At 47.5% G+C, this 57,671-nt stretch carries 54 protein-coding genes (1 of these 54 running past the window's edge); 24 read left to right on the top strand and 30 right to left on the bottom strand.

The genetic code is table 11. The features are described from left to right. The 3 genes in view from AWU56_RS09355 to AWU56_RS09345 are tightly spaced (at most 8 nt apart) and all read left to right on the top strand, a layout consistent with a single transcriptional unit that may run on beyond the window. On the top strand, positions 1–144 hold the end of the coding sequence (locus tag AWU56_RS09355) for a S9 family peptidase (protein ID WP_286682338.1). Its footprint begins 1,896 nt before the window's first position; the window shows 144 of its 2,040 coding nt (coding positions 1,897–2,040); its start codon lies off the left edge, out of view; the stop codon is at positions 142–144. A gap of 7 nt (positions 145–151) precedes the next feature. Continuing rightward, entirely contained in the window at positions 152–970 is an 819-nt protein-coding gene (locus AWU56_RS09350; protein ID WP_286682337.1) for a prephenate dehydratase, read from the top strand. 8 nt (positions 971–978) lie between these two features. Beyond that, a complete protein-coding gene (locus AWU56_RS09345) occupies positions 979–1,629 on the top strand; it encodes an alpha/beta hydrolase (RefSeq protein WP_286682336.1) in 651 nt (216 codons plus the stop codon). On the opposite strand, the gene AWU56_RS09340 is transcribed toward AWU56_RS09345, so the two are convergent. Together AWU56_RS09340 and purE are read right to left on the bottom strand one after the other, a co-directional pair. Next, positions 1,626–2,717: an ATP-grasp domain-containing protein gene (locus tag AWU56_RS09340; RefSeq protein WP_286682335.1), complete on the bottom strand. Its 1,092-nt coding sequence runs from the start codon at positions 2,715–2,717 to the stop codon at positions 1,626–1,628. The genes AWU56_RS09345 and AWU56_RS09340 overlap by 4 nt on opposite strands. Then, positions 2,714–3,205 (bottom strand): 5-(carboxyamino)imidazole ribonucleotide mutase, encoded by a 492-nt coding sequence (gene purE / locus AWU56_RS09335; protein WP_006954093.1) that lies wholly within the window; start codon positions 3,203–3,205, stop codon positions 2,714–2,716. Before purE ends, AWU56_RS09340 begins: the two co-directional genes overlap by 4 nt. Before the next feature lie 182 nt (positions 3,206–3,387). Here purE and AWU56_RS09330 point away from each other — a divergent pair, with 182 nt between their 5' ends. The 3 genes from AWU56_RS09330 to AWU56_RS09320 all read left to right on the top strand — a co-directional run bounded on the left by AWU56_RS09330 (position 3,388) and on the right by AWU56_RS09320 (position 6,032). Beyond that, complete coding sequence (locus tag AWU56_RS09330) at positions 3,388–3,933, top strand: hydrolase (RefSeq protein ID WP_272978749.1); 546 nt, start codon at positions 3,388–3,390, stop codon at positions 3,931–3,933. Between the two features lie 177 nt (positions 3,934–4,110). After that, positions 4,111–4,317 (top strand): cold-shock protein, encoded by a 207-nt coding sequence (locus AWU56_RS09325; RefSeq protein WP_006954095.1) that lies wholly within the window; start codon positions 4,111–4,113, stop codon positions 4,315–4,317. A gap of 143 nt (positions 4,318–4,460) precedes the next feature. Beyond that, entirely contained in the window at positions 4,461–6,032 is a 1,572-nt protein-coding gene (locus AWU56_RS09320) for a methyl-accepting chemotaxis protein (RefSeq protein ID WP_286682334.1), read from the top strand. Here the strand turns inward: AWU56_RS09320 and cysE are convergent. From cysE to AWU56_RS09295, 5 genes are all read right to left on the bottom strand, one after another. Then, positions 6,029–6,844: a serine O-acetyltransferase gene (gene cysE, locus AWU56_RS09315; RefSeq protein ID WP_286682333.1), complete on the bottom strand. Its 816-nt coding sequence runs from the start codon at positions 6,842–6,844 to the stop codon at positions 6,029–6,031. The genes AWU56_RS09320 and cysE overlap by 4 nt on opposite strands. Positions 6,845–6,856: 12 nt before the next feature. Continuing rightward, on the bottom strand, positions 6,857–7,312 hold the full coding sequence (locus AWU56_RS09310) for a DUF2489 domain-containing protein (RefSeq protein ID WP_006954098.1): 456 nt from the start codon (positions 7,310–7,312) through the stop codon (positions 6,857–6,859). After that, entirely contained in the window at positions 7,312–7,767 is a 456-nt protein-coding gene (gene yihI, locus AWU56_RS09305; RefSeq protein WP_286682332.1) for a Der GTPase-activating protein YihI, read from the bottom strand. The genes AWU56_RS09310 and yihI overlap by 1 nt, the downstream gene beginning before the upstream one ends. Before the next feature lie 56 nt (positions 7,768–7,823). Then, positions 7,824–8,471: a class I SAM-dependent methyltransferase gene (locus AWU56_RS09300; RefSeq protein WP_286682331.1), complete on the bottom strand. Its 648-nt coding sequence runs from the start codon at positions 8,469–8,471 to the stop codon at positions 7,824–7,826. Positions 8,472–8,965: 494 nt separating this feature from the next. After that, positions 8,966–9,592, bottom strand: a complete 627-nt coding sequence (locus AWU56_RS09295; protein ID WP_006954101.1) for a c-type cytochrome — start codon at positions 9,590–9,592, stop codon at positions 8,966–8,968. A 194-nt stretch (positions 9,593–9,786) separates the two neighbouring features. Here AWU56_RS09295 and yihA point away from each other — a divergent pair, with 194 nt between their 5' ends. Beyond that, the gene (gene yihA, locus AWU56_RS09290) at positions 9,787–10,434 is read left to right on the top strand and encodes a ribosome biogenesis GTP-binding protein YihA/YsxC (RefSeq protein ID WP_040487530.1); all 648 of its coding nucleotides are present in this window, start codon (positions 9,787–9,789) and stop codon (positions 10,432–10,434) included. Continuing rightward, a complete protein-coding gene (locus tag AWU56_RS09285) occupies positions 10,424–11,347 on the top strand; it encodes a DMT family transporter (RefSeq protein ID WP_286682330.1) in 924 nt (307 codons plus the stop codon). The genes yihA and AWU56_RS09285 overlap by 11 nt, the downstream gene beginning before the upstream one ends. 124 nt (positions 11,348–11,471) lie before the next feature. Here the strand turns inward: AWU56_RS09285 and polA are convergent, their stop codons facing one another. After that, positions 11,472–14,246: a DNA polymerase I gene (gene polA, locus AWU56_RS09280; RefSeq protein ID WP_286682329.1), complete on the bottom strand. Its 2,775-nt coding sequence runs from the start codon at positions 14,244–14,246 to the stop codon at positions 11,472–11,474. A gap of 412 nt (positions 14,247–14,658) precedes the next feature. Here polA and AWU56_RS09275 point away from each other — a divergent pair, with 412 nt between their 5' ends. Continuing rightward, on the top strand, positions 14,659–16,281 hold the full coding sequence (locus AWU56_RS09275) for a VRR-NUC domain-containing protein (protein ID WP_286682328.1): 1,623 nt from the start codon (positions 14,659–14,661) through the stop codon (positions 16,279–16,281). On the opposite strand, the gene aroE is transcribed toward AWU56_RS09275, so the two are convergent. Genes aroE through dprA form a run of 6 tightly spaced genes read right to left on the bottom strand, consistent with a single transcriptional unit; the run spans position 16,264 to position 20,669 of the window. Further along, the gene (gene aroE, locus AWU56_RS09270) at positions 16,264–17,085 is read right to left on the bottom strand and encodes a shikimate dehydrogenase (protein WP_286682327.1); all 822 of its coding nucleotides are present in this window, start codon (positions 17,083–17,085) and stop codon (positions 16,264–16,266) included. The two genes, AWU56_RS09275 and aroE, sit on opposite strands and share 18 nt — an antisense overlap. Beyond that, positions 17,078–18,007: an oxygen-dependent coproporphyrinogen oxidase gene (hemF, locus tag AWU56_RS09265; protein ID WP_272978782.1), complete on the bottom strand. Its 930-nt coding sequence runs from the start codon at positions 18,005–18,007 to the stop codon at positions 17,078–17,080. The genes aroE and hemF overlap by 8 nt, the downstream gene beginning before the upstream one ends. Before the next feature lie 13 nt (positions 18,008–18,020). Next, positions 18,021–18,575: an L-threonylcarbamoyladenylate synthase type 1 TsaC gene (gene tsaC / locus AWU56_RS09260; RefSeq protein ID WP_272978762.1), complete on the bottom strand. Its 555-nt coding sequence runs from the start codon at positions 18,573–18,575 to the stop codon at positions 18,021–18,023. Between the two features lie 34 nt (positions 18,576–18,609). Further along, positions 18,610–19,128, bottom strand: coding sequence for a DNA topoisomerase family protein (locus AWU56_RS09255; RefSeq protein WP_272978763.1), 519 nt, complete (start codon positions 19,126–19,128; stop codon positions 18,610–18,612). A gap of 21 nt (positions 19,129–19,149) precedes the next feature. After that, on the bottom strand, positions 19,150–19,623 hold the full coding sequence (locus AWU56_RS09250; protein WP_006954110.1) for a DUF494 family protein: 474 nt from the start codon (positions 19,621–19,623) through the stop codon (positions 19,150–19,152). 2 nt (positions 19,624–19,625) lie between these two features. Continuing rightward, positions 19,626–20,669, bottom strand: coding sequence for a DNA-processing protein DprA (dprA, locus tag AWU56_RS09245; RefSeq protein ID WP_006954111.1), 1,044 nt, complete (start codon positions 20,667–20,669; stop codon positions 19,626–19,628). Between the two features lie 54 nt (positions 20,670–20,723). On the opposite strand from dprA, the gene def reads away from it, so the two are divergent. The 4 genes from def to trkA are packed head-to-tail and all read left to right on the top strand — an operon-like array spanning position 20,724 to position 24,900. After that, positions 20,724–21,245 carry a peptide deformylase gene (gene def / locus AWU56_RS09240; protein ID WP_272978767.1) on the top strand — a complete coding sequence of 174 codons (522 nt, stop codon included), beginning with the start codon at positions 20,724–20,726 and terminating at the stop codon, positions 21,243–21,245. A gap of 4 nt (positions 21,246–21,249) precedes the next feature. After that, positions 21,250–22,224: a methionyl-tRNA formyltransferase gene (gene fmt / locus AWU56_RS09235; RefSeq protein ID WP_286682326.1), complete on the top strand. Its 975-nt coding sequence runs from the start codon at positions 21,250–21,252 to the stop codon at positions 22,222–22,224. Further along, the gene (rsmB, locus tag AWU56_RS09230; protein WP_286682325.1) at positions 22,214–23,527 is read left to right on the top strand and encodes a 16S rRNA (cytosine(967)-C(5))-methyltransferase RsmB; all 1,314 of its coding nucleotides are present in this window, start codon (positions 22,214–22,216) and stop codon (positions 23,525–23,527) included. Before fmt ends, rsmB begins: the two co-directional genes overlap by 11 nt. Continuing rightward, positions 23,524–24,900: a Trk system potassium transporter TrkA gene (gene trkA / locus AWU56_RS09225; RefSeq protein ID WP_071462846.1), complete on the top strand. Its 1,377-nt coding sequence runs from the start codon at positions 23,524–23,526 to the stop codon at positions 24,898–24,900. Before rsmB ends, trkA begins: the two co-directional genes overlap by 4 nt. On the opposite strand, the gene AWU56_RS09220 is transcribed toward trkA, so the two are convergent. Beyond that, the gene (locus AWU56_RS09220; protein WP_006954119.1) at positions 24,871–25,503 is read right to left on the bottom strand and encodes a YigZ family protein; all 633 of its coding nucleotides are present in this window, start codon (positions 25,501–25,503) and stop codon (positions 24,871–24,873) included. The two genes, trkA and AWU56_RS09220, sit on opposite strands and share 30 nt — an antisense overlap. A 14-nt stretch (positions 25,504–25,517) precedes the next feature. Then, complete coding sequence (locus tag AWU56_RS09215; RefSeq protein WP_286682324.1) at positions 25,518–27,479, bottom strand: transglycosylase SLT domain-containing protein; 1,962 nt, start codon at positions 27,477–27,479, stop codon at positions 25,518–25,520. Positions 27,480–27,613: 134 nt separating this feature from the next. Between AWU56_RS09215 and fadB the strand changes: the two genes are divergently transcribed. The 3 genes from fadB (at position 27,614) to tusA (ending at position 31,272) form a co-directional block, all read left to right on the top strand. Further along, on the top strand, positions 27,614–29,770 hold the full coding sequence (gene fadB, locus AWU56_RS09210) for a fatty acid oxidation complex subunit alpha FadB (protein ID WP_006954123.1): 2,157 nt from the start codon (positions 27,614–27,616) through the stop codon (positions 29,768–29,770). 18 nt (positions 29,771–29,788) lie between these two features. Next, a complete protein-coding gene (gene fadA, locus AWU56_RS09205) occupies positions 29,789–30,952 on the top strand; it encodes an acetyl-CoA C-acyltransferase FadA (protein ID WP_006954125.1) in 1,164 nt (387 codons plus the stop codon). 80 nt (positions 30,953–31,032) lie between these two features. Then, positions 31,033–31,272 (top strand): sulfurtransferase TusA, encoded by a 240-nt coding sequence (tusA, locus tag AWU56_RS09200; protein ID WP_006954127.1) that lies wholly within the window; start codon positions 31,033–31,035, stop codon positions 31,270–31,272. 22 nt (positions 31,273–31,294) lie between these two features. Here tusA and AWU56_RS09195 read toward each other — a convergent pair whose 3' ends face one another. Continuing rightward, entirely contained in the window at positions 31,295–31,774 is a 480-nt protein-coding gene (locus AWU56_RS09195; RefSeq protein ID WP_006954128.1) for a GNAT family N-acetyltransferase, read from the bottom strand. Position 31,775: 1 nt separating this feature from the next. Further along, on the bottom strand, positions 31,776–32,390 hold the full coding sequence (locus AWU56_RS09190; protein ID WP_006954131.1) for a DNA-3-methyladenine glycosylase I: 615 nt from the start codon (positions 32,388–32,390) through the stop codon (positions 31,776–31,778). Positions 32,391–32,480: 90 nt separating this feature from the next. Here AWU56_RS09190 and glyQ point away from each other — a divergent pair, with 90 nt between their 5' ends. Beyond that, positions 32,481–33,401: a glycine--tRNA ligase subunit alpha gene (gene glyQ, locus AWU56_RS09185; protein WP_006954133.1), complete on the top strand. Its 921-nt coding sequence runs from the start codon at positions 32,481–32,483 to the stop codon at positions 33,399–33,401. A 2-nt stretch (positions 33,402–33,403) separates the two neighbouring features. After that, complete coding sequence (gene glyS / locus AWU56_RS09180) at positions 33,404–35,470, top strand: glycine--tRNA ligase subunit beta (RefSeq protein ID WP_286682323.1); 2,067 nt, start codon at positions 33,404–33,406, stop codon at positions 35,468–35,470. Between the two features lie 76 nt (positions 35,471–35,546). Here glyS and gyrB read toward each other — a convergent pair whose 3' ends face one another. Genes gyrB through dnaA form a run of 4 tightly spaced genes read right to left on the bottom strand, consistent with a single transcriptional unit; the run spans position 35,547 to position 41,566 of the window. Further along, complete coding sequence (gyrB, locus tag AWU56_RS09175) at positions 35,547–37,967, bottom strand: DNA topoisomerase (ATP-hydrolyzing) subunit B (protein WP_286682322.1); 2,421 nt, start codon at positions 37,965–37,967, stop codon at positions 35,547–35,549. 2 nt (positions 37,968–37,969) lie between these two features. After that, on the bottom strand, positions 37,970–39,058 hold the full coding sequence (gene recF / locus AWU56_RS09170) for a DNA replication/repair protein RecF (RefSeq protein ID WP_286682321.1): 1,089 nt from the start codon (positions 39,056–39,058) through the stop codon (positions 37,970–37,972). Positions 39,059–39,065: 7 nt separating this feature from the next. Next, positions 39,066–40,169, bottom strand: a complete 1,104-nt coding sequence (gene dnaN / locus AWU56_RS09165; protein WP_006954141.1) for a DNA polymerase III subunit beta — start codon at positions 40,167–40,169, stop codon at positions 39,066–39,068. A gap of 32 nt (positions 40,170–40,201) precedes the next feature. After that, the gene (gene dnaA, locus AWU56_RS09160; protein WP_272977463.1) at positions 40,202–41,566 is read right to left on the bottom strand and encodes a chromosomal replication initiator protein DnaA; all 1,365 of its coding nucleotides are present in this window, start codon (positions 41,564–41,566) and stop codon (positions 40,202–40,204) included. Positions 41,567–41,910: 344 nt separating this feature from the next. Here dnaA and rpmH point away from each other — a divergent pair, with 344 nt between their 5' ends. From rpmH to AWU56_RS09130, 6 genes are all read left to right on the top strand, one after another. Then, the gene (gene rpmH, locus AWU56_RS09155; RefSeq protein WP_040487621.1) at positions 41,911–42,045 is read left to right on the top strand and encodes a 50S ribosomal protein L34; all 135 of its coding nucleotides are present in this window, start codon (positions 41,911–41,913) and stop codon (positions 42,043–42,045) included. A 19-nt stretch (positions 42,046–42,064) separates the two neighbouring features. Further along, the gene (gene rnpA, locus AWU56_RS09150; RefSeq protein WP_040487619.1) at positions 42,065–42,436 is read left to right on the top strand and encodes a ribonuclease P protein component; all 372 of its coding nucleotides are present in this window, start codon (positions 42,065–42,067) and stop codon (positions 42,434–42,436) included. Further along, a complete protein-coding gene (gene yidD / locus AWU56_RS09145) occupies positions 42,391–42,669 on the top strand; it encodes a membrane protein insertion efficiency factor YidD (protein WP_083773219.1) in 279 nt (92 codons plus the stop codon). Before rnpA ends, yidD begins: the two co-directional genes overlap by 46 nt. A gap of 24 nt (positions 42,670–42,693) precedes the next feature. Then, complete coding sequence (gene yidC / locus AWU56_RS09140; RefSeq protein ID WP_272977464.1) at positions 42,694–44,358, top strand: membrane protein insertase YidC; 1,665 nt, start codon at positions 42,694–42,696, stop codon at positions 44,356–44,358. A 123-nt stretch (positions 44,359–44,481) separates the two neighbouring features. Then, positions 44,482–45,885 carry a tRNA uridine-5-carboxymethylaminomethyl(34) synthesis GTPase MnmE gene (gene mnmE, locus AWU56_RS09135; protein WP_006954805.1) on the top strand — a complete coding sequence of 468 codons (1,404 nt, stop codon included), beginning with the start codon at positions 44,482–44,484 and terminating at the stop codon, positions 45,883–45,885. Positions 45,886–46,055: 170 nt separating this feature from the next. Then, the gene (locus tag AWU56_RS09130) at positions 46,056–47,246 is read left to right on the top strand and encodes a site-specific integrase (protein WP_104417152.1); all 1,191 of its coding nucleotides are present in this window, start codon (positions 46,056–46,058) and stop codon (positions 47,244–47,246) included. A 45-nt stretch (positions 47,247–47,291) separates the two neighbouring features. Here the strand turns inward: AWU56_RS09130 and AWU56_RS09125 are convergent, their stop codons facing one another. The 8 genes from AWU56_RS09125 to AWU56_RS09090 all read right to left on the bottom strand — a co-directional run bounded on the left by AWU56_RS09125 (position 47,292) and on the right by AWU56_RS09090 (position 57,557). Continuing rightward, positions 47,292–47,636: a helix-turn-helix transcriptional regulator gene (locus tag AWU56_RS09125; protein ID WP_104417153.1), complete on the bottom strand. Its 345-nt coding sequence runs from the start codon at positions 47,634–47,636 to the stop codon at positions 47,292–47,294. 60 nt (positions 47,637–47,696) lie between these two features. Then, the gene (locus tag AWU56_RS09120) at positions 47,697–49,373 is read right to left on the bottom strand and encodes a DUF927 domain-containing protein (protein ID WP_104417154.1); all 1,677 of its coding nucleotides are present in this window, start codon (positions 49,371–49,373) and stop codon (positions 47,697–47,699) included. 15 nt (positions 49,374–49,388) lie between these two features. After that, positions 49,389–49,586 (bottom strand): helix-turn-helix transcriptional regulator, encoded by a 198-nt coding sequence (locus AWU56_RS09115; protein ID WP_104417155.1) that lies wholly within the window; start codon positions 49,584–49,586, stop codon positions 49,389–49,391. A gap of 311 nt (positions 49,587–49,897) precedes the next feature. Continuing rightward, a complete protein-coding gene (locus tag AWU56_RS09110) occupies positions 49,898–50,386 on the bottom strand; it encodes a small multi-drug export protein (RefSeq protein ID WP_165794770.1) in 489 nt (162 codons plus the stop codon). A 10-nt stretch (positions 50,387–50,396) separates the two neighbouring features. Continuing rightward, the gene (locus tag AWU56_RS09105; protein ID WP_104417157.1) at positions 50,397–53,444 is read right to left on the bottom strand and encodes an efflux RND transporter permease subunit; all 3,048 of its coding nucleotides are present in this window, start codon (positions 53,442–53,444) and stop codon (positions 50,397–50,399) included. Beyond that, a complete protein-coding gene (locus AWU56_RS09100; protein WP_104417158.1) occupies positions 53,444–54,583 on the bottom strand; it encodes an efflux RND transporter periplasmic adaptor subunit in 1,140 nt (379 codons plus the stop codon). Before AWU56_RS09100 ends, AWU56_RS09105 begins: the two co-directional genes overlap by 1 nt. 26 nt (positions 54,584–54,609) lie before the next feature. Next, on the bottom strand, positions 54,610–55,200 hold the full coding sequence (locus AWU56_RS09095) for a TetR/AcrR family transcriptional regulator (RefSeq protein WP_104417159.1): 591 nt from the start codon (positions 55,198–55,200) through the stop codon (positions 54,610–54,612). A 458-nt stretch (positions 55,201–55,658) separates the two neighbouring features. Then, complete coding sequence (locus AWU56_RS09090) at positions 55,659–57,557, bottom strand: GmrSD restriction endonuclease domain-containing protein (protein WP_286682320.1); 1,899 nt, start codon at positions 57,555–57,557, stop codon at positions 55,659–55,661. Positions 57,558–57,671: the final 114 nt, after the last annotated feature.

The following is a 57,671-nucleotide window of genomic DNA, read 5'->3' as shown; positions in this document are numbered from 1 at the left end:
TTCTACCAAGCGCTGAAGTTGCGCCACGTCGACACCGCCATGGTACGAGTGCCGGGCGCATCTCACGGTGTAACCCACCGTCCTTCGCATATGATTGCCAAGATCGAACACGCGTTAGCCTGGTTCGAACACTATAAGAAGTAAAGGTTTTATGATTGAACAGTTAGTGACACTCGGTCCTGCCGGCACGTTCTCGGAGCGTGCCGCGCAGCACTTTCAGCAGCAGTTAGGAGATTCAGTGCCGATCGTGTTTAAAAGCACGTTGGCGGATGTCCTGCACAGTGTAAATGACACACAACTTGCGGTCGTTCCTATCGAAAACCTAATTGATGGTTTCGTTTCGCCCGTTGTCGACTATTTCGCGCACCATCCATTGTATATTCACGCAGAATACCGACTACCGATTCAGTATCATTTGCTCGCCAATAGCGAGAAACCCGAACAGGTGTGGGCGCAGTTTGTCGCGGCTGGCCAATGTCATCACGCGTTAAATACTCTGTCATTACCGATAGTTCATACCGCAAGCAACACCGCTTCGTTGAATGAGTTAATCGCCGCCGATAAGCCATCGGCCGCCATCGTCCCGAGCCATATACCCTGCCCAGAACAGTTGCATTGCATTCAGCGTGCTATCGCCGATAGCCACAAAAACCAAACGCGCTTTGTGTTACTATCCGCGCGCACGGAGCCCTTGCTGGCACTGCAAGATAGGCGTTGGAAAAGTAGCGTGATGCTGATCGACGATAATGACCACCCGGGCTTACTCGTCGATAGTTTGAAAGCATTTGCCGAGCAAGGCATTAACTTAACATCGATTGTTTCACGTCCTACCGGAGATGGTTTTGGCCAGTATCACTTTTTCATCGATTTTGATGGTCATGAACAGGACCCTTCGGTACAAAAGGCGCTCAAAAAGCTCGCTGAGTTGAATCAAATTCGCTGGTTGGGTTCGTATCCAGCCTTTAATTAGGAGATTTTATGCAGTTAGAAGTAATCAAACACGATCCAAGCGAACCCGCCGATGCGGTCATTATCTGGTTGCACGGACTGGGCGCCTCGGGAAACGACTTCGTCCCCATGGTTGAACATTTAAATTTGGCCCCGGCCCACGTACGTTTCCTATTTCCTCACGCGCCACGTCTTCCGGTCACCATTAATCAAGGTATGGTGATGCCCGCTTGGTATGACATCACAGCGATGACCATTGATCGTGAGATTGATGCGACACAATTACGCGCTTCTGCCGCCGCAATTCATCAAATGATCGATGAGCAAATTGAGCAAGGCATAGATAGCAAACGCATTATTATTGCTGGCTTTTCACAAGGCGGTGCGGTCGGCTATGAGGCCGCGTTAACCTACCCCAAACCCTTGGGTGGTTTGATGGCACACTCGACTTATTTCGCAACGCAAGGTGACATAAAACCTGCCGAGGCTAATCGTTCACTGCCGATTTTAGTACAACACGGTACGCAAGACCCAGTTGTTCCTGAAACGCTCGGTCAACGGGCTGTGGCGCATTTAAAAGAGATGGGTTACGAAGTGACTTATCAAACCTACCCCATGCCGCATTCACTGTGCATGGAGCAGGTTGAGGATATGCAGACGTGGTTAATCGAGCGCCTTTAAGCGTCTTTTAGCACTTGTAGCTCGTCGCACCATTGGTCGGCGAGCTTATGAGCGCGTTCAGCACTGTCGACCATGAGGTTGACGTGGCCCACTTTACGACCGGGGCGCGCGTCTTTGCCGTACCAATGACAATCAGCGGCACCGGCTTCCCATAACACTTCCGGAAAACCGTCAATGCCGATGGCATTTAGCATCAATGTGGGAGCAACGAGTAAATCTGGTGTGGGTAACCCCGTAATTGCGCGCATGTGCAGGTTAAACTGGTCACAATTTGAACCACTCATCGTCCAGTGACCCGAGTTATGAACACGCGGCGCAATTTCGTTGACCAATAATTGTTGGTCGTCACCTTCGCCCACCACAAAAAACTCGATAGCCAACACGCCAATATAATCGAGTTCATCGGTCAGTTTTTGGTGATACGCTTGTGCTTGACGCTCCAGTGCTTCGGAAAAACTCTGTGCACCGGCAATGCTATAAGCCAGAATGCCTTTGCGATGGACATTCAACGTCAATGGATATCCGCGCTGTTCGCCATGATGATCGCGTGCTGCGACAACTGAGACTTCATCGCTAAAGTCGATCATATCCTCGACGATACCCGGACGTTGTCCCGCCTCGGCGATGATGTCATCTTTTGCCTGACCGGGCTTCCAGCGCCACTGACCTTTACCATCATAGCCGCCCTTGGCTGATTTAATGACAACAGCACGGTCACAGTCAGCCAAAATGCTCTCGAGCTCAGCAGCGTCATTAAAAGGTTGCCATTCAGATGTTGGAATCTCTAGCGTGTCACACAGGGCTTTTTGCGTGCGACGGTCGGTTAGTTGACGGAATAGACTGGCTTTTAATAACCACTTATCTGCCGTCGCATCAATCAGTTCATCGGCAAGGTGTTCATGTTCCCAAGTGACAACGTCAGCCCACTCTTTTGCTTCTTCCAAGGTTAAACCCAGAGCTTGCTGGCTACCCAGTGCCTTCACTTGATGGTCGCGGTCGCTGTACAAAATACATTCATGACCTTGCTGGATAGCCGCTTTACCCAGCATCTGCCCCAACTGTCCGTTACCTAAAATCAGTACTTTCATTCTGGTAACTCCAAGTCTGCATTCGCCATTACTTTATCGCGCTGTTGGTTGCGAAACTCGGTCACACGCTGACGCACGGTCGCGTCGAATGAGCCGACAATTTGTGCTGCGAGTAAGCCGGCATTAGCCGCACCTGCGTCACCGATCGCCAAAGTACCTACCGCTACGCCTTTGGGCATTTGCACAATAGAAAGCAAACTATCAAGTCCTTTAAGCTGTTTGCTCGATACCGGTACACCCAGCACAGGAATCGACGTGTGTGCGGCAAGCATGCCGGGTAGGTGAGCGGCACCACCCGCACCTGCGATGACTACCTTTACGTCATCCTTTTCTGCTTGCTCCATAGACGATTTGAGCAAATCAGGCGTACGGTGTGCTGAAACCACTTTTGCTTCCCAGCTTACGCCCAAGTCTTTGAGCATATAGGCAGCTTTCTGCATGGTTGGCCAGTCAGATTGCGAACCCATTAAGATCAGTACGGTAGCCATGTATCACCTTTTTGAAAGAGAGGGGGCTGAAAAGGTCGAAATTGTAGCGATCAGGGGACAAAACTGCAAATATTCTGCGGTTTTTTTGACCGTTAGCGAACCCCGTTGCGACCAAAGCACTATGTACATCACACACCTTTTCGGTAGTATGAGTTCAAACATTGAGAATTAAGGTCAGTCGTATGCTGTTAAAACGTGATGATTCAATTATTTTGGTTGTCGATGCTCAGGAGCGCATTACACCAGCGATTCACCAACGCGATATTGTGACTTCTAGAATGCGTTGGCTGGGCGAGATCGGTTTGCAACTTGACGTTCCCGTACTAATTACCGAGCAATATCCTAAGGGATTAGGCTATACGGTCTCTGCATTGGCAGAAATTATCGAAGTCGCACGTGTTGTCGAGAAGACACATTTTAGCGCCTGGCGTGAATCAACGTTTCAAGATGTGGTTAAAGAATACGACAAAAAGCAAATTGTAATCATGGGTATGGAAACCCATGTGTGTGTCATGCAAACGGCGCTGGACCTTGTGGCACAAGGCTATCAAGTATTCTTGCCCACAGATACAGTCGGTTCTCGTCGACCTAATGATAAAGACACGGCCGTTGCACGTATGCGAGAGGCCGGTGTGCAAATCGTGACTTCAGAAATGGTTGCCTTTGAGTGGTTAGAAAAGTCAGGGACCGACACGTTCCGACACATCAGCAAAAACTGGCTAAAATAAGCCCGAGTTTAATTGACAGACCTAAACAAGGGTATATACTGATGATCGCTGATGAAATTCGGCTATTGTTTTGAGATTTGTGTACGAAGTCCTTCTTTGCTGTACCTCGTTTTGTAAGTCCAAGTAATACCAATTTCTGAGCATTTTTAATTCACATGCATTACGAGGAAGATCAGCATGTCTACTACTACTGGTAAAGTTAAGTTTTTCAACGAAGCTAAAGGCTTTGGTTTCATCGAACAAGAAAACGGCGCAGACGTTTTCGTTCACTTCAGTGCAATCCAAGCTGACGGTTTCAAAACTTTAGCTGAAGGCCAACAAGTTTCTTTCACTGTTGCTCAAGGTCCTAAAGGTCCTCAAGCAGAAAACGTAGTTCCTATGTAATCTACGTTTAAAAAGAATTCTAAACGCCGCTTTTTAGCGGCGTTTTTTATTGCCAGCCCCAAAACCTTTCACGCTTCCTAAAGATTTTTTTATTTTTCCGATAATCGTATATCCTTGATGTATATCAAGTTAAAAGGGATATTATGAAAGATAACGGACCCATCACTCAAAAAGAACGACATATTCCGGATGAGTATCGCCTCATCTCATCGACCGATCGCAAGGGTGTCATTACCCATTGCAATGACGATTTTGTAGAAGTCAGCGGCTATACCCGAGCAGAATTAATTGGTTCGCCGCATAACATTTTACGTCATCCCGATATGCCCGCTATTGTCTTTGAAAATATGTGGAGGACCATAAAGAAAGGTCAACCATGGATGGGACTGGTTAAGAATCGATGTAAAAATGGCGACCACTATTGGGTAAGCGCGTATGTAACACCCATTATTCATGACGGAAAACCCGCTGGCTTTGAGTCGGTGCGGGTAAAAACCTCCGATGAGCGTAAAATACGCGCAATGACTATTTACCAGCGCATAAATCAAGGCAAACGCCCTGTGCCTGTAGCGACAAGCACGTTTTACGCATTACGCGACTTGCTACCGGTGATCGTACCGGGTATTGCTGCAACTATCGCGGCTTCGCTGTTTGGATCTTGGCAAGCCGGTGCAACAACTTTTGCTGCAATGGCAGTCAGTGGGTTGTGGTATGCGCGCTACGTATCTTCTATCATGCAACGTATGTTGGATATCCGACCTGAGGCGTTTCATGATGAGCTAGTCGGTAGCACTTACTTTAACGCTCAAGGTCGAGAAGCTCAGTTATCACTGATGTTACTCAGTGAAGGCGCGCGCAACCGAACAGCATTAGCACGAATAAAAGATGCTGTTGGGCGTTTACTCCGGGTTGCTGATGATACAAGTCAACAAGCCAAAACGTCGAACGAGCACGTGCAACGTCAAACTCAAGCCACCGACCAAACAGCGGCTGCGATGAACGAGATGTCGACGACCATTCAACAGGTGGCGGCAACCGTTGAGCAAAACGCAGAACAAGCGGATAGCGCGAAGCAGAATACCGATGAAAGTGTAAACCTTGCGCGTCAAGCGAGTGCGGTCATTGTCGAACTGCATGAAGCGGTTAAACAGATAGCACAAACCGTGGAAGCGCTTGATGCCTCGACCGCTGAAATTGGCGAAGCCGCCGATCTGATTTCATCGATTGCCGAACAAACCAATCTGTTGGCATTGAATGCGGCGATTGAAGCTGCGCGTGCGGGCGAACATGGGCGAGGCTTCTCCGTGGTCGCGGACGAAGTTCGTAACCTCGCTCGCCGAACCTCAGAGTCGACCGATAGTATTCACAACGTTATCAACCAATTACGCGGCCGCGCTAAAGAGGCGGTCACGGTATCCCAGCAAGGTGAACAATCGGCGGCAGAAGGTGTCGATAAAGTGAAGCGCGCAGATAACGCGTTGTCGCAGATATCATCCTCTATTGAGCAAATTGCAGATATGTCTACGCAGATGGCCTCAGCCGTGGAACAACAATCAGGCGTTGCAGAACACATCAACCAACAGCTCTCAGAAATTGCCGAAATTGCTCGTCAAACCGAGCAAACATCAGAAAGTACTCAAAAATCCAGTGATGACTTGAAGCGCACATCGTATGAATTATACGAGCTTATTGAGCGCTTCAATCTGAAAAATTAGTCTGCTTCGTGCTTACTTTCGTGCTGCGCTTCGCGCTGTTGTGCAGCACGTTGTTTTTCTTCCAGAAACGCCACGTCATCCATCTCGACTTCAGGCAATTCACCACAGACGTCACCGCCTAACCGGTTGACTGCTTGACACAAATCCGAGACCTTTTGGTCCAATACGTGTACATGATCGAGCATTCGACCAATGGCTGTTGCCACTGGATCGGGGTTATCAGCTGCGATAGCGTAAGCATCAAAGCCATAAGCTTTTGCCATCTTCGCTCTTCGCTCGTTTGTTTCTTTGTCTTGACCTGACTTAGCAACGCGCGCAGGAATACCAACCATCGTGGCACCTTCAGGTACATCACGGACCACTACAGCATTTGAACCGATTCGAGCTTCAGTTCCAACCGTTAACGGACCTAATACCTTTGCACCCGCCCCGATGACTACGCCATTTTTTAACGTCGGATGCCGTTTACCTTTGTTCCAAGACGTTCCGCCTAGAGTCACGCCATGATACAAAGTCACGTCATCGCCTATCTCCGCCGTTTCACCGATGACTACACCCATACCGTGATCGATAAAGAATCGCCGTCCAATTTTGGCGCCTGGATGAATCTCAACCCCAGTAAACCAGCGTCCAAGATTGGAAACAAAACGAGCCAACCAATAGAGTTTTAACATCCACAAGCGATGGCTGAATCGATGCAGCCAAATCGCATGTAGTCCAGGATAATTAAAGAGTATTTCAAAGGCGTTGCGGGCCGCTGGATCGCGACTATAGACGCTTTTTATATCTTCTCGAATGCCTTTAAATAACATCGGCGCTTCCTTTTACCGAGTGGGAAACTCGCGCAACAATTTCTCGACGTCAGCTAAAATAACGTCTTTCAACTCAACCTCATAACCCTCACGCTCTTTATCAAGTTCCTTAATCTTTTGTTTAGGAAACTTTTTACGGTTTTCGTGCGTCGGCATATGTTTGATTCGCTCGTACATATCATGCATTGCAGGATAATCTTTCGAGTAGTCATACTCCGTCGATTCAGGACGATGATCCAGCAGCACAACAATACGCAAACATCCCTCCGACAGTGGACATTGATCTTGCTGCATGCCCTTGGCAATTGTGATAATGCTCTCATCAATACGATCGACACGCTTCTTAACAGCCTGTTGGCGAAGCTGGTTTTGATAGCGTAAACGCTTCAGCAAGGTCACCGCATAGACAGCTAACCCCACGATAACAATGACACCTAGTATGTATAAAATGATCGCTAATGTAGACATCAATACTCCTCGTCATCCCACTCATCGTCATCATCGTCAAGATCGAGACCTAGCTGACTTGCTAGCTTTTCGTAGCGTTCAGACTGCTCGTCGAGATAACGTTGATCGTCATTTGATAGCACTTCGCCTTGCTCAAAACGCTCAACCAACTCCTGCAATCGTAAATCACTTTGCAATTGTTCAAGCTCTTGTTGAGGCGATAGCGCCGTTTCAGCCGTTGCCGAAGCAACAGGCACCAATTCGATCTTACGTTTACTTCCCTTTCGCGGATCCGTTTGCAGTTCGTTGTGATGACCGGACTGTTGCTCCCGCTTAGGTTCACTATGACGTTTGCCCGCAGGCTGTCCTTTACCCTTTTTCTTACCGCGAGATAGGTTTTCAACTTGGCGCTTTTCTTTGGGCGCTTTCGACGGCGCCAGAGGACCGGTTTTGCGTGTTTTCTTCTTACGAGTCATAGCCGACTCCTTATTTCATAAAGTTGTGTCTATTGTAACGCATAGCACGCTTGTAATCAGCAGGATTTAATGCAACGAAAGAAGGTTACTTCATTTGTGATTCGCTCGACTCGAAATCCGAACTGCTCAGCGATATACCGATATGTCTCGTCATTAAAGAACGACACATGGGTGAGGTCATTTTTGTAATGCCAGTTGGGAAACCGTTCCGCGGACACATAGGGCTTTGTCATCGTCGCTAGCGTACCGCCCGATTTAACTAAACGACGTAACTGTGCAAATTCTCGTTGTGGGTAGAAGAAGTGCTCGATAACCTCGGTGCAGGTCACCACATCATAGCTATGACTCAACAGTATTTCATCGGGTGAATAGATAGGATCGTAATGACGTGCATTAAGACCCGACTCTTCCATCATTAGATGTAAAGTTGGGCCTGGACCGGAACCAAAATCAAGTGCTGTTCGGTAGCCGGAATCTCTACACACTTTTTGCAGTGGCTGCCACAGTTGATTTAAAAAAGCCCTATAACGAGGGTCAAGCGGATCGTTCTCATGTGTTTCATATAACCGCTTTTCTTCTTCTCGATCAACATGAGTTGCTGGATCAGCAAATACGAGTCTACACTGCCTACATTGATGAAAGGCTCGTCTTTTATCGCGTGCATAGAATGAACTAGAAGCGTGACATAGTGGGCATAACAACATAATAGGCTCTTTAGAAAAGAAAAAAGGCGATGTTTCCATCGCCTTTATTTCTCATATTTGGCAGCGCACTGCAACTATGAGAATGGTTGTCACTGCTTCCGAGTTGTTGTCTCGGTCTTCCGTAACCTAGTTTTCTAGTTGTTGTTATTATTGAAAGGAGCAACCAATACTACGTTTTACTCCCTGGATTTCTATTCAATTATTATTGTTTTTGCGAAACGAAATCCAGAATCGATTTATTGTTATTTTTGTGTATCGATTTTTATCGCTGTTTTAAAACAGTCTTTTTATTATTTTTGTCTGGGAAGACAGTATCTCCCTCGGACGCTTTACAGACTACGTATTTATACGGATGAGTTCAATGATTTTATCGCTCTAAAAATTCATTTTTTTATAACATTTTTGTTTATAAGACGTAAAAAACGCATAAAAACATAACAAATGAAATAAAAAAGGGTGGCATTCGAGCCACCCTTCAGAATTAAAATCACTTATTAATACAGACCATGTAAGTACTCAGCGAGTAACTTCATCTCTTCATCGGTCATTTTTGCAGCGACACCGCGCATCATGCCATTAGGATCATTGGCGCGCTTACCGCTACGGAAATTTTCTAATTGAGAAATAACGTACGCCGGATGCTGGCCTGAAATATCAGGAAAAGCCGCAAGACCCATACCGTTACCGCGTGGTCCGTGACAACCCGCACATGATGGAATATTTGTCTCTGGGTTACCGCGACGGAATAGATCTGAGCCTTTAGCGATCAGGTCCTCTGGGGTATCACCTTTTGCAGGATCTTGTGCTGCAAAATAAGCGGCTAAGTCTTTCATGTCCTGTTCCGACAAGTTAGCAACTTGGCCCATCATGATAGCATTGTTACGACCTTGTTCACCGCCTGTTTCAGAGGCGGTTTTGAAGTCCATCAACTGCTTATAGATGTACTTGGGGTGTTGACCTGCTAAGTTGGGATACATATCTGAGGGGGAAACGCCGTTAGGTCCGTGACATGCTGCACATACCTGAGACTTTTGTTTCCCTGCTTCGACATCACCCTGTTGCGCCATCGCAACGCTGGTCGAACTAATAAACAATCCTAGAATGATCGCGAATTTTTTCATGTCTGCTTCTCTTGTCTCTGTGAGGCACCCTCGTGCCTGAACCGATCGCATCTAACGGTAGCTTATTTTACACAAAACAACGCACGATTAAACGTCTAATGCACATTGTTTATGCAATTCAGCGTTGGAGAAAGTGTACAGATGCTTCATAATACGGCGCATTAGTGAACATTTTACAAGCAAGTGAGCCTGTCGTGTCAGAAAAGCGCATCAATTATCAAACAGCTACCTTTATTACCAGTGCCCCTAATATACGCAAGTTGCCGGAGGATAGTGGTATCGAGATCGCTTTCGCCGGCCGGTCAAACGCCGGGAAATCCAGTGCGTTGAACACGCTCACGCGTCAACGCAACTTAGCGCGGACCAGTAAGACACCTGGGCGAACGCAATTAATTAACGTCTTTGAAACCGCAACTGGTCAACGCTTAATTGATTTACCAGGTTATGGCTTTGCCAAGGTTCCCATGGAGGTCAAAGAGCAGTGGCAACGTTCACTGTCCGAGTACTTAGAAAAGCGTGATTCGCTCAAAGGCTTGGTCGTGCTCATGGATATTCGCCATCCGTTTCGTGAGACCGACCAAGAGCTGATTTATTGGGCGGTGGATTGCGGTATCCCAGTATTGGCCCTATTAACCAAGGCCGATAAACTCAAACAAGGTGCTCGAAAGTCGACGTTACTAAAAGCGCGCCAAGCAGCGATTGCCTTTAATGGTGATGTTCAAGTTGAGGTGTTTTCTTCTCTTAAAAAGTTCGGTATTGATCAACTCGAGAATAAACTCGACCAATGGTTTTTAGGCGAATCTCCTGTAGACGATAACTTTGTGCAAAGCGATGACTCATAGCACCTCAGAAAATCCGCCGCTAAAAGCATGGCTATTGCTGGGTCTTTTAGCACTCATTTGGGGCAGTTCATTTTTACTCATTAAAAAAGGACTGATTGCCTTTACTGCACTTGAGGTAGGTGCCTTGCGTATCGCCTCAGCGGGCATTGTTCTAACACCTTTAATTCTGCCGAAATTGCGACAAATTTCGCGTAAACATTGGCTTAAACTGGCATGCGTGGGTTTAGTAGGCAGTTTCATACCTGCCTTTATGTTTGCTATCGCACAAACTCAGCTACAAAGCGGTGTTACGGGTGTATTAAACGCGTTAACCCCCATATCGACGCTCGTGATTGGCGTATTGCTGTTTAGCCAGTCAGCTCGCTGGGCACAGTGGGTGGGTATCGTCATTGGTTTAGTTGGCACCGTATTGTTGATTACCGCAACCGCAAATGGCTCCTTTACGTTTAATAGCTATGCGTTATTGGTCATGCTTGCAACCGTATGCTACGGCATTAACTTAAATCTAATTAAACATAAAATTGCCGACCTAAAGCCGCTAACAATTACGGGCGTATCACTCCTTATGGCCAGTATTCCAGCAGCGATCTTCTTATTTATAGGTACTGACTTTTTAGCCCATACACAACGACCTGACGCGCCACTTTCACTGACTGCTGTACTCGTACTAGGAATTGTAGGCACCGCCGGTGCATTGGTCATTTTCAACTATGTGGTACAGCTGACCAACACCGTGTTCACCAGCTCGGTGACTTACTTGATTCCCATTGTCGCTATGATGCTGGGAGTGCTTGATGGCGAGCCCTTCTTTCTGCAGCACGGTTTAGGCATGCTCGCTATTTTAATCGGTGTTTGGTTTGCTAACCGCCGTGGTCGTAGCGGACTTGCAGGTATCCCGCAGAAAAACAAATAAAAAAGCCCGACCAAAAGGCCGGGCTAAAAACAATCCAGGGAGAACAAATTTTTGAAGGCTTACCTCTCGCCTTCACTTATTCAGAGTCGCCCTAATTAAGAAAGTTCAAAATTTCTCAAAAAAATTAATGCGCCTCATCCCAGTTCGCGCCAAAGCCATACTCAGCAAGCAGTGGCACATCCAAGTCAGCCGCCTCACCCATCACATCAGCAAGGGCTTTGGCATAACTCTCGGCATGTTCTGTACGAATTTCAAAAACTAATTCATCGTGCACCTGCATCAGCATCCGAACATCTGACTGACAGCCTTTTTCATCGATCCAGTCGCCTACCTTAATCATTGCTCGCTTAATGATATCGGCCGCTGTACCTTGCATCGGTGCGTTAATCGCTGCGCGCTCGGCTGCTTTGCGACGAGCACCATTAGATGCTTTGATTTCGGGAAGCGGTAAACGACGGCCAAAGAGTGTCGATACATAACCCTGTTTCTTCGCTGTTTCGCGGGTATTTTCCATATATTCTAAAACACCCGGGAAACGCTCAAAGTACTTGTCCATGTAGGCTTGCGCTTCATGTCGAGGAATATCGAGTTGGCGCGATAACCCAAACGCAGACATACCGTATATCAAACCAAAGTTAACCGCCTTAGCTCGGCGGCGCTGTTCGTCAGTGACGTCCTCTAAGCTACAACCAAACACTTCACTGGCCGTCGCACGGTGAATGTCTTGGCCTTGGGCAAAGGCTCTTAGCAGCGAGGCATCTTGCGATAAATGCGCCATGATTCTGAGCTCTATCTGACTGTAGTCGATAGCTACGACCGTAAAGCCTTCCTCAGCCACAAAGGCTTGGCGAACACGGCGCCCTTCGGGCGTACGAATCGGAATATTCTGTAAGTTAGGTTCAGTAGATGACAATCGACCCGTCGCGGCGACAGCTTGCTGATACGAAGTATGCACGCGTCCAGTGTCGGGGTTAATCATACGCGGTAATTTATCGGTGTAGGTCGACTTCAATTTAGCCAAACTACGATGCTGCAAAATCACATCCGGCAGAGGGTAGTCATGCGCCAGCTCTTGCAACACTTCCTCAGCGGTCGACGGTGCGCCTTTCGGCGTTTTTTTGATGACCGGTAGCTCAAGCTTTTCAAACAAAATTTGCTGCAGTTGCTTAGGTGAACCGAGGTTGAACTCTTCACCAGCAATTTCAAAGGCTTTTTGCTCGAGTTCATCTAGCTTGTTAGCGATCTCTTCACTCTGTTTACCGAGCATTTCAGCATCAACTTTTACGCCGTACTCTTCCATGTCGGTTAGAATACTGACCAGAGGCACCTCAATATCGGTTAACACAGAAGCGAGCTGCTCACCGGTCTGGTGGACTTTGTCCCATAGAATATGATGCAACCGCAACGTAATATCGGCATCTTCCGCAGCATAAGGTGCTGCCTGCGCCAGCTCAATTTGGTTAAAAGTAAGCTGTTTTGCTCCTTTGCCCGCAATCTCTTCGAACTTAATCGGCTTATGATTCAAATATTGAAGGCTGAGCGTGTCCATATCGTGACGCGAACCGACACTATTATAAACGTACGACGCCAACATGGTGTCATTTTTGATACCACGAAGCTTAATACCGTAACGGCGTAGAATGTGCGCATCGTACTTAAGATTCTGACCTACTTTGGCAATACTGGAATCTTCGAGTAGTGGTTTTAAGACTTTTAACAACCAGTCACGATCCACTTGCTCTTCGACCCCGACGTAATCATGTGCCACCGGTATGTAAACCGCTTCGCCTTCCGCTATTGAAAACGAAACGCCGACGAGTTGCGCTTCCATATAGTTAAGGCTGGTGGTCTCAGTATCAAATGCGATAACGTCTGCTGATTTTAATTGCTCAATATAATCAGAGACTTCTTCTTCATTAAATAACGTCTTGTACGCATCGCGGTTAAAACTGAACTGTTCGCTTTGCTCTTCGGCAGGACTCGCTTCGCCTAAGGCTTGATCCGTTGCCGCGCCGGTTTCTAATAGCTCGTTCAGCCAACGACGAAATTCCATTTTGCCATACAGCGTTTGTAACTGATCGGTGTCCGCCGGCTCAATCGTTAACGCATCGGGGCCGCACTCGAGCTCAACATCACACTTGATAGTTGCTAACTCACGCGACATCAACAGTTGGTCTTTGAATTCTTCCAACTTCTTCGGCATTGATTTAGCGCCCCGAAAGCCCAATTCTGTCACCGCATCAATATCTTCGTAGATTTTGTCGATGCTTGGAATACCTTGAAGCATCGCCTGCGCTGTTTTCTCACCAACCTTGGGAAGACCCGGAATATTATCTGAGCTATCGCCCATCAACGCCAAGTAGTCGATAATTTGGTTCGGTTTTACACCAAATTTCTCGATCACGCCTGACTCATCAAGCAACGTATCTGTCATGGTATTAATCAACATGACATGCTCATTAACCAGTTGCGCCATATCCTTGTCGCCGGTGCTTATCAGCGTAAATCGACCCTTATCACCGGCTTGTTTAGCCAGCGTGCCAATCACGTCATCCGCCTCGACGCCCTCAACACACAATAATGGCAGTCCCATTGCCTTAACAATGGCATGTAAGGGTTCAATTTGCGTGCGCAAGTCGTCCGGCATTGGCGGCCGATGAGCTTTATATTCATCATAGATATCGCTGCGAAACGTCTTGCCTTTGGCATCGAATACCACCGCCATATGCGACGGCTTGTAATGCTTAAGCAAGCTGCGCAGCATATTAACGACGCCATAAACTGCACCCGTGGGTTCTCCGGCTGAGTTGGTCAAATGTGGCGGAGCATGAAAAGCTCGAAATAAATACGAGGAGCCATCGACTAAAATGAAAGGATTCTCAGGTACTGTCTGCGCCATGAATGCGATTCTCGCTGATCTAAAAATTAATAGGCTAAGGATGCCATAGGCGTTGAAACAAGGCTAGTCAGTCAATGTGGATACGCTGTGGATAAATCTGTTGACAATAGCTCGCCCCACGAATAGAACCAAATGGTTATCGTGTGCTCGATTGGTTGTAACTGCTTGATTTAAAAAGGGATTTTCAAACGGCGGGCTACCCTATGTGCCCTACTTCTTATTATTTGTTTCGCTGTGGAAACTTATTTTTGCTACCCGATTTTTCGAGGCCAGACTACATGTCGAATCGAGCAGACTAAGTAGACTACCACAAAATGAGACAAGGTCTAGTCACACTGTCGGTTTTTTTATACTCTTTTCTTCCAAACTAAGCGTACCTTTATAATCGACTAACTTATATATCGAGAATTCAATGCGTTGGGAACCCGCTGATGTTGATCAGCCCGATTACTATTGGCAGAACTTCAATACTATCTTGCGTTGGGTGCGACACCACCACGATACGCTGTTGGATGAAGAGACACGGCTGACACTCGCACGCTATGAGTTGCTCAACACTGACGCACAAAAACTATGGATTCGGTTATCGAGTCGCCGCGGTCAACAATTTCGGGGGGATGCCCTAAGTTACTCCGAAATCAACCTCGATCGAGCACTCGCCGCGCTTGAGCGTGAGGGCTGGCTGAACGTATATCATAAGATTGATAGTCCTGAAGGACTTGAGCTGTTAAAGCGCGCCGAACTACTGCAGTTGGCGCGAGAAAACGGCTGCACGCTCTCTGCATCGGCTAAGAAAGCCGACATTCTCGAGGCATTACGGGCATGTCCAACGCCATGGCTAGTCGCAGCTCAACTGCAATGGTATGCGTTAACACAACAAGCAAACTTTGATCGCTTATCGCTACTATTTTTTGGCAACGCGCATCAAGATCTCACCGAGTTTATTAAGACAGCACTCGGTCATGTTCGTTATGAAACCTACACGATTCGACCTAAAAGCTTATTCAATAGTTCTGAGGATGTTGCTAACTACCATGCGATGAGTGCGTTTCGCCAGCGTTACTCCGATACAGAAGGCTTAACTGAGCGTATACGTATTATCCGCGACTGGTATAAACGCGCAGCAAATCATCAAGGATGGAAGAAATTTCGGGGCGCCTATAGCCGACTCTGCAATAAGCTCGCGCGGGACTGTGAACGAGCCGATGCACTCGACGATGCTCTAAAGATTTATCAGCAGTCATTTCGCCCCCCTGCCCGCGAACGAATGGCAAGAATTTACAGAAAGCAAGGTAACAATAAGCAGGCTTATTCGACCCTGAATCAAATGGCAAAGGACCCATGGAACGACCCAGAGCACGCTATTGCTGAGCAATTATTGTCACGTTGGTTTGCTGAGCCTAAGGCACAGCAAATCGAGCCTGAAACGTACCATTTAAGCTTTGCATCAAGGGGAACCTCAATAGAAGCAGAAACGTTAACTTACTTTGAGCAGCAAGGCTGGCAAGGCGGACATCACGAGAACACGATTCCACAAACACTGTTTGGTATTATTTTTTGGGATATCGTATTCGAAGATATTGAAGGGGCCTTTGTTCACCCGTTTCAGCGAGGCCCCAGAGATCTCAATAGTCATGAGTTTTATCATCGCCGCGAAGCATTAATAAAGAAACGACTTGATGAAATCAAGCACAGCCCCGACACCGTAACGCAACGTATTAATCAGGTTATCGATGAAAAAATAGGTCTCGCGAATCCGTTTATTTACTGGCCCGGTGTTGATAAGAGTACGCTCACAGATTGGTGGTTACGCCTCCAAGGTCAGCAATGGGCGGCTATTTTTGAGCGTATCGCTCGCGACGTACACAACAATCGCGCCGGCTTTCCCGACTTATGGTTGTATCGCGATAAACAGGTCATGCTGATCGAAGTTAAAGGTCCAGGCGACACATTACGCCCAAATCAAATCCGTTGGCTGAGAGCACTTAACGAGATCGGTGTGAATGCCAACCTCGCATTAGTCAAGCTTGGCTAGCTCATTACGCAACTGATGATAGATGGTTTCGGTTTTAGGTTTGTCACAGGAAAACCAAAGGCTAAAGCTGACCGCCGCTTGTTCCACGAGCATTCTTAAACCATCAAAACAAACACCACCACCGGATGCCTTGAACTGACTTTGAAAAGCCGTCGCATCACGGCTGTAAACCATGTCATAACCAAGAGTATCGGTATCAATGACATGCTCGGGGAGCGCCAACGACTCGCCAAACAGACTTGCACTGGTTGCATTAATAATGAGGTCAGGTTTACGCGCATCAGACCAATGCCGTAACGCCTGCGCCGAATTAAATAGCGAAGCAAGTTGCTCGGCACGTTCCACTGTGCGGTTCCACACCCAAATCACATCGGGCTTCTCGGCATTAAGCGCTGGCATGACACCGCGACTCGCGCCGCCGGCCCCGAGCAGGAGAATACGGCGTCCCGCCAAACTGACACCTTTCGACTTCAGCGCAGCGACTAAGCCGTCGCCATCGGTATTGGCACCGATCAGGCCACCATGAGGCGCGCTAATAAGCGTATTAACGGCACCGCTGTGTGCCGCAGAACCCATATGTTGAGTTACAAGCTGATACGCCACCTGCTTAAATGGCACCGTTACATTGGCGCCAGCTAAGCCTTGCGAAAATTGCCGAGCTACCGCTTTAGGAAAACCGTGAGGGCTGACTAATAGACGCTGGTAATCAACACTGCGCCCGGTTTGCTCAGCAAATAAGCTGTGTATTCTCGGTGAAAGACTGTGTTTAATTGGATTACCGAAAACGCCTAACTTATCACTCATCAACATAGTCCATGGCAGCCCAATCCCGCGGTAGCAAATAGTATTCCGTCAGTGCGGCCTCGGCTGAATCAGGCTGCGGTTGCCAGTCATACTCCCACCGCACTAACGGGGGCATCGACATCAGAATTGACTCGGTTCGACCACCGGTTTGTAAGCCAAACAGGGTACCTCGGTCCCAGACTAGATTAAATTCAACATAACGACCACGGCGATACAATTGAAATTGACGTTGATGCTCTGAGTATTCGTGTTCTTTGCGACGTTCTACGATAGGCACGTAAGCTTCACAAAAAGCATCGCCAACCGCTTTGATTACGTCAAATGCCTCGTCAAACGATCGATCGTTCAAGTCGTCAAAGAAAATACCGCCGATGCCACGCGCTTCATTTCGATGTTTCAAATAGAAATAATCATCACACCACACTTTGTATTTGTCATAGAGTGCAGGGTCTACTTTATCGAGCGATGCTTTCGCTTTTTTATGCCACTCAATGCAATCGTTGGTGTAGGGGTAATAAGGTGTTAAGTCAAAGCCTCCACCAAACCACCAAACGGGGTCTTCACCTTCCTTTTCGGCAATAAAGAACCGGACGTTAAGATGAACGGTCGGTACATGGGGGTTACGTGGATGAATGACCAAAGACACGCCGCAGGCATTGAAGTCACGACCCTCAAGTTCGGGCCGGTGCGCCGTTGCACTCTTAGGCAACTGTTCACCGTAAACATGCGAAAAGCCCACGCCAGCCTGTTCAAAAGTTGCGCCCTCTTTCATAACTCGAGAACGACCGCCACCACCTTGTTCCCGCTGCCACTCATCCTGTTGGAAACGTCCTCCACCATCAACAGCTTCCAATTGTTGGCAAATACTATCTTGCAAGCTGAGCAGGTAATTCAATACCGGCTGCAACATAGTCTGTTCCATCATGACAAAAACCTTACCTCAACACGGTGTTATTAAATGGATCGATGATTTTAGAGGGTTGCTCTGCGCCACCGGTTTCTTCATCCCAAACCCAGTCGATATTATCGCCGAAGTAATCACTCACTTCGGATGCTGTTCTAGCGGGCTCTTTACCGCTGGGGTTGGCGCTAGTAGATACCAATGCAGTACCTAGCTTTCGGCAAAGCTCTCGCACGGGCTCATAGGCTGTAACACGCACTGCAATGGTATCTCGTCCACCGGTCAGCAATGGTGAAACCGTATCGCGTGCGGGAAGAATCAGAGTCACCGGGCCAGGCCAATGTGATAGCACGCTAAAGCGCTTATCTTGACCGATGGCAGAGTCCTTAACATAAGGCGTCAGCTGACTGTAGTCAGCGGCGATAAGAATAAGCCCTTTGTCCTCGGGACGGTCTTTCAAAGTTAAAATCTTGCGGATCGCTTCCTCATTGCGTGGATCGCAGCCTAAACCGAACACTGCTTCAGTTGGGTACGCGATTACACCATTCAGTAGCGCCGAACGCGCTGATTCAATATCGAGTGCTGACACTGGAGTTCCTCTCTAAAACTAAAAACTAAGCGTATTATAGCGGCTTGGAGCGGTAGTCGCAGTGCTTTTGCGGACAAACAAGTCGCTCGGAGCCCTGACTGCGCTTTCGCATTAACAAGGGGAAGTCACACTCGGGACAGGCTTCCTTAACGGGGGGCAATGGCAATGAAAAATCGCAGGTTGGAAACTGATCACAAGAAAAAAACTGTTTACCTGAACGACCCGTCTTTGCAACAACTCGACCTTTTCGGCCAGCCTTCTCACACTCAGGACACGGAACCGAGTCCTGTTCTCGTTGAGTTGGATCCTCAGCAATAAAGTCACAGTCTGGATAATTACTGCAACCAACAAAAAGCCCAAACCGCCCGCTTTTTAACTGCAAGTCATTGCCGCATTGGGGACAAGGCACACCCAAGCTCTCCGGCTCAATCTCTGATTGTTCGCGAAGCCCTTGGGTATACTCACAATCGGGGTAGCCACTGCACCCCAAAAAACTCTGCTGACCTTTGTGCTTTACAACCAGCTCTCGGCCGCATTTCGGACACGCCTGCATGACTCTATATCCTTAAGTAGATTAGTGCAGCGGCCCCTCCGGCTCCTCAAATAGCAAACCTTCCATCTTATCGTAGGCCGCTTCACGCCCTGGTAGGTTAAATAATACCATAAGCACAACCCACTTGAGATCGTCGAGACTAAATCGACTGGTTTCAAGCTCCATCACTCTATCAACGACCATTTCTCGGGTACTAAAATCCAATACGCCCAGGTTTTCGAGATAAGTTAAAAACCCACGACATTGAGTATCTAACCGACTGCACTCAATTTCCGTATAGACCCGCATTGAAGCAACAGGTGTGACGTTGAGATAGGTCTTAGCCTCTGTTTCCTGCAAATCCGCCAAGCGTTCAAGCCACGCTAACGCCTTTTGGATTTCTTGCCGATGGAATCCGGCCCGGGCGAGTTCGTCCGTCAACTCATCGTGGTCAACCACAACTTCAGAGTCGGAATGTATATAGTTCTCAAACAAGTACATGAGGATATCAAACATGGTTAGCGCCTCCCCACTTTTATGTAACCACCCGGAATTGCTGTAATCAGTCCTTCAAGCTCAAGTAATAATAATTGTTCGCTTACCTCAGCAACCGATAACCCCGTTCGTTCAACCAGCTCATCTAAACTCACTGGGTCATTGCTCACATTAGCGAACAATGGATTGTTTGCCAAGTGTTTAGGAATTGTACATCTTGTTTGCTGACTCGGTTCACTCGCACTGATGTCAAACCAAGACAAGATATCACTTGCACACGTGATCAAATGAGCACCCTCTTTCAACAACCAGTGACACCCTTCCTGCGACTTAGCAAAAACGCTGTTCGGAACCGCACCCACTTCACGTCCTTCTCGCAACGCAGACAATGCGGTAGAAATGGACCCACTGCGTCGTGCGGCTTCAATCACAACGACACCCTTCGACATTCCACTTATAATACGGTTGCGACGCGGAAAATGATCCATGCGTGCTGGCGTGCCTGGTGAAAACTCACTGATGATTAACCCCTGATGGCTGATCAACTCATAGAGCTCTCGATTTCTACGCGGATAGATCTGATCGATGCCGGTGCCTAATACCGCGATGGTCGCCCCATAGTCTAACGCTGCGCGATGCGCCGCCGCATCGATGCCCATCGCTAAGCCACTCACAACAGCTAACCCTGATTGCGCGCATTCCCGAGCCAGCTGATCGGTAACCTGAATACCATAGTGACTCGCCTTTCGACTACCGACCATGGCGACACTCGCTTGGGATAGTAGTTCAGTACGCCCTTTATAAAATAACACCATAGGCGGGCGCTCTATGGTTCTTAAAAGTTTGGGATATTGGTCATCAAACCAGCCCACGACACCACAGTTATCGTTTTCCAGCCAATGCATTGCCTGAAGTACGTAAGCTCTCTGCACCGACTTAATCGATTGCAGACATCGATCTTCAATCGCTTCTAGCTGCTCAGACTCTCTACATTCCCGCTGTACAGCGATTGGCGCTTTGTTGAGACTCATTAATAAAGCAAGTTCATGATACTGCACGGCTGTCATTCCTCCCCCAATTTAAGGTAAAATAAAAGTAGTTAAAGCGAAGGAGATTTTGGAATGACTAAGTTAACGGTACTTAAGTACCCCGATGAGCGCTTACGCACTGTTGCGCAGCCTATCGAACAGGTTGACGATGAGCTACGCGCCACAATTGACGATATGTTTGAGACGATGTATGAATCTCAAGGCGTCGGTTTAGCGGCTACTCAAGTAGACGTTCATCAACGTTTATTCGTCGCTGACTGTAGTGAAAATCAGAACGAACCCTTAGTATTTATTAACCCTGAGATTACACGCTCTGAGGGTCATTTCACCAACGAAGAGGGTTGCCTGTCGTTTCCGAACGTTTTTGCTAAAGTTGAGCGTGCAGAAAGTATTACCGTGCAAGCGTTGGATAAAAATGGTGAGCGATTCTCAATGGATGCGGAAGGTTTATTAGCCATCTGTGTGCAACACGAAATTGATCACCTAGATGGCAAACTGTTCGTCGATTACTTGTCACCGCTTAAACGTGAACGAATTCGTAAGAAACTCGAGAAAGAGCAACGTTTGCAAGAAAAATTAAGCACTGGAGCCTAATCGATTGAGCACACACAGACCATTACGTATTGTTTTTGCGGGTACACCTGAATTTGCAGCCGACCATTTAGCGGCGCTACTTAACAGTGATCACGAAGTCGTTGCGGTTTATACCCAACCGGACCGCAAAGCCGGACGAGGGAAAAAGCTACAGCCCAGTGCTGTCAAAGAGCTGGCTCTTGAACACGCGATTGCAGTGGAGCAACCCGAAAAACTAAACACAGCGTTGGCTCAGCAGCAACTCGCGGAGTATCGTCCCGACGTGATGGTCGTTGTCGCTTATGGCTTATTGTTGCCAGAACCTATTTTGACCACGCCCAAGTATGGATGTATTAACGTGCATGGTTCGCTGCTACCACGTTGGCGTGGGGCGGCACCTATCCAACGCTCGATTTGGGCGGGCGATGAGGCTTCCGGTGTTGCCGTTATGCAAATGGAAAAAGGACTCGACACGGGTCCAGTCCTTCACGTTGAGCGTTGTGCCATTGATGCACAAGAGACATCCGCTTCGCTTTATAAAAAACTCGCTCAACTCGGACCCCGTGCACTGGTAACCACATTGGACGATATTGAAAGCTACCGTGAACGCGCGGAAGTTCAAAACCACGATGCCGCGACGTACGCAAAAAAACTGAGTAAGGACGAAGGCAAAATTGACTGGTCGGACGCGACCCAGCTCGAGAGAAATGTACGTGCATTTAATCCCTGGCCGTTTGCTTGGTTTGAGCTTCCTGGCGGTAAACCCGGCCAACGCACTGTTAAGGTTCATCAAGCCAGCGTTAGCCAAACTGATCAACGCTCAGCGCCAGGCACCATTATCGACTGTTCACCTGCGGGTATTACCGTTGCCTGCTCACAAGGTGCCTTAACCCTTCACTCATTGCAGTTACCCGGTAAAAAGCCGTTACCCGTGAGTGACCTATTGAATGGGTATGCCACCACCTTTGCAATTGGGGTTAATTTAACCAATGTCGACTAACACATCGACGGGCGCGCACAGTCGCGCTGTCGCCGCTCAAGCTATCCACGCAGTACTGGAACAAGGCCAGTCACTGACTCAAGCATTAACCTCCTATAGTGAGCAGTTATCCGCGGAAGATAAGCGCCTCGCACAAGCGATTAGTTATGGTGTCATGCGCTACTTACCCGTGTTGACTGAGAAAGTCAGCGGCAAGTTAGATAAACCCTTGAAGGGCAAAAACCAAATTATCCAGTCGCTACTGTTAGTGGGTACTTACCAACTGTTTAAGTTGCGAACTAAAGATCACGCAGCGGTGAGCGCCACTGTTGAGGCAAGCAAATTATTAAAACGTAAAGCATTAAGTGGTTTGGTGAATGGGGTTTTACGTCAAGTTTTACGTGAAGCGCCTGCTCGTAACGATGATGGCGAACGCGACCTGCCAAGCGCGCAAGGTGTTAACCATCCGCGTTGGCTTAGAGAAAAAATTAAAGCTGCCTACGGTGAAAAAGCGGAAGCTGTTTTCACAGCGAATGATAGTCAGCCACCACTCTGGCTCCGCGCAAACCGACGCCACACTAACGTGACTGACTACACTGCACTGTTAGCTGAGAACGGTATTGAAGCCGTTGCCGACAGTCAGGCAAGCGATGCGATTCGACTTGTTAAACCGGTGCCAGTGACTAAACTCCCGCATTTTGAAGCAGGCTGGGTCTCAGTTCAGGACCGTTCAGCACAACTAGCAGCGGATATGGTAGACGCCCAACCCGAGCACAGAGTGCTTGATTGCTGCGCAGCACCCGGCGGGAAAACGGTTCACCTGCTTGAACGCACCGAGTTTCAAACACCCTTAATCGCTATTGACGTTGATGAGCAGCGCCTTGAGCGCGTCAGTGAAAACTTATATCGCGCCGACCTCTCATGTGAAGTGGTTTGTGCCGACGTTTTAGATCTTGATAGTTGGTGGGATAAGCAGCCTTTTGACCGTATTTTGTTAGATGCCCCCTGCTCCGCTACGGGTGTCATTCGTCGCCATCCAGATATCAAGTGGTTGCGCCGTTCATCAGATATCGATCAGCTTGTTGAGTTACAGCAAAGCATGTTAGAGCGCCTTTGGCCTACATTAAAGCCTGGAGGCCAGCTCATATATGCCACGTGCTCTATCTTGCCCGAGGAAAATAGTGAGCAAATATCGCACTTCCTCGGTCAGCATTCCGATGCTAACCTTATAGCTATTGAGGCGAACCGTCCCATGTTACAGCTTCTACCAGGCGAAAATGATGGTGACGGATTCTTTTACGCGAAGATAGAAAAACTGTCATGAAAATAATTATATTGGGTGTAGGTCAGGTTGGCGGAACGCTCGCTGAAAACCTTGTCGGCGAACGTAACGACATTACACTCGTCGATACTAATGCCGAACTGCTAGAGTCGTTTCAAGATAAGTACGATTTACGTATTGTTGTAGGTCATGGCTCTCATCCAGACACGTTGCGTCGCGCCGGCGCCGAAGATGCCGATTTATTAATCGCTGTAACAAGCAGTGATGAAACCAACATGATTGCCTGTCAGGTCGCCTACTCAATCTTTAATACGCCGACTAAAATCGCTCGTATTCGCTCTGAAGAGTACATTCGGTACCGTGATCAATTGTTTCACAAGAACGACGCACCGGTGGATTACATCATTTCACCGGAGCAACTCGTCACTAACTATATTCGTAAGTTGATTGACTACCCGGGCGCACTGCAGGTCATGGAGTTTGCCTCAGGCAAAGCCAGTTTGGTGGCCGTAAAAGCGTATTACGGAGGCAAGCTGGTCGGTCATGCTATCTCAACACTCAAAGAGCACATGCCCAATATCGATACGCGGGTGGCGGCTATTTACCGCCAAGGTAAGCCGATTCGACCTACCGGTACAACCGTCATTGAAGCGGATGACGAAGTATTTTTCATTGCCGATACGCGTCATGTAAACCGCGTCATGGAAGAGTTGCAAAAACTCGAAAATCGATACCGCCGAATTATGATTGTGGGCGGTGGTAATATTGGTGCCGGCCTTGCCAAACAGCTTGAGGCAGATCATCGCGTTAAGCTGATCGAGCGGTCTGAAACACGTGCTGAGGCCCTATCGCAGCAACTTGAACACACATTAGTGTTCAAAGGTGATGCTTCCGATCAAAAGCTTTTAGAAGAAGAACACGTTGAAGATACGGATGTCTTTATTGCCGTAACCAACGATGATGAAGCTAATATCATGTCGGCGATGCTGGCAAAGCGTATGGGCGCCCGCAAAACCATGGTGCTTATCCAACGCAGTGCTTATGTCGATTTAGTTCAAGGCGGTGAGATTGATATTGCTATATCACCACAGCGGGCAACGATTTCCGCCTTGTTAACGCACGTGCGCCGCGGCGATATCGTCAACGTTTACTCGTTACGCAAAGGTGCGGCTGAGGCGATTGAGGCGATTGCGCATGGAGATGAATCAACGTCAAAAGTGGTGGGTAAAGCCATTAAAGATATTAAGCTTCCCCCAGGAACGACTATCGGCGCGGTTGTGCGAGGTAGCGAAGTACTGATGGCTCATAGCGAGACCATTATTCAATCTGATGACCATGTGATGCTATTCTTGCTAGACAAGAAGTACATCGATCAGGTCGAACGATTATTCCAACCCAGCGCGATGTTCTTCTAAAAGCTTTACGCGCCCTTGTGTTTGAGCCTGAAACTGCTTGTCGAGTTGAGCGCGGTATTCAGGCTCAATGGCGATGATTTGATGTACTGTCTCAGTGTATGTTTGCTCAATGACTTTATATTCGCAGCTGCTCAAAATGCTCTCAACAGCACCCTGATCCCCGTACTCATAGACTAAACTGTAGTATTCACGGTATTTACGCTCTGCTGTTTTGATGAACGGGAGTGCTTCCGCTACGGCTTGGCTGTAAGCACGCTGTAAACCACCTGTACCTAGCTTGATCCCCCCAAAGTAACGCACGACAACAGCAGAAACCTCACCTAACGGATGATGGGTTAATACGTTAAGCATTGGTCGCCCCGCGGTGCCACTGGGCTCGCCATCATCACTGCTTGCATAACAGGTATCATCGAAGGGGCTCCCGACGACAGATGCAGTACAATAGTGATTGGCTTTAGTCCAACGTTGCTTAACGTCGGCAATATGGTTCGCCACATCGTCCGCGCTCAATACAGGCGCTAACGACGCGATGAAACGACTGTTTTTAATTTCAATCTCGTACTCAACGGCTTCCGTCAAGCGCAGGTAATTAGCTTTTTTCACGTACTTCTGAACCGTTAGTCATCTTTCACTCTCATGGTAGCAAAGGCATCAAATAAATTAACCTCTTTACCATTGAGAAGTTCATAAATCTGTTGATAGCTGAGTACCGCTTTTACATAGTCCCGCGTTTCGTAATAAGGAATCATCTCGACCCATTCATCGAGCGCAGTCGGCTCAGAGGGCAGCCAATCTTTGACCTTATAATAACCCGCGTTGTAGGCCGCGGTAGCCAGCACATGATTACCATCAAAGCGTTCTTTCAGTCGACTCAAATAATAAGTACCGAGCGCGACATTAACTTCCGGTGTATTGAGACGTTTAAAGCTATCATCATTGCGTAGCAACTTCGCGGTACCGGGCAAGATCTGCATGAGCCCGCGCGCGCCAGCTCCTGAGTAGGCATCGGCTCGAAAGCTACTCTCACGCCGGGTTATTGCCATCGCCCACGCTGGGTCGATACCGTATTTTTCAGACGAGAGATTGATGATTTCGCTATAAGCCATAGGAAACCTTACCTCGACGGCATCAAAGTGACCAATTTGGGCCAACGTCCAAATGGCCTGATCATGCCAGCCCCAGTCACTGGCTATCACGGCGGCGGTCTTAAATGCCTCACCGTCGATGTCACTGAGTAGATGATTCCACTCGCGGCGGGCATCGACATCGCGCCCTAACTGAAGAAATTCATAAGCCCGTTTAACATCATCGCGCTCTAACAAGGTAGTTATCTGCGTTTGCGTCGCCTTGACCGGGTCCTTCTCTAAACTCACCGGTGCACCAATACGCGCCGCGGCCAAAAAGCCATAGTAGTGGCGTTCTTTTGCCAGTTCCGAGTAGATTTTATTTGCGTTAAGCTTATCGCCCGTTTCCTCCATAGCACGAGCAAGCCAGTACTGCCACTGGTTGCCTCCCGATATGGCCGGCGGCAATGTTTGAATGGTCATCTTTAAGGCCGCGAAGTCATGATCACGCAAGTATGCCGCAAGACGCCACTGTAAAACGCGCTCATCGAGCTCAGACGGTGGTACTTTTTGATGCCAAACCCGAGCTTCTGGGTGCTCTTTCAAACTCAACGCGACGGCAAACTCCTCAGCTATTCTGTGCCGCTGCGCTGCGGTAAATGGCAAACGTGACACCAGGCGCTCATAGGCTTTAAGTGCGAGCTCTTCTGCTCGCCAAATGAGTTTGGTCAACGCAAACGTTGCTATTTGTGCTTCTTTAGCAGCATCAACACCACGAAATCTCGATAGCTGACCAATCGCTGCGGGTGAATAGCGTACTTTATAGTAAAGATCGCCCAGATACTGTTCTTTGTTGGGTAACAAACTCGTCAAATATGGGATTAAAGTCGGGTTTCCGTCCTCTGCGGCAAGTACCAGTCTCTGCCAAACCTTATCTTTGCTACGCGCGCCTAAGTCCGCCCATTCGTTCAGAATACCATCACACGCTGAAGGCACGGAAAATCCATGCCGCCATATCGCGTCTACTTTCCGGATAAAGGGACCGTCCTGGAGTCCGCGAGCCCTTTCCGCCTCAATGAGGTAGCATTGATGCGTTAACGTACCTGGATGTCGAAAATCGCGAATAAAACGCTGATATTCCCCTTGCTTCGCTAAGTAATCTAACCACGGCTGACGCAATTGCCAGTCTAACGGCGTACCTTTATATTGCTCAAGAAAACTGACTACTCTATCTTCGTTAGCTAAATAGCCGATCTGCTGTAACCGCTCAAGTTCAAGATAAGGTTTGAGAGGATAGTTTTCCAACTGGGCTAAAAGTTGGTTATATTCAGCAATGCGGCCTCGACGGGCTGCATATTCAGCCTTTTTAAATAGCTCACGCTGTTGGCTAACATCCGCAGACTGCTGAGGTGCATTGGCTACGGATTGTCCACCCGGCTGCGCAGCGATAGCGTGCACTGTGCTGAGAAAACAAGCCAATAAGCTGTAACGAATGATAGACGTCAGTTTATTCATTGATTCAAACGCATGTTTAAATAACCGTTGAAAATTTAGCGCTTTCGCGCCACACTCTTCTTACTTTAACTTAACTACTTTCCAAATAAAGTATTGGAAACGTAAAAATTTAATGATGTCTTGGGAGACCCAACATGATTTATCAAGGCGAAAGCATCCGGGTTGATTTTATAGAGCCGGGTTTTGCAGAGCTTCAGTTTGATGCCAAAGGCTCGGTTAATAAATTTGACCAAAAAACCTTACAAGAGTTTAGTGACGCACTTACTCAATTAGCACAAACCGATGACTTGCGTGGTGTGATTGTCACCAGTTCTAAACCAACGTTCATCGTCGGCGCTGATATCACTGAATTCTTAAACATGTTTGCAGACCCTGAGAATACTCGCGAATGGGTCGCAAAAGCTTCACGCGTATTCGACCAGTTAGAAGACCTGCCGGTTCCAACCGTTGGTGCCGTTAAAGGCTTTGCACTCGGTGGTGGCTGTGAAGCATTACTTGCGTGTGATTATCGCGTTGCCGATAGCACTGCCACAATTGGTTTGCCTGAGGTGAAGTTAGGTCTCATTCCAGGCTTCGGTGGCACGATGCGTTTACCGCGTGTAATCGGCCCTGACAACGCGCTTGAGTGGATTACTACAGGTAAGAACAACTCTGCTTTAGACGCACTAAAAGTGGGTGCCGTCGATGCTGTTGTTGAACCGGACAACCTCACGGAAGCAGCTTTGAATCTGGCTAAAGCAGCTGCTGCAGGCGAACAAGACTGGAAAGCTAAGCGTCAACCGAAGTTGGAACCGCTTAAAGCGAACGATACTGAGCTAACCATGACTTTAGTGACCGCTAAAGGTATGGTCGCAGCCAAAGCGGGTAAACACTACCCCGCGCCTCATAAAGCTATTGAAGCCATTGAAAACGGTGCCCGCGAAGCGCGCGAAGGTGCATTAAATGCCGAGAATCAGGCATTCTTTGATTTAACTCAGACTGATGCATGCCACGCACAAGTGGGGATTTTCCTCGCTGACCAAGCCGTTAAAGGAAAATCAAAGAAATACGCTAAGTCAGCAAGTAAAGAGATCAACACCGCAGCGGTACTGGGTGCTGGCATCATGGGCGGCGGTATTGCTTACCAATCAGCCCTCAAAGGCGTTCCTGCAGTGATGAAAGACATCAAGCAAGATGCGCTTGATCTGGGTATGAAAGAAGCTGGCAAGATCCTTAAAAAAGGTGTTGAACGCGGCAAAGTATCTAGCGAAAAAATGATTAAGGTACTTTCTTCTATCACACCCACGTTACTAAACGACGCAGTTAAAGACGTTGATATCGTTGTTGAGGCGGTTGTTGAGAATCCAAAAGTCAAAGGCTCGGTGTTAGCAGAAGTCGAAGGCGTGATCAGCGACGATGCTATTTTAACGTCAAACACATCGACTATTTCTATCACGGAACTGGCGAAAAACCTCAAGCGTCCCGAGAAATTCTGCGGCATGCACTTCTTCAATCCAGTGCATAAAATGCCATTGGTTGAAATTATCCGTGGCGAAAAAACCTCCGACGAAACCGTTGCCGCAGTTGTCGCTTACGCACTGAAGTTGGGTAAAACACCGATTGTTGTTAACGACTGCCCTGGTTTCTACGTTAACCGTGTACTTTTTCCTTACTTAGCTGGTTTTGCTGGCATGGTCGACGAAGGTATCGACTTTGTTGGTATTGATAAGGTCATGGAGAAGATGTTCGGTTGGCCCATGGGCCCTGCTTACTTAAGCGACGTTGTCGGTATTGATACCGCTGATCATTGTACCGTGGTCATGGCTGATGGCTTTCCATCGCGCATGGCGCGCAACGAGAGTAGCGCAATTGCTCAGTTAGCAAAAGCAGAACGCTACGGTCAGAAAAACGGCAAAGGTTTCTATGTGTATGGCACCGATAAGAAAGGTAAGCCAACGAAAGAAGCCGATCCTGAAACCTATAAACTCATTGGTGCAGAACCTGGTAAGCAAGCAGATAAAGATGAAGTTATCGCTCGCTGCATGATCCCAATGGTGAACGAGGTCGTTCGTTGTCTCGAAGAAGGCATTATTGGGTCAGCTGCAGAAGCAGACATTGCATTACTTTACGGTCTTGGCTTCCCTCCCTTCCGTGGCGGACCTTTCCGTTACTTAGAAACCGTGGGTATCGAGAATTTTGTGAAGCTCGCAGATAAATACGCGCACTTAGGTGAAATCTACCAAGTGACTGACGGTATGCGCGAAATGGCGAAAGCGGGCAAATCTTACTTCGACACAACTAGCGCGAAGTAAGGCGAGGAGGATTTTATAATGAAAGACGTAGTTATCGTAGACTGTATTCGTACCCCAATGGGACGTTCTAAGAATGGCGTTTTTCGCCATACGCGCGCCGAAGACCTTTCGGCCGCATTGATGAAAGGTCTTCTTGAGCGCAATCCCGAGGTGGATGTCAATGAACTAGAAGACATCTATTGGGGTTGTGTTCAGCAAACGCTTGAACAAGGCTTTAATATTGCTCGTAATTCAGCGCTTATCGCAGGCATTCCGCACTCGGTAGCTGGCGTTACCGTAAACCGCTTATGTGGCTCATCAATGCAGGCGCTGCATGATGCAACACGCGCAATCATGAATGGCGACGGTGACATCTTTATGGCGGGCGGTGTTGAACACATGGGTCACGTGCCAATGACCCACGGCATCGACTTCCATCCAGGCATGAATAAGTCCGTGGCACGCGCTGCGGGGAGCATGGGAATGACCGCAGAACTGTTGTCTCGCAAGTTTGGTATATCTCGCGAACAACAAGATGCCTTTGGTGCACGCTCTCACCAACGCGCGCATCAAGCCACGGTTGAGGGACGTTTCGCTAAGGAAATCTATGCAATTAACGGCCACAACGAAAAAGGTGAACTGGTTCGTGTTACAACCGATGAAGTCATTCGTCCGGAAACCACAGCGGAGTCTCTCGCTCAGCTGCGCCCAGTATTCGACCCTGCTAACGGGACGGTTACCGCAGGTACTTCATCTGCACTATCTGACGGCGCTGCGGCAATGCTAGTCATGTCTGCAGAAAAAGCAAAAGCGTTAGGTTTAACGCCGCGCGTTAAAATCCGTTCGATGGCCGTCGCAGGTTGCGACCCAAGCATCATGGGGTATGGCCCGGTGCCAGCGACCGAAAAGGCACTGAAACGTGCAGGCGTAAGTATGGATGACATCGATGTCGTTGAGCTTAACGAAGCGTTTGCCGCTCAATCACTCCCTGTACTTAAAGGTCTTAAACTATTCGACCAAATGGAAGACAAGGTCAACTTGAACGGCGGCGCCATTGCTTTAGGTCATCCACTCGGTTGTTCTGGCGCCCGTATCTCTACGACGCTGATTAACTTAATGGAAGAGAAAGACGCTAAACTCGGCTTAGCAACTATGTGCATTGGTCTAGGTCAGGGTATAGCAACGGTATTTGAGCGCGTTTAAACGCTCTTAGATAGATAAAAGCCCATGGTACCTATGGTATCATGGGCTTTTTTATGACTGCCTTATACGAGCGATGAGCGATGCAAATCAAAGTCGATAAAGAATTAGATACTTTAGGTCTGAGATGCCCGGAGCCCGTCATGTTGGTGCGTGCCACGATCCGTAAGCTAACGGTGGGTCAGGTACTGATGGTGATAGCCGATGACCCTGCCACGCGACGCGACATTCCACAATTCTGTGAGTTCATGGAGCACAAGTTAGTGCAACAATCTGTTGCAGACACACCATTCCGATACTGGATAGAAAAGTCGCACGATTAGACGTGCGACTTTGGCAACCCATTTAGTTTAAATAGCACTCCCAGAACTCTGCTTGGCCAACATCGCCCAGCTCGTAAGGCTTGAAGCCAAAGTTCTCGTATGCCTTTTTAGCGCGGTCGTTGTGGGTGAGTACTTCTAGTGTCAGTTTTACGCAACCACGAAACTGCGCCAAGGTTTTAACTTCTTCAAGTAGCTTTTGAGCAACACCTTGGCCACGATACTCATCGACCACTGCAATGTCGTGGATATTCATCAACGGTTTTGCCGCAAAAGTTGAGAAACCTTCTACACAATTCACAACGCCGACAGGTTGGTCACCGTCGAATGCAAGTAAGGAAAATACGTTATCCCGTTTGGCCATCTCTTTAATGAGGTTATCCTTAACCTCTTCCGATATTCCTTCTCCGCCCCCCATTGGGTCTTTTGCATACATGTCGAGCATATTCACCACTGCTTGGGCATGTGCTGGGTTGGCGTAGTCAGCCAAGGTAATTTCTATCATATCACTTCCGTTTAGTGCTCAGTCTAAAGGTTTCCATCGCTGTCTTACACGGTTCATAGCGATGACAGTCGATCAAATGGTCGTTCACCATACCCACGGCCTCCATAAAAGCGTAGCAAATTGTCGGGCCGACAAATTTAAAGCCTTCTTTTTTTAGGGCTTTTGCCATCTGACGCGACGCAGTTGTTTCAGTGGGTACTTCAGATAATGCCTGATACGCATTAATTGTGGGTTCAAAGTCGACGAATTTCCACAAAAATTCGCTAAAGTCTTGTCCCCTATCACGCAATTTAAGGTATGCACGCGCATTAGTAAATATCGCGTCAATTTTCGCTTGGCTACGAATGATGGCAGGGTTGGTATACAGTGCTTCACGTTCGTAATCTGGCATCCTCACAAGCGCATCTGGATTAAAGTTATGGAACAGCGCATGGTAGGCGTCCCACTTGCGTAAAATGGTAAGCCAACTTAATCCCGCTTGTTGTCCATCAAGACATAGCTTTGCAAACAAATCCTGCGGATCCTTAACCGGCATCCCCCAGAGCGTATCGTGATAATGCTCGTATTCGCTGTCGCCTTCACACCAACCACAGCGAACGAGTTGCTGATTTGTCATTTTATCCCCTATAACCGAGGCTTATCAAAGGGTATAATCTAGACATACATGATTATCTTTGGTCAACCAAAAAATAGGTTGCATACACTTATGGCAAAATACGACGTTAATACTTTCCAAGGGCTGATACTCGCCCTCCAAGATTACTGGGCTCAGCAAGGTTGTGCGGTAGTACAGCCGCTAGACATGGAAGTGGGTGCAGGTACATTCCACCCCATGACCTTTTTGCGGTCACTGGGTCCTGAACCGGCAAGCTTTGCGTATGTGCAACCTTGTCGTCGCCCGACCGATGGGCGCTATGGTGAAAACCCTAACCGACTGCAACATTACTACCAATTTCAAGTCATCATGAAACCGTCACCAAAGGATATTCAAGAACTCTATCTTGGCTCACTTAAGTTGCTCGGTTTCGACCCACTTACTCACGACATTCGTTTTGTCGAGGACAACTGGGAAAGCCCAACACTGGGTGCTTGGGGCTTAGGCTGGGAGGTTTGGTTGAACGGTATGGAGGTCACTCAGTTCACCTACTTCCAGCAAGTCGGCGGCATTGAATGTAAACCTGTTGCTGGAGAGATCACCTACGGCCTTGAACGTCTTGCCATGTATATTCAAGGTGTCGACAGCATCTATGATTTGGTTTGGGCCGACGGCCCGCGTGGTAAAATTTTCTACCGTGACGTATTCCACCAAAACGAAGTTGAGCAATCGACGTACAACTTTGAAATTGCCAATACCGACACCCTATTTCGTCGTTTTGATGAGTGTGAGCAAGAATGTAATGTGCTGATCGAACGTGGTCTATCACTACCCGCTTATGAACAGGTCATGAAGGCGTCACACGCTTTTAACTTATTAGACGCCCGTCACGCTATTTCAGTGACAGAACGCCAACGCTATATCTTGCGCGTCAGAACAATGGCTAAGGCATGTGCTGAAGTCTATTATCAAGCGCGCGAAGCACTCGGGTTTCCTTTATGTGAAACCTCATCGGAAGCGAAAGGAGCTTAGTTGTGAAGCAGGATACTTTACTCGTTGAATTAGGAACCGAAGAGCTTCCACCGAAAGCACTCAAGCAGTTAAGCGAGAGCTTTAAGCATGGTATTGAGGAAGGCTTAAACAAAGCAGAGTTGGCATTTGGTGAAATTAAGGCCCTTGCAACACCCCGCCGCTTAGCTGTTTTGGTTAATTCGTTAGAAGGCCAACAACAAGATAAAGTGGTCGAAAAACGTGGTCCCTCAGTAGATGTTGCTTTTGATGAAGCGGGTCAACCGACTAAAGCAGCACAAGGTTGGGCACGCTCTAATGGTATTGAGGTGAGCGAAGCCGAACGTTTAGAGACGGATAAAGGTGCTTGGCTGTTACATAAAGCTGAGGTTAAAGGCGAATCGCTTGCGCAGGTATTGCCAGGCATTGTCGAGGATGCTTTAAAGAAACTTCCTATTCCGAAACCGATGCGTTGGGGCGATTCCGATGCACAATTCATTCGCCCTGTGCATACCCTAACCTTACTGTTTGGTGATGAACTCATTAATGCTAACTTGCTTGGAATTAAAAGCGGTCGGCACATTAATACGCATCGTTTCCACGCACCTGATGGTTTCGATATTCAGCATGCCGATGATTACGAAGCGCAACTTTATAAACACCACGTGATCGCCGACCAAACAAAACGTATGGAATTAATCCGCACCTCCATCAATGACCTCGCTTCACAGTTAGGTGGCACGGTCGAAACTGACGAGGATTTGGTCGAGGAAGTATCAGCGCTTGTTGAATGGCCCGTTGCACTATCAGCGAGTTTTGATGAACAGTTTTTAACAGTGCCAAAAGAAGCGCTTATCGTGACGATGAAAGACGATCAACGTTACTTTCCCGTCCAAGATGATAAGGGTGAATTGAAGCCTGTATTCATCTTTATCACCAATATCGATAGCAAAGATCCTGAGCAAATCATTAAGGGTAACGAACGTGTCGTTCGCCCGCGTCTTGCCGATGCACAGTTCTTCTTTGAATCTGATAAAAAGGTAACGCTTTCCTCGCGGCTCGATAAGCTTGGGACGGTGTTGTTTCAAAAGCAACTAGGCACGATGAAAGACAAATCTGAACGCATTTCTAGATTGAGTGCTCGAATTGCAGGTTCTCTTAATGCCGATGAGCAGCATGCGCGCTTAGCCGGTGAGTTATGTAAGACAGATTTAGTCACTGATATGGTTTCTGAATTCCCAGAAACACAGGGCGTAATGGGTCGTCATTACGCGCTCAATGATGGTTTAGATGCTGAAGTGGCTGATGCTATTGAACAGCACTACTGGCCACGCTTTGCGGGCGACAATTTGCCTACTTCGGATGTAAGTCGATCCGTTGCATTAGCCGACAAACTTGATTCTTTAGTGGGTATATTTGGTATTGGCCAAACACCTAAAGGCGATCGTGATCCTTTTGCGCTGCGCCGAGCGGCTCTAGGTTTAATTCGTATCATTGTTGAATCTAACTTAAACCTCGACCTTTACGAGTTAATTGACGCGGCAATCGGTGAATTCGGTGACCGTCTTAGTAACAATGATGTGCGCGAAAACGTCTTTAACTTCATTATTGGTCGTTTCCGTCCTTGGTATCAAGAACAAGGTATCTCTGTAGATGTTATTCAGGCGGTCTTAGCACGCGCTCCATCACGCCCTGCCGACTTTAACCTCCGCATTCACGCTGTTGATGCATTTAAGCAACATGATGCGGCAGATAGCCTCTCAGCGGCTAATAAGCGTGTCGGTAATATACTGTCTAAATCCGAAGGCGATCTTACGGGTAAAATTGATCATACGCTCTTGGTGGCCGCAGAGGAAAAAACTTTAGCAGCGCAGATATCTGAAACAGAGAAAAGTGCTGAGCCGGAAATCGCTGCGGGTAACTACGAAGGTGCACTTACACGAATGGCATCATTAAAGTCACCTATCGACGATTTCTTTGAAAACGTGATGGTTAATGATGAAGACCCAGCAGTCCGCCAAAATCGATTGAACCTTTTGTATCAGCTCCGCGGTATGTTCTTGCGAGTTGCTGATATATCGTTATTGCAGTAAGTGAGATAACGGTAATAAAAAACCCGCTCAGTGAGCGGGTTTTTTTATACTTATTTGTCAGTAGCTTAACCGTACTTTATACATCCAGATTTGCCACTTTTAGTGCGTTCGATTCAATAAAGTTACGACGAGGTTCAACATCGTCACCCATCAAGGTTGAAAACAACTGGTCGGCACCGATTGCATCTTCAATCGTCACTTGAAGCATACGACGTGTCTCGGGATCCATCGTCGTTTCCCATAGTTGCTCTGGGTTCATTTCACCAAGCCCTTTGTAACGCTGTACGTAGAGACCGCGCTTAGACTCTGAAATCAACCATTCGACCGCCTCAACAAAGTGTGAAACTGGCTGACGTTTTTCACCACGTGTCACATAGCCGCCCTCTTCCACTAATGCATGAATTTCCTTGCCGACTGTCACGATTTGCTCGTAATCCTTCGACATCAAGAATTCATAATTAAGAGGATAATCGGTATCAACACCGTGTTGACGGATACGCGTTGTAGGCAGCCACATCTTACGCTCAGAATCTTCATGCAAAGATATTGTGTAAGTTGCTGAATCGACTTCGCGTGCAGTCAGGTCATCGTTTAATTGCTGAGCCCATTCTTCCATGTACGCCTTGTCACGCAGTGCATCATCGGTCAGACGCGGAGCATAGAATAGACGTTGCAAGAACTTCTCAGGAATACGACGTGACAAACGCTTAATTGTCTCTTGCGCTAATTGATAACCGTTCACGAGATTCTCAAGATGTTCGCCACCAATTCCAGGTGCTTCAGCCGTGGGGTGGAGTGACGCGTTATCTAACGCCAAGCTTGTTAGGTAGCGAATTAAAGCAGGGTCATCTTTTATGTAAGTTTCCTGCTTACCCTTTTTAACCTTATAAAGCGGTGGCTGAGCGATATAAATGTAACCACGCTCAATGATTTCTGGCATTTGACGATAGAAGAAAGTCAAAAGCAGTGTACGTATATGAGAGCCATCGACATCAGCATCGGTCATGATAATGATGCGGTGATAGCGAGTCTTGTCGGGATCATATTCATCACGTCCGATACCACAACCCATTGCGGTAATTAATGTGCCGACTTCTTGTGAAGACAACATTTTATCGAAACGCGCTTTTTCTACGTTAAGAATCTTACCCTTTAGAGGCAGTATCGCTTGGTTTTTACGATTGCGACCCTGCTTTGCTGAGCCACCTGCAGAGTCACCCTCCACAATATAGAGTTCAGAAAGTGCAGGATCTTTTTCCTGGCAGTCCGCAAGCTTACCAGGCAAGCCTGCGATATCTAAGGCGCCTTTTCGGCGCGTCATCTCACGCGCTTTACGGGCCGCTTCACGCGCTCGCGCAGCATCGACAATTTTGTTGACGATAAGCTTTGAGTCTTGCGGGTTTTCTAAAAGAAAATCCGCTAAACGTTCATTCATCGCTTGCTCAACAGCTGACTTAACCTCTGACGAAACTAGTTTTTCTTTTGTCTGTGATGAAAACTTCGGATCAGGTACCTTTACAGAAATAACAGCCGTGAGTCCTTCACGCGCATCATCGCCTGTTGCTGCTGTTTTGGTTTTCTTGGTGAAACCTTCCTTTTCCATATAACTATTCAGCGTACGCGTTAGCGCAGCTCGGAAACCAGCCAAGTGCGTACCGCCATCTCGCTGTGGAATATTATTGGTATAACAATAGATATTTTCTTGGAAAGAATCATTCCACTGCATGCTTACTTCAACCGAAATGCCATCTTCCTCACGTTCAGACGTGAAATGAAATGGATTCGGATGAATTGGCGTTTTTGCCTTATTAAGATAAGTGACAAACGCTGAAATTCCGCCTTCATACTTAAATTCATCTTTGCGGTCATCGCGCTCGTCCGATAGACGAATTGCAACGCCAGAGTTTAGAAACGAGAGTTCTCGCAAGCGCTTAGCTAAAATATCATAGTGGAACTCAGTATCAGAGAATATGCTAGCGCTCGGCCAAAAACGAAGTTCTGTGCCTGTTTGGTCAGTGTCGCCTATTTGTTGTACGTCAGTCTCAGGCTCACCGAGATGATAGGTCTGCTCATAAACGTGACCTTGGCGTCTAATCGTTAGTTTCAACTTATCAGACAAGGCGTTTACAACGGATACACCCACGCCATGCAGTCCACCGGAAACTTTATACGAATTGTCATCAAACTTACCACCCGCATGAAGTACCGTCATAATGACCTGCGCAGCTGATACGCCTTCCTCTTCGTGAAGGTCGACGGGAATACCTCGACCGTCGTCACGTACCGACACTGAACCGTCTGAATGAATGCGGACATCAACACCGGTACAGTGACCTGCAAGCGCTTCATCAATTGAGTTGTCCACCACCTCAAAGACCATGTGGTGTAAACCTGTTCCATCATCGGTGTCGCCGATATACATTCCCGGGCGCTTTCTCACCGCATCAAGTCCTTTAAGAACTTTAATACTCGAAGAGCCGTAATTGTTATCTGACATAATTAGTTCTCAGTTTGTTGTTTCAATATCCCGTGTTCCACGTGGAACATTTTCGGATTTTGTTTAAACAGCCGAGCCACTGGCGAAGAGTCAATCGCGGTAATAAAACTCTGACACTTCAACCCCTCGAGCGCTGTTATAAATTTTTTCTGATTCGCCTCATCTAACTCTGAGGTAATATCATCGACTAAAAAAATGCAGCTGCTATCTTTCTTCTCATTATAATGAGCAGCTTGAGCAAGCTTTAAACTCGCTACGAGAAGCTTCAACTGACCTCGCGACAATACAAGCTTTGCATCTATGCCATCTACCGTTAATTTAATATCGGCCTTGTGAGGTCCAATCGATGTATGCCCGTAGCGCCGGTCACGTTCTGTGTGCTTATCAAGGGCATCAGCCAGGCTCAAACTTTGGTCCCAGCCCTGCTTTAAACCAACTTCCAGTTTAACATCCGGCAGAAAGAATGTTGCACTCTTTGTAATGAAATTTTCAATTTCTTGTATATACCGGATACGTAATTGAATAATCTCCTCGCCCAATCGAGCCAGCTGAGCGCGCCAAAAGGCGTCTTGCCTTACATCGCCTTTGCTACGCAGTAGAAAGTTACGCTGTTTGAGGGATTTTGTATAAGCGACCCAAAGCTCATAAAAAGTGTGTTCCACGTGGAACACTCCCCAATCCATAAACTGACGCCTAAGGCTAGGACCGCCTAAAATGAGCTCTACAGACTCCGGTGTGAATAATTGAACGGGTATAAAACGCGCTATTTCAGACAACTTATGTACTGTCTCACCATTCAACCGAAGCTGAACCTCGCCCTCACTTGTTCTACGAAGCCCTATCTTAAAAACTTCGTCTCTATCAGACATCGCTTCGCAAAACACGGTAAAATCTGACTCACTACTATTTATCAGCTGCTTATAGCCTCCAGGGCGAAAGCTTCGACCAAAGCCCAAGAGGTATATCGCCTCAATCAGCGAAGTTTTACCGGACCCATTCAAGCCACCTATCAAGTTTGCGTAAGGCGAAGGCTCAAAATCAAAGCGCTTAAAATTCCGGAAATTTATTGCCTTAAGCGCATTAAGTCGCATATAGGAATTATAATCTCATTGGCATCACGACATAGCAGCATGAGTCATCATCTTTAGGCTCAATCAACGCGCTGCTATTTGCATCAGAGAGAACAAAGCAAACTTCTTCGGCTTCAATATTATTAAGCACATCGAGCAAATAACTTACATTAAAGCCTATCTCAATGGCTTCGCCTTCGTAGTTAACTTCGATTACTTCTTCCGCCTGTTCTTGTTCAGGGTTAGTTGCCGTAATACATAGCTCGCCAGCTGTAATATTTAAGCGAACACCACGAAACTTTTCATTCGACAGAATCGACGCGCGTCCAAATGCTTGGCGAAGAAGATCACGATCCGCGAAGATTTGCTTATCACCGCCCTGCGGAACAACTCGACGATAGTCAGGGAACCGTCCATCAACCAGCTTGCTCGTAAAAACAATATCAGCAGTCTCAACACGAATATGATTGTTACCGATAGCAACGGCTACCTCAGAGTCATCTTCGTTAAGCAAACGTAGTAACTCAACGACCCCTTTTCTTGGAACGATAACCTGCCGCTGACTCAAACCAGGCTGCTCTATGTGACAATTACTCATTGCTAATCGATGACCATCCGTCGCAACGGAACGCAACATATTCGCGTCTGTCTCAAACAACATGCCATTGAGATAATAGCGGACATCCTGATTAGCCATAGAAAAGTGAGTCTTTTCCATGAGTCGCTTTAAAGTATCTTGGGATGTAATAAAATTCACTTCGCTCGACCAGTCCTCTATATTAGGAAAGTCATCAGCACTCAACGAACTCAGTTTAAATTTGCTTCGCCCCGAGCGAACACGGACGCCCTCATCATCACCGACTAACTCAATCGGTGACTCATCTGGGAGACTACGCACAATATCGAGCAACTTTTTCGCCGGCACAGTTACCATCCCGTCGCCACCGGAGGACTCCACCTTGACCGAAGAGATAAGCTCGACTTCAAGGTCGGTTCCAGTGAGGCGTAGCGTATCGCCCTCAACCTTCAATAATAAGTTCGACAGAATCGGCAACGTGTGTCGACGTTCAACCGCTCCGCTGACAATTTGTAGAGGTTTTAAAAATGCATCTCGGCTTACCGTAAATTTCATTGATGAGTCCCCTGTTGAGAGTGCCGTTCCAATTAAGAGGATAGCGTCCTAATTAGATTACGATAGTCTTCTTTTATGTCGTGTTGTTCTTCTTTTAATTCCTGAATCTTTCGGCACGCATGCAAGACTGTTGTATGGTCACGACCACCAAACGCATCACCTATTTCAGGAAGACTGTGGTTCGTTAGTTCCTTTGCCAATGCCATCGCTAACTGGCGAGGTCTAGCTACCGAACGACTTCTACGTTTAGATAATATATCAGCTAATTTAATGTTGTAGTATTCAGCCACTGTTTTCTGAATATTGTCGATAGTTACCAGTTTTTCTTGCGCGGCTATCAAATCGCGTAATGCTTCTCGAACAAAATCGATGGTAATCGGACGACCTGTTAACGATACATTAGCGACCACCCTGTTCAAAGCGCCTTCCAATTCACGTACATTCGAACGCAAGCGCTTTGCGATAAAAAACGCGACTTCGTGAGGCATGTGCAAACCACGTTCTTCTGCCTTTCGGATTAAAATAGCAACGCGCGTTTCTAGCTCCGGTGGCTCTATCGCTATAGTCAAACCCCAACCAAAACGCGATTTAAGCCGATCTTCAACACCATCGATTTCCTTGGGATAAAGATCGCTAGTCATGATGATTTGTTGGTTACCTTCGAGCAAGGCGTTAAAAGTGTGAAAGAATTCTTCTTGAGAGCCTTTTTTATTGGCAAAAAAATGAATGTCATCAATCAGTAAAGCATCGACAGACCGATAGTACTTTTTAAATTCATTGGTCGAACTGTTGCGTATCGAGTTGACCATATCTTGAACAAATCGCTCAGCTCGAATGTAGAAGACTTTTGCATCCTTTTTGTGTTGCATAATGCCGTTACCCACCGCATGCAACAAGTGAGTCTTACCGAGACCTGTGCCACCGTATACAAATAACGGGTTATAGACACCACCTGGATTTTCAGCAACTTGAATCGCAGCCGCTCTTGCCAGCTGATTGCTCTTACCCTCTACGAAGTTATCGAAGGTATACTCGGGATGAATATTACTTTCAAAAGACTCCGACCTAAGCGAACTATCGGCGCCTCTACTGACCTGGCTTCGACGCGGGCTTGTACGGGGTTGATTAGACGAGCGCGACGGTGACCGATTACTGACGTTGCCCACTTCAAGCACCACATCAGGCGCTTTATCATTGGTCAAAGCACTTAAATAACTGTTAATCGTATTAAGGTACTTATCACGTACCCAATCAAGGGAATAAATGTTTGGTGCATATAGCGTCAATGTATCGCCATTTAGCTCAGACTGTAGCGGCCTGATCCACGTATTGAACTGCTGCAACGGCAATTCTGTTTGCAGTCGCTCAACACATTGTTGCCAAAGCGAATTATTCACACTACCCACTCCCTTTTAATTATAATTTTGATACCCGTTAGTTTACGCTAAACCACCTAAAATCGCCACTAATAAAAGCCCCTCAGCGATAGAAAGTTGTTTTTTTGAACAACAGCCTTGAATTGGATAACACCTTTTTTATCCACAATCGAAGATCGGCATGCCGGCAAAATTGTGGATTAATTTTTTTCAACTAGACGTGACTTTTTAGCCTAAATACATTGACTAGCCTACGCAGGATCGAGTAAGATCCGCGCTCACAATTTTTTACCTTCACGTTTGGTGATTCAGAATATTTTCGGCCAGCGTGGGAAAGTAACAATCTGACCGACGGAATTAATGTTATGAAAAGAACTTTTCAACCAAGCGTACTAAAACGCAAACGTACTCACGGTTTCCGTGCTCGCATGGCAACCAAAAACGGCCGTAAAGTTATTGCACGTCGCCGTGCACGTGGTCGTAAAGTATTAAGCGCATAAGATAGATAGTGTTCACTCAGTGACGCACTATCATTATGGACGGGAGTTAAGGCTCTTAACTCCCTCGCACTTCCAGACGGTTTTCGATAATCCTCCCGTTAAAGCTGTCACAGCGCATATCACCATGCTTGCCTGCCCTAATCAACTTGGGCATCCCAGAATTGGCGTTACTATCAGCAAAAAACGTGCTAAAACAGCTGTCGCTAGGAATCGATTCAAGCGTCAAGTGCGCGAAACGTTCAGACTAAAACAGCATAATATCCCAGCGTTCGATATCGTTGTTATTGCAAAGCACGGTATTGATACTCTCGATAATGCTCAAATGGCTGATACATTAAATTATCTATGGCGAAAGTTAGCAAAGCGTTGCAAGCAATACCAATCGGCCTGATAAAGTTTTATCAGCTGGTTATTTCGCCGTTAATCGGCCCTCGATGTCGTTTTTATCCGTCATGTTCACATTATGCCTGTGAGGCAATAAAGAAACACGGTACAATACGCGGCATTGGGTTGGCAGCAAAAAGGCTTAGCCGTTGTCATCCGGGTTCCGAAGGTGGTTTCGATCCTGTGCCGGAAGTTTCTTCTGATAACATCGAACCGAATCATTCACAGTCAAAGAAATAGACAAGTAATAGAGACGAAATCATTATGAATTCGCCACGCTCGATACTATTGGTTGCGTTTATTGTTGTGTCGTTCTTTTTGTTCCAACAATGGACAATCGACACTGCCCCAGGCACGAAAGCGCCTCAGCAAACACAACAAACGACGCAGCAAACCGAAGATCAAAATAGCTCCACTGTTCCTCAGTCAGGTTCAAATACCGCAGATACCGCTGTACCTGAGAGTAACAGCCCTAATGCCATCACTAGTAATGGTCGCTTAATCACCGTAGTCACTGACGAACTCGAATTAAAAATCGATTTGAACGGCGGTGATATCGTTTCAGCAAAGCTTTTAGAGTTTGCGGCTACACTCGATTCCGAAGAGCGTTTCCAGTTACTTAAACGTAACAGCAATCACATTTATATCGCGCAATCAGGACTCATTGGCCCTCAGGGTATCGATTCAAATAACGGTCGTGCGCAATATCAAGCTGCTCAAGAGCGATACCGTTTAACCGGCGACACCCTTGAAGTCCCTTTGACTACGCAAACCGAGTCAGGGCTTAATGTTACTAAAACTTTCGTTATCAAGCGCGGGCACTATGATATTGGTGTCAACTATGCGATTGAAAACCAAAGTTCAGAAGCCGCTCAGTTACAGTTTTACGGGCAGTTGCAACAAACAATGACTGCAGGCGAAAGCGGCAGCATGATCATGCCGACTTATTTTGGTGCTGCCTATTCTCAAGATGAAGATAAGTTTGAGAAATACCCGTTTGACGACATGCGTGAGAAAAAGCTGAGCGTTACAACCCAGACAGGTTGGGTTAGCATGCTGCAGCATTACTTTGTTGCCGCTTGGGTCCCTACGCAAACACAGCAAAACAAGTTTTACTCGCAGGTTACACCTTCGAACCAAGCTGTCATCGGCGTTTTATATCCCTCCACCACCGTACAACCGGGTGCATCGCAAACCATCGACGCAACTATATTCGTAGGTCCAAAAGACCAAGACGCGATGGCCAAAGTTGCACCGTATCTTGATTTAACAGTCGACTACGGATTCCTATGGTGGCTCGCTCAACCGATATTCAAATTACTTCAGTTTTTACAAAGCTTTGTCATTAACTGGGGTCTAGCGATTATCTTGATTACCGTGATCATCAAAGCGTTGTTGTTCCCACTGACTAAAGCGCAATATGTGTCAATGGCGAAAATGCGCTTGCTTCAGCCAAAAATGAAGTCTCTGCGCGAACGCTATGGTGACGATCGCCAGAAGATGGGCCAGGCTATGATGAAGCTGTATAAAGAGGAAAAGGTCAATCCTCTTGGCGGCTGCCTACCCATGTTGCTTCAGTTGCCCATATTTTTATCATTATATTGGGTGCTGTTAGAGAGTGTCGAGCTGCGTCATTCATCCTTTGTATTCTGGATCCAAGATTTATCAACCAAGGATCCGTACTACATACTGCCTATTTTGATGGGTATCAGTATGTTTGTAATGCAACGTCTACAACCGACGCCAGCGACTGACCCAATGCAGCAGAAGTTATTCCAGTATATGCCTGTCATATTTACGGTGTTCTTCTTATGGTTCCCGTCTGGCTTGGTACTCTACTGGTTGGTTAGTAACCTGATAACCATTACTCAAATGCTCATTATTTATAAAGGGCTTGAGAAGAAAGGTATTAACGTTCGCGGTAAATAACAGTAGAGCGTAAGAATAAAAAGCCCGGTTTCGACCGGGCTTTGTTTTTTCTGAGCGACTAGCAGCAATTTTCTTGTAAACTAGTCTCTAGATTCATTTTTATTTAGCGTTGAGGTCCCATTTATGAACCCTTCAATACATGAGCCAACGAGCACAGACGATGAGTTCAGTAATGACAGCATCGTCGCACAGGCAACTCCCCCCGGTCGCGGTGGCGTCGGTATTGTTCGTGTTAGCGGTCCTCAAGCAAAACAAGTAGCGAGTGCACTCATTGGCCATTGTCCACCTCCACGTAAAGCTGAATATGTCCCCTTCTATGATAAAGAAGGTCATTTGCTCGATGAGGGCATCGCACTCTTTTTCAAAGGCCCTAACTCATTCACCGGTGAGGATGTGCTGGAACTCCAAGGACACGGCGGCCCTGTTCTCATTGATATGATTATCAAGGCAATTCTAGAATTGCCCGATATTCGTCCTGCTCGTCCCGGCGAGTTCAGCGAGCGCGCATTTTTAAATGATAAACTCGATCTGACCCAAGCCGAGGCTATTGCCGACCTCATCGATACCAACTCCGAGCAAGCCGCAAAGGCTGCGCTGCAAAGTTTAAAAGGCGAGTTTTCTCACAAAATAGACGTCCTGGTCGACGCTGTTATTCACCTACGCATGTACGTTGAAGCGGCGATCGATTTTCCCGATGAAGAAATCGACTTTCTTTCCGATGGCAAGGTCGCCAACGATTTGGCAGAAATCATTGATCAGCTGTTCCATATAGAACAACAAGCCAAACAAGGCACGTTAATGCGTGAAGGCATGCGTATTGTGATTGCGGGGCGCCCAAATGCCGGTAAATCGAGCTTATTAAATGCCTTAGCGGGTCGCGAATCCGCTATCGTCACGGAGATTGCGGGTACGACTCGTGATGTGCTTCGCGAGCACATTCAAATTGACGGAATGCCACTTCATATTATTGATACCGCAGGTTTGCGCGATTCACCCGACCAAGTCGAACGTATTGGTATTGAACGCGCCTGGGATGAGATTCGCCAAGCCGACCGCGTGTTGTTTATGGTTGATAGCCAAGAAACCAGTGCAATTCATCCCGATGATATTTGGCCGGAGTTTTTCGCCCAGTTACCTGATGATATGCCGTTTACGGTCATTCGCAATAAGATCGATCTGACGCAAGAAAACACGGGGTTAACCGAACACAACGGTATCCCAGTAATTCAACTGTCTGCTAAGACAGGGCATGGGATTGAACAACTGCGTGAACACCTAAAACATTGTGTGGGCTATAGCGCCACCTCGGAAGGTAGCTTTATGGCGCGTCGCCGTCATCTCGATGCCTTGGAGAAAGCCAAGTCTCATTTGTTACTCGGACAAGAGCACCTAGAGCTTAACCTTGCCGGCGAGCTACTCGCTGAAGAGCTTCGGCTGACACAACAACATTTAAATGAGATCACGGGCGAATTTACCTCAGACGATCTGTTGGGCCAGATCTTTGGTTCGTTCTGCATTGGGAAGTGAAACGGCCAAAAAGATCGAAAAGCATCCAATAAAATACAAATAAGCCATTGTTTTATAACGAAATTCATTCTATTTCTTTGCAGGCAATTTGATCCGTTTTGCCCCCTCTTGCTCCGTGTGTGCTCCGAGTATAAGTTTTCGGAGCACTCGGAGCACAAAAGGAGCAAAACATGAAAATCACTATCCAAAAACGCGAACCAGACAAGAACGGCCACCGTGCCTTGCGACTGGTCTACTATCACGGTTCCAAGACGGGTCAGAACGGTTCTCGGGCGCAGAAGCGCTCATATGAGCCCCTGAACCTGTTCCTCTACGACAAACCCCGCCTTCCGGCGGAGCGTGAGCACAACAAGACCGTGAATCAGAAGGCTGAGGCCATCCGGGCAAAGCGGCTGTTGGAAATCGAGTCGTCACGACATGGCTTGGATGATCGGACCAAGCTTTCTGCCAGCTTCTTCGATTACTTCGATCAACTGACTGACGAGAAAGCTTCCGGAAGCAAATCCAACCATTCGATCTGGATCTCCACCCGTCATCACCTGCACCGCTTCCATGGCTTGTCTGAACTGACCTTTGAACAAGTCGATAAGCGATTCCTGGAGGGGTTCCGGCACTACCTTCAGCATGAAGCCACCACCAAATCCGGTACCAAACTGGCCAAGAACACGACCAGCAGTTACTTCAACAAGGTTCGGGCTGCGCTCAACCAGGCCTATCGGGATGGCATTGTCCGTGACAACCCGGTTCAACAGGTCAAGTCCATCAAGCCGGAAAACACGAAGCGGACTTACCTGACCCTCGAAGAGGTCCGGGCTCTAACCAAAGCCGAATGCCGGTATGAAGTGCTGCGGCGGGCTTTCCTTTTCTCCTGCACCACAGGCCTTCGCTGGTCAGACATCCACAAGCTGGTCTGGGGTGAGATAGAGGAATTCGCCGATGGCCACTACCGCATCATTTTTCGGCAGAAGAAGCTTGTGAACGCCGGGAACTCACTGCAATACCTGGATCTTCCAGACTCGGCTGTGAGATTGCTAAACCTGGAGAATCGCGGCAAGCCGGGTGATCGCGTATTCAAAGGTCTGAAGTATGACTCCTACACCAACGTTGCATTGGCGCAATGGGTCATGCGAGCGGGTATCACCAAGAGTGTGACTTTCCATGCCGGACGGCACACCTTTGCGGTCAATCAACTGGCCAGGGGTGTGGATATCTACTCGTTGTCCCGGCTTCTGGGCCACAGCGAGCTCAGAACAACGGAAATCTATGCGGACATACTCGAAACTCGCCGTACAGAGGCCATGAGGAGTTTTCCTGACATATTTGAGGAGACACTGGACGAGGTTGGGGAATGTGCAGCCTAAGTGACGAGAGGGGCTTTCAAAGCCCCTCTTTACACCTGCCCCACATCAAACACTCCGCCGTCCTGGTCTTCGATGGCTCACCAGATGCTGAGCAGCCGCCTTTTCGATCTCGTCCGCCGTCGCAATCCGATTCGACTGGAGCCACTTCAGAATATCTGCACGGCGAAAGAAAATCCGGTGACCATTTGGTTTGAAATGAGGGATCTTCTTTTGGGAGGTTAGCTGGTACAGGGTGCTTTTCTTTAGCCCAGTGTATTCCGCACACTCCTCAAGGCTCATGATCTCCTTGTCGGCCTCCGGCGCCTTGCTATCATTGATATGGTCTAAAATGATTTTTTTAAGGATCATCATGTCCTGCAATACTCGCTGTAACATTTCTTTTTCTGTCATCGCTCTACCCCTACACCGCCATAACCAAAGTGGGAAAACTGGGAAATTGGGAACACCACGTCAGTCCTCATGTTCAACCCTCTCCAGCTCTTCAAGTTGCCGCCTAACTTGGTCAGGCCTGAGCGCGAAAAACCGCTGTAAATCTCCATTGGCCCTGGTTTTGTAGGTCCCCCGAGAACGCTCATTACTTACCAGGCAGTCACGCTGTAACAGCACTTCCACTTCCCTCATGTAATGGGTCGGCAGCCCGAGCCGCTTCAGGAAGTGCGATTTATAGATCAACCACAACTCGCGCCCATCGTGTGAGCGTCGAAAACCAGCACCCCCCTGGCCACTCGCTTGTTCAATATCACTGAGACTACGCTCCCAGACTTTCATTGCCCGCTCCAGCGCTTTGAGAAGCCGGAATTCCTCAGAGTTTCTGGAGTGGCCTCTATTATCCAACCAAGCCTTCAGAGTTCTGTGGACTGCCGATAGAGACTCCTCTTCTGACCATGGTAGGATGAAATTTCTGCTTCCGAGACAAAGTGCTGCACCTATCAAGGCAAACCGCCGGATGACACGTTGCACCTGGGATGCCATCTGATCGTTTGACCACGCACCGCTCAAACGACCAACCTCGTGATTTAGATACTGACTGAGCTCAGTGTGACGCTCGGTCAGTAACGAAACCCACTCCCGAATGACTGAGCCGTGGTAGCGCTGACAAGACGATTTAAGCTCGTCCACAAATTGTTGAGGATGCTTGTGACCATGCAATTCGTCGAACGCACCGTAGGTCCCAAACACTGGGAGCTCCACCAGGCGTATTTGCTGACCAGCGCGTAACGGTTTACCGATCTGCTGAAGCAGCTCAGCAATCCAGACTTCACCGCTACTCAACACCAGCGTTCGCCAGTGCGACGTTGCGGCCAGCTCGCCGGAAACGTTTGCGCGTAGCTTCCCTGAGCCGTTCATGATCTGATATATCGCCGTATCGATGTCTTCCGGACGGGCCATACCGATCTCATCCAACGGCAGCAGCATGTCGTTGTGCTCTGAGGAGACTGCCGCTAATCCGTTGCTGGTTGAGATCCAACTGCGGACATAGCGGTTGTTCCCGTAGACGCTGGCTGCCAATTGCAACAAGGTCGTCTTCCCAGTCGACGATGTTCCAACCAGATGGATAGCGCCATTTTCCATCCCAGCAGATGCAATCAGTGGCGCCGCCAGTGCCGTGCCAATGCTGAATATTGCTAATGGATTGCCTCGGCATAGCTGCCCGACATAAGTCTGCCAGTCGCTGAGACTTCCAGACTCCTCTAACGTCGGAGAGCCTGATAATTGGCCTACGAAATGGTACGGTTCTTCAGCTGAGCCGATCGTCCAGTTACTGGTGGCAAATACTCCACCGTGCCAACCCGTTCGATTAACCACTGTCGCCGGTTCGGCCAGAGCCATCTGTTCCAACAGATAGTGCTGAAGCCGGCTCCAGCTCGCCTGCCCGGGTGTCAGTGGATAACCGGTATCAACCAGCATATCCCGTACCTGCCGGGCATTGTCACTGTTGAGATCTCGCGCATACACGACCTCGCGTAACTTCACACCATCGAAATTCTGCCATTCCAGCAACGCTCCGTGCCCGTGCCGTTTGTCAGTTAGCCTGGTGCGAGCCATTACCTGAATCCAGCCACCGACACGCTGCCAATGGTCCCCTGATAAGGCATAGAGCCCGTCATCTTGCAGTTTGTATTGCATATCACGCAGCCCCTCTCACAGCTTGTCCAGCCACGCTTTTACATCCTGGTAGCGAAAGCGAACGGCTCGGCCATTGGGATTTGGCTTCACTGGTGCCGGAAACCGGCCTTGCTTTACGTAGCGCCGTAAAGTTGCCTGTGACATTTTCAAAACAGTGCAAACTTCCTCATAGGTCAGCAAACACTCTTTTGAGGTGGTTATCTGTTTCTTCATGACTACTCCTGATTTTTTGTGAATCAATCGGGGGTAATCATCGGAAATATTCGTCTTGGGGGAGAACCGTGGAATTGCCCTTAAAGGGCACAAAGGCGAGGGTGGATGATAACTTGTTGATAATTAATAGATAAAAATCAAAATAAATTAAAAAAAACAAGTCATTACTGGAAATTTATGGCTTGCGCGAGTGGGTTTTGCGCATTTTATGATCAAATTAGCTATGTGTCTTTCACATGTGAAAGTCAGTGCTCGTTATCAGCTGCATTTTTTGATGCACTGAAACTGATAACCACTTTCTACATCAGCCACTAACCTGAAAATGGTAGCTGTTTACCATCTGACACTTCGGTAATGCCTATTCCCGCTAGAAAGCCGAAGAGCAACGAACAAAAAATCAATGACAAGGTAAACCAAAATAGTACACTTCGTTTTGTAGCTCCCATTGCCATAGCAAATGCGGCCGCAGCATGGACCCCAATAAGAAAAGGACCAAGAAAAGCTAAGCCAGGAACACCGAACTTTTCAAGAATTCGGTGTTTTCTGTCTTTACGTTCAGGTACGGATTCAGCTATATCATCAGTTTCAGATTTTTTTAGCCAACGGCGGACAAAAGCAGTTACTTTTTCACTGGCGTAGATAATCGGTAGTAAAGATACAAGGTTGCCGATAAAGCCAACCATAGCTGCGGGGAACCACGGCAAACCGGCCACTACTCCTAAAGGTACGGCAATCCACACTTCCAGAACCGGAATCGCGGCCCCAACAAATACACTTACATAAAGCATCAACTCATTCATGAAAAAGTTCCTACGCGTTCGCGCTCTTTTTATTAAAAAACAGTACATACAGGCTTGGAACAACGATAAAAGATGCCACGGTTCCCGAGATAAGTCCGCCCATAATTACAACATTAAACGATCTCCATAAGGGATCATTCGCTATGAGTAACGGAAGAAGTCCAAGTATCGTTGTTATTTGGGTTAACATAATTGGACGAAATCGTTCCATCAAAGCCGATTTAAGGGAATCGAGCTCAGATTTCCCCGATTCTTTTTCAATATCGACCTGCTCAATAATTAACATAGCATTCGATACAATAATCCCTATTAAGGCGAATATGGCCAGATTCGCCATAAAATCGAAAGGAAGACGGAAGATAACTAGCGCGAGCAGCAAGCCGATGGCACAAAAAGGTACGCTCAAGACGATAATTGTCACTTTTCTAAACGAATTATACTTATAAATAAACAGTATAATCATTGCTAAGATACACAATGGTAAGAAAGCAAATATCGCTTCTGCTGTAACTTCACTTTCTTCAATCTCACCACCAAACTGTACTTGAACGCCAAATTGCTCTTTTACTTCATCAATAGTGTTTGATATGGAGTTAACTAATTCTTTTGATGTCATTGAAGGATTCAATGCTGTCACCGTGACCGTCGGTGTTAGGTTGCGCTTCTTAATAAGTGACGGATCATGCCTGGTTTCAATGATCGCTATATCAGATAGATATACCGGTTTAGACGAGGACTCGGGGAATACTTGGATATTCTCCAATTGAGATAATGATAAATTCTCCGATAAATTCGTGCTCAGTACGATTGGAATTTGATACTCGCCCTCCCGAAGTACTGAGGCATTTTCTCCCAAACTATGTTCACGGAGTGCTAATAAGATATCCTCACGAGTCACCCCTGTGGATAGAGCTGCGGGACGATCAACCTTTACCAGAAAGTTCGTAACGGAACGTTCCCAATCTTGCTTTACGTTAATAGTGTGCTCTACCTCGTTGAGAGCTCCTTGAATAGCATCTGAAGCCTTTAGAATATTCGATTGCTTGTTACCAATAAGACGAATAGCGGCCTCTCCTGGCGGCGTGGAGCCCATAAAGAACGGGTTGATTTCGAGTTCGGCAAAAGGATATTCAGGAGGCATTTCTGCTCTTAGTTTATCGACAAACTCGCTGACAAGCGTATCTTTGGTGACGTTTACAACAAAATATGCCGAGTGAGGTGCTGGTTCAGGAGGGTTTAAACCAAGGATAAAGCGCGGTCCGCCTTCACTTACATAAGCTGTTGCACCTGTAATTTCCGGGAACCGATCATCATTACTTAGCCACTGAGTCATCTCTTCAGCTACAGCAGCCGTTTGTTCCGCTGGCGTGTTCGCTGGCAGCTCAACAGAAATCTGTAGTTGAGAACGTTCTGAAGGCGGGAAGAACGCCTCTGGGATGGTGCTTGACACAAACAATGCCACTACAAGACTTAAAACCGAAGCACTTAGAAACAACTTCGGACGCGAAATAACCTTGTCCCAAAAGGAAGACATTACGTTCATTACATAGGAAGGTTTACCGCCAGAGATCCCCCGGGTCTTGGACGATTGATTGATAAACCATTTAGCCATGATTGGTGTTAACATCGTAGCGACAAACCATGAAACAAGCAGCATCACACCAATGACAATAGTTAGTGTCTGCATATAAATAGCAGTAATATTGTCAGTGAACACCGGGGGAGCAAAAGCCAATATCACGGTTAAACTAGCAATAAGAATGGGCGTCCCCAGAGTCTTTCCCGCAGATAAAGCAGCCGACTCTCTCTCCTCGCCTTGCGCTACCCTTTTTGAGATGTCTTCAACAATGACCATGGGATTGTCAACGAGTATACCTAAGGCAATGATGAACGACGCAATGCTTACTTCGTTGAGTTCTACGCCAAAAATTCTTAGAAAAACTAACGTGATAACACCCGTGACAGGAACAGCCAGTGCCACCAAAGATCCCGCACGAAGACCCAAGGCAAGTACAGTGACGATCGTCACCACTAGAATAGTTTCGAGCAGCGTTGAAATCATTTTCGATATCACTTGATCAACGACTTTCCCCTGATCAGTGATGGTTTTCATTTGGTAACCTACCGGTAGCTCACTCCCCCATTCGTCCAGCTTACGGCGCAGTTGCTTGTTAAAATCCACCATATTAAGCCCAGGCGCCATATAACCAGCAACAACAATGGCCTGATCACCATCAAGGTATGCTGCACTATTCAGAGGTCTAGCCGGAACCCTGGTGACATCGGCAATATTTTTCAACGGAAGCATAGATCCGTCTGGTAGCGATATCACGGTTTCCTTAACTTCAGCCAGTTCGTCATAACTGCTCTCAACAAAAATTCGGCTTTGCTGAGTATCAAAATTGATACGCGCTACTTCCCCGAGAGAATTGCTCTTACTCAGTTGTAAAAAGATGTCATTAGGGTTCAGCGCATACTGTGATGCCACAAACGGCTTAAGTTCTATTGATATCTGTTCATCGGCAACACCGTGCAACGTAACTTTGTCCATCCCTGGAATACTATAAAGATAATTGCGAAGCTCATTTGCCTTGTCCCTCAACTCTCTAAAAGAATAATCCGTTGCACTTAGCGCTACTGTCATCACGGCTACCGCATCGTAATTATCATTAACGAATGGCCCTGATACCCCCTCCGGCAACTCAGTAAGTACATCGTGCATTCTCGCTCTGACTCTAAGCCACGCATGCGAATAACTTGGCGTACCATCTTTTATTTCAAGAGAGAGATAAATTTCTCCTGCCCTTATTGAGGTCGTAATATTTTTCGTTTCTTCTAATTCTCGCAACGCTCGCTCAATTGGTCGTGCAATAAGGGCTTCTGTCTCATAAACATCTAAGGCTGGGTGGTAAGCCGTTATGATGGTTTGGTTGATAGGTAAGGTGGGCTCCTCCCGAGAAGGGTAATCCGGATATAATGCCAGACCCGTGATCGTTAGTATTATGAAAATAAATAAAACAAGTCGGCTGTTTTTTATCGAAAAAGCAGTAATAGACATTATCGTACTTCCTCAGCCGGTCGAACCTTCTGACCCTCACTGATAAAGGCAGCACCCGCAGCAACATACGAATCTCCTTTCTGAAGATCACTTTTAATCCAGTAGCCACCTTCTTCAGCGTTAACAATACGGATGCCTGCTTTACTAACTCTCCCGGTTTTTTCGTTGTACTGGTAAACAAAAGGATTCCCATCAGTAGGCTCAGCAACAACAGCACTGTGAGGCACAAATATCGCGCCTTCTCCGTCGGGCATTCGATAACTGACGCTAACCACTAATCCTGGCAAAGGGCGTTTTTCTCGGGAAGTGTCGAGACGAAGTCTAACGGGGAAATTTAATCCCTCGTTTGCTCGCTCACCCAAATGCTCGACGGTGGCATTAAAATATGACCCCCGATAGTTCACTGTGATCTCTAGTTCTTTGTCATTTGATATATACTCTGCCAGATCACCGGGAATTGATGAGTCAACGATGAACTTCTCCATGCCGTCAAATGTAAAAGCGACTTGATTTGCAGTGACTTCTTCGAAGGGTTCGACACTACGACTTGAAATGACCCCATCATAGGGTGCCTTGATAGCGGTTTTAGAAAGGTTTCGCTCTGCAAGCCTGATTTGTGCCAGGGCATCACGGAGCGTCGATTGAGCGTTTTCGTATGTCGATCTGGCAGCATCTAAATTCTGTTCAGATACAGAGTTATTTTCACGCAACCGCACGAGTCGCTCATAATTTGTTTTAGCTTCTTCAAATGTAACCCGCGCTTTCTCAGCTTCAGAGCGAGCGCTCTCAAGGGCAAGCCTATAGGGCTCCTGATCCAGAACAGCCATCACATCTCCGGTGTTGAGCTGCGCGCCAATATCGAAGAGAACGTCGTTCACTGTACCATCAACACCAAAAGACAATTGGCTTCGGTTTTCTGTCTGTGTCACTCCTGGAAAACGAATGCTATTAACATAAGCATCGTCGGCCACACTGTTAATCGATACGGCTCTTACGTTTTCTGTAGCAGTTTGGGTCGGTTCTTCACTACAGCCCTGTAACAGCAGTAAAGTACAAATAAGCATGCCTAATACGAAAACTCGATTAGCCCGTGCATAATAAATATGTAACTGATCATTTATATAAATAAGCGATGTCAATTTGTGAAGTCCTATAAACGAAAATACTAAGGTCGAGGTCTTAAAAGCGTTTGTATAAACAGCCTTAACATGTCAGGCGAATACTCGGCGTCAGCCGTTGCAATATGGCAGGATATTCCGTCAATATATGCGAAAATAAAATGAGTTATCTGTTCAGGCGTTAGGTGATTACTAATTACGCCCGTGTCTTGTGACTTTTTAAACATCGAGCACGAAACATCATAAAGCTCCTTGCTTGAATTAAGTACAATCTTCTTTATCTCGGGGTTTCTAGACGATTCCGCGAGTATTTCTAAGTACATAATTGTTCCGGTCGTGTCACCGGTGAGGTGCGCTTCTTTCTCCAGAGCTGTTTGAAAGTCGTCGGCGCTTTCTACTCTTTTGAGGGCAGCCATGTCTCTTGAAAAATATCGCTTGGCGATTTCCAAGATCAACTCATTTTTTGAGGAAAAATATTGGTAGAGGCTAGCTTGACTAACGCCAGCCATTCGAGAAATCTCAGCGATTCCAGCCCCGTGAAAGCCTTTCTTAACGAAGCACTGGATGGCACCATTAATGATTCGCTCTATTTTCGCTTCACGAGCAGCATAATTGATTGGACGGCCAATATTCGACATCTTCACACCTTAATTAAGTGAATAATCATTTATATAATATACCGGTAGCATTGTCAACCATAAAGGTCCTTTCAGAGCCCCATTCAAGCCCTATTAGTAAACATCTACACCAACAATCGCGCAAAGAGTCCTTTTCGAGGCTCTTAAGAGAGGGAGAAGTGCTGGCAGGGAGGTTACTGGACTGAGAGCACGTCGTTTCCACCTGATTTGGAAAAACCACGCACTGGGATTCCGGCGACAACTTATCCAGATTAGTAGCGTATGTGCTGCTCATATCTCCAAGAGGCGACCTATTAGAGCGCATGGAATGGGCTCAAAGTTATCCAAATCAGATAGGTATGTGTAGCGATTGGAAAGTCCTCCAGGAGAGTCCCCGACCGCTGTTGGAGAACTCTCGCTCATTGTGATCGTCCAGCCACTACTTTCCGCCCCAGTTGCCGGGGCGCTGTTCCCACTGCTCAATCAGCATCGTTCCCCATCTGCTTTTCGAACGCCTGTCGAATGAGCCCCATTACATAGGCCAGCTCAGATTCCTCACTTAACCCTACTTCTACATCGCCATTTCCCCAACGTCCGAGGTTGGTCACGTCACGAGCCATCCCTTTCGGATCGCTCAACTCGTGAAACGGCATATTCAGAGACAGTCGCAAACGGGTCTTTTGCGGGACCACATCGACAAAGTTCGTCTCGGCTTTGAACGCTATATAGAGCTTGAGAACTTCTTCAGTGACGCTCGGGTCGAGCGCCTGGACTTCCTTTCGGAGCTGCTCAAATAGAGCGCGCATTGGGGTCCCGTTTGCTAGTTGAGGGTGATCCTCAAGATTGTAGGCTTCTGGTTTGACGGCCACGTTGCGGTAGGTATCGAGGATCTCGTCCGGCAATACCGGAGCCGCCCAAACCCGCACCGCTTCCTGGGCCAGCTTGGCGGCCCGATTCTTAATTGAGTCCTCATTCCATGCTTCTACAGCTCCCAGGCCCTCGTTGAGCCGTAGAGGGCTTTGTTTGAATCCGCCCTGCATATCGCGCTTCTCGATGAAAGCTCGGTCGCTGTACTCTGAGTTGTAGCCCGTAAGAGTCAGGTTACCCAGCGTATGCAGCCAGGTTTCATGCACACGCTTCCATTCCGGACCTAGCTCATCCTTCCATCTAGCAGACAGATTCTCATTCTGCGGCATGATGTGTTCAATCGTGTATTCGTCGACCGGAACCCGCTCCTTGCGCTCGAAATTCTCCAGGCGGCGTAACCAGTAACTCCGGCTGCGGAAATTATAGAGATCGCGTACTGCCAGTTCCCTTTTGAACTCTTCGTCATTCGGAAAACGCCGGTATGACTTCAAACCGAGCAGGTGAGCCTTGACGCTCTCCAGGTAACGGTTCTTCTGCAATGATTTGTGAAAGGTCGCAAAGGTCTTGTTCAGCGAGTTTGTGGGGATGGCACAAACGGCACGACGGAACACATAAGCCTCGATCAGCCGAATAGCGCTATGAAAGTCATCTTGGGACAGATTGTCCTGTTGGTAATCATGGTAAAGTTCCAACAGAAACGGATATGCCACATCGACTTTGAGTTCACGCAGATCTTTAAATGCCATTCCGAGCTGTTTATCTGTTTCTTTCCCCAATGCCATCGCACAAAAATACCGAGCGAAAGCATGTATTTCGGCAACCAATGAATCGACACCAGCACTCGCAACTTCGGCGCGACGTGAATGCTGTTTGAAAGCCTCGTACACTTCATCTAACCGTGGAATTTCCCCGGTTTTAACCGTGAGGTAGTGACGCATGAAGCTGTCAAAGTAAACGCCATAGCCTTCTTGCCCGAATTCCACCTCCATCGGACGCCAGTGGTCGCGATAGAGCCGAGTTTGATGCTCCGGCTCCAGTCCCATCAGCACATAGTTCCGGATCAGGTCAGCCTGGCTCAAAGCTTTTCCTGTGGAATTCATGCTCTCAAAAATGAGTTGCGGGTTATCCTGGTCTCGGCTCAGCGCAATATCAACGATGATGAGCTTTGAAAGGCCCCGGCAGAGGGTTTCCAGTTCCCCGTTTAGCCGCTCAATCTGGCTGTTGAAGAACTCGAAGTTTTCTTGGATTCGAAGAGAACCGTCATCAGGTAACGGCTTCTGCGTGACCAACGCCAGCAGGCTCTCTTTGTCCGTCTGGGTCAATAGCAGTTTGTAAGCTCGCTCACCGTCTTCCAACGGGTTAAGCAGGTAGTAATTGCGCAGCTTCTTAGCCGAAAACCCCTCCAGAGTCTCTGTGTTCCCAAGGTGTCGAGATAGCGCCTCAAGAATCAGCATGGTGGTAGTCAGTCGCTGTTGCCCATCAATGACCAGCAATGGTGATTGACTGGACACCTGATAAAGCCCCTTTATTGAGCGACAATTACGGTGGCCGGTCTAGCGGCAATTATCTTGGCCGGTTGATCTGATAAGGTTCGGCACAGCAGAACGGAGGGAGTTCACTGTGCC

Origin of the sequence: Idiomarina sp. T82-3, assembly GCF_001577655.1 — a bacterium.
Taxonomy (GTDB): domain Bacteria; phylum Pseudomonadota; class Gammaproteobacteria; order Enterobacterales; family Alteromonadaceae; genus Idiomarina; species Idiomarina baltica.
This window is presented reverse-complemented; position numbering and strand designations above follow the sequence as displayed.

Coding starts and splice junctions, on each gene's coding strand:
- AWU56_RS09350 (WP_286682337.1), top strand. CDS start 152: ATGATTGAACAGTTAGTGACACTCGGTCCTGCCGGCACGTTCTCGGAG.
- AWU56_RS09345 (WP_286682336.1), top strand. CDS start 979: ATGCAGTTAGAAGTAATCAAACACGATCCAAGCGAACCCGCCGATGCG.
- AWU56_RS09340 (WP_286682335.1), bottom strand. CDS start 2,717: ATGAAAGTACTGATTTTAGGTAACGGACAGTTGGGGCAGATGCTGGGT.
- purE (WP_006954093.1), bottom strand. CDS start 3,205: ATGGCTACCGTACTGATCTTAATGGGTTCGCAATCTGACTGGCCAACC.
- AWU56_RS09330 (WP_272978749.1), top strand. CDS start 3,388: ATGCTGTTAAAACGTGATGATTCAATTATTTTGGTTGTCGATGCTCAG.
- AWU56_RS09325 (WP_006954095.1), top strand. CDS start 4,111: ATGTCTACTACTACTGGTAAAGTTAAGTTTTTCAACGAAGCTAAAGGC.
- AWU56_RS09320 (WP_286682334.1), top strand. CDS start 4,461: ATGAAAGATAACGGACCCATCACTCAAAAAGAACGACATATTCCGGAT.
- cysE (WP_286682333.1), bottom strand. CDS start 6,844: ATGTTATTTAAAGGCATTCGAGAAGATATAAAAAGCGTCTATAGTCGC.
- AWU56_RS09310 (WP_006954098.1), bottom strand. CDS start 7,312: ATGTCTACATTAGCGATCATTTTATACATACTAGGTGTCATTGTTATC.
- yihI (WP_286682332.1), bottom strand. CDS start 7,767: ATGACTCGTAAGAAGAAAACACGCAAAACCGGTCCTCTGGCGCCGTCG.
- AWU56_RS09300 (WP_286682331.1), bottom strand. CDS start 8,471: ATGTTGTTATGCCCACTATGTCACGCTTCTAGTTCATTCTATGCACGC.
- AWU56_RS09295 (WP_006954101.1), bottom strand. CDS start 9,592: ATGAAAAAATTCGCGATCATTCTAGGATTGTTTATTAGTTCGACCAGC.
- AWU56_RS09285 (WP_286682330.1), top strand. CDS start 10,424: ATGACTCATAGCACCTCAGAAAATCCGCCGCTAAAAGCATGGCTATTG.
- polA (WP_286682329.1), bottom strand. CDS start 14,246: ATGGCGCAGACAGTACCTGAGAATCCTTTCATTTTAGTCGATGGCTCC.
- AWU56_RS09275 (WP_286682328.1), top strand. CDS start 14,659: ATGCGTTGGGAACCCGCTGATGTTGATCAGCCCGATTACTATTGGCAG.
- aroE (WP_286682327.1), bottom strand. CDS start 17,085: ATGAGTGATAAGTTAGGCGTTTTCGGTAATCCAATTAAACACAGTCTT.
- hemF (WP_272978782.1), bottom strand. CDS start 18,007: ATGGAACAGACTATGTTGCAGCCGGTATTGAATTACCTGCTCAGCTTG.
- AWU56_RS09255 (WP_272978763.1), bottom strand. CDS start 19,128: ATGCAGGCGTGTCCGAAATGCGGCCGAGAGCTGGTTGTAAAGCACAAA.
- AWU56_RS09250 (WP_006954110.1), bottom strand. CDS start 19,623: ATGTTTGATATCCTCATGTACTTGTTTGAGAACTATATACATTCCGAC.
- dprA (WP_006954111.1), bottom strand. CDS start 20,669: ATGACAGCCGTGCAGTATCATGAACTTGCTTTATTAATGAGTCTCAAC.
- def (WP_272978767.1), top strand. CDS start 20,724: ATGACTAAGTTAACGGTACTTAAGTACCCCGATGAGCGCTTACGCACT.
- rsmB (WP_286682325.1), top strand. CDS start 22,214: ATGTCGACTAACACATCGACGGGCGCGCACAGTCGCGCTGTCGCCGCT.
- trkA (WP_071462846.1), top strand. CDS start 23,524: ATGAAAATAATTATATTGGGTGTAGGTCAGGTTGGCGGAACGCTCGCT.
- AWU56_RS09215 (WP_286682324.1), bottom strand. CDS start 27,479: ATGAATAAACTGACGTCTATCATTCGTTACAGCTTATTGGCTTGTTTT.
- fadB (WP_006954123.1), top strand. CDS start 27,614: ATGATTTATCAAGGCGAAAGCATCCGGGTTGATTTTATAGAGCCGGGT.
- fadA (WP_006954125.1), top strand. CDS start 29,789: ATGAAAGACGTAGTTATCGTAGACTGTATTCGTACCCCAATGGGACGT.
- tusA (WP_006954127.1), top strand. CDS start 31,033: ATGCAAATCAAAGTCGATAAAGAATTAGATACTTTAGGTCTGAGATGC.
- AWU56_RS09195 (WP_006954128.1), bottom strand. CDS start 31,774: ATGATAGAAATTACCTTGGCTGACTACGCCAACCCAGCACATGCCCAA.
- AWU56_RS09190 (WP_006954131.1), bottom strand. CDS start 32,390: ATGACAAATCAGCAACTCGTTCGCTGTGGTTGGTGTGAAGGCGACAGC.
- glyQ (WP_006954133.1), top strand. CDS start 32,481: ATGGCAAAATACGACGTTAATACTTTCCAAGGGCTGATACTCGCCCTC.
- gyrB (WP_286682322.1), bottom strand. CDS start 37,967: ATGTCAGATAACAATTACGGCTCTTCGAGTATTAAAGTTCTTAAAGGA.
- recF (WP_286682321.1), bottom strand. CDS start 39,058: ATGCGACTTAATGCGCTTAAGGCAATAAATTTCCGGAATTTTAAGCGC.
- dnaN (WP_006954141.1), bottom strand. CDS start 40,169: ATGAAATTTACGGTAAGCCGAGATGCATTTTTAAAACCTCTACAAATT.
- rpmH (WP_040487621.1), top strand. CDS start 41,911: ATGAAAAGAACTTTTCAACCAAGCGTACTAAAACGCAAACGTACTCAC.
- yidD (WP_083773219.1), top strand. CDS start 42,391: ATGGCGAAAGTTAGCAAAGCGTTGCAAGCAATACCAATCGGCCTGATA.
- yidC (WP_272977464.1), top strand. CDS start 42,694: ATGAATTCGCCACGCTCGATACTATTGGTTGCGTTTATTGTTGTGTCG.
- mnmE (WP_006954805.1), top strand. CDS start 44,482: ATGAACCCTTCAATACATGAGCCAACGAGCACAGACGATGAGTTCAGT.
- AWU56_RS09130 (WP_104417152.1), top strand. CDS start 46,056: ATGAAAATCACTATCCAAAAACGCGAACCAGACAAGAACGGCCACCGT.
- AWU56_RS09125 (WP_104417153.1), bottom strand. CDS start 47,636: ATGACAGAAAAAGAAATGTTACAGCGAGTATTGCAGGACATGATGATC.
- AWU56_RS09120 (WP_104417154.1), bottom strand. CDS start 49,373: ATGCAATACAAACTGCAAGATGACGGGCTCTATGCCTTATCAGGGGAC.
- AWU56_RS09115 (WP_104417155.1), bottom strand. CDS start 49,586: ATGAAGAAACAGATAACCACCTCAAAAGAGTGTTTGCTGACCTATGAG.
- AWU56_RS09110 (WP_165794770.1), bottom strand. CDS start 50,386: ATGAATGAGTTGATGCTTTATGTAAGTGTATTTGTTGGGGCCGCGATT.
- AWU56_RS09105 (WP_104417157.1), bottom strand. CDS start 53,444: ATGTCTATTACTGCTTTTTCGATAAAAAACAGCCGACTTGTTTTATTT.
- AWU56_RS09095 (WP_104417159.1), bottom strand. CDS start 55,200: ATGTCGAATATTGGCCGTCCAATCAATTATGCTGCTCGTGAAGCGAAA.